Origin of the sequence: Stenotrophomonas sp. PFBMAA-4, from assembly GCF_030053215.1 — a bacterium.
GTDB lineage: Bacteria > Pseudomonadota > Gammaproteobacteria > Xanthomonadales > Xanthomonadaceae > Stenotrophomonas.
In genome coordinates, this window is the sequence record NZ_JASGBW010000032.1 from 1 (window position 1) to 54,702 (window position 54,702).

At 69.0% G+C, this 54,702-nt stretch carries 51 protein-coding genes and 1 tRNA gene; 28 read left to right on the forward strand and 24 right to left on the reverse strand.

Annotated elements, in window-relative coordinates; genetic code table 11:
• The first annotated feature begins 265 nt into the window (after positions 1-265).
• From tilS to QMZ26_RS17215, 3 genes are read left to right on the forward strand one after another with little or no spacing between them, the layout of a single operon-like run.
• Positions 266-1,552 carry a tRNA lysidine(34) synthetase TilS gene (gene tilS, locus QMZ26_RS17205; RefSeq protein WP_283222161.1) on the forward strand — a complete coding sequence of 429 codons (1,287 nt, stop codon included), beginning with the start codon at positions 266-268 and terminating at the stop codon, positions 1,550-1,552.
• Between the two features lie 36 nt (positions 1,553-1,588).
• Positions 1,589-1,849 (forward strand): exodeoxyribonuclease VII small subunit, encoded by a 261-nt coding sequence (locus QMZ26_RS17210; RefSeq protein WP_283222162.1) that lies wholly within the window; start codon positions 1,589-1,591, stop codon positions 1,847-1,849.
• Positions 1,839-2,717 (forward strand): farnesyl diphosphate synthase, encoded by an 879-nt coding sequence (locus QMZ26_RS17215; protein WP_283222163.1) that lies wholly within the window; start codon positions 1,839-1,841, stop codon positions 2,715-2,717. The genes QMZ26_RS17210 and QMZ26_RS17215 overlap by 11 nt, the downstream gene beginning before the upstream one ends.
• Before the next feature lie 117 nt (positions 2,718-2,834).
• On the opposite strand, the gene QMZ26_RS17220 is transcribed toward QMZ26_RS17215, so the two are convergent.
• Together QMZ26_RS17220 and pmbA are read right to left on the reverse strand one after the other, a co-directional pair.
• Positions 2,835-3,197, reverse strand: a complete 363-nt coding sequence (locus QMZ26_RS17220; RefSeq protein ID WP_079222677.1) for a DUF4870 domain-containing protein — start codon at positions 3,195-3,197, stop codon at positions 2,835-2,837.
• Positions 3,198-3,284: 87 nt separating this feature from the next.
• Complete coding sequence (pmbA, locus tag QMZ26_RS17225; RefSeq protein ID WP_283222164.1) at positions 3,285-4,652, reverse strand: metalloprotease PmbA; 1,368 nt, start codon at positions 4,650-4,652, stop codon at positions 3,285-3,287.
• 68 nt (positions 4,653-4,720) lie between these two features.
• Here pmbA and yjgA point away from each other — a divergent pair, with 68 nt between their 5' ends.
• Entirely contained in the window at positions 4,721-5,308 is a 588-nt protein-coding gene (yjgA, locus tag QMZ26_RS17230) for a ribosome biogenesis factor YjgA (protein WP_108758095.1), read from the forward strand.
• Positions 5,309-5,349: 41 nt separating this feature from the next.
• Here the strand turns inward: yjgA and tldD are convergent, their stop codons facing one another.
• From tldD to QMZ26_RS17250, 4 genes are all read right to left on the reverse strand, one after another.
• Positions 5,350-6,795 carry a metalloprotease TldD gene (tldD, locus tag QMZ26_RS17235; RefSeq protein ID WP_079222680.1) on the reverse strand — a complete coding sequence of 482 codons (1,446 nt, stop codon included), beginning with the start codon at positions 6,793-6,795 and terminating at the stop codon, positions 5,350-5,352.
• A 64-nt stretch (positions 6,796-6,859) separates the two neighbouring features.
• The gene (locus QMZ26_RS17240) at positions 6,860-10,726 is read right to left on the reverse strand and encodes a YhdP family protein (RefSeq protein WP_283222165.1); all 3,867 of its coding nucleotides are present in this window, start codon (positions 10,724-10,726) and stop codon (positions 6,860-6,862) included.
• A 30-nt stretch (positions 10,727-10,756) separates the two neighbouring features.
• Positions 10,757-12,244, reverse strand: a complete 1,488-nt coding sequence (rng, locus tag QMZ26_RS17245; protein ID WP_283222166.1) for a ribonuclease G — start codon at positions 12,242-12,244, stop codon at positions 10,757-10,759.
• Complete coding sequence (locus tag QMZ26_RS17250) at positions 12,237-12,845, reverse strand: Maf family nucleotide pyrophosphatase (protein ID WP_283222167.1); 609 nt, start codon at positions 12,843-12,845, stop codon at positions 12,237-12,239. The genes rng and QMZ26_RS17250 overlap by 8 nt, the downstream gene beginning before the upstream one ends.
• A gap of 130 nt (positions 12,846-12,975) precedes the next feature.
• Between QMZ26_RS17250 and QMZ26_RS17255 the strand changes: the two genes are divergently transcribed.
• The 3 genes from QMZ26_RS17255 (at position 12,976) to QMZ26_RS17265 (ending at position 17,917) form a co-directional block, all read left to right on the forward strand.
• A complete protein-coding gene (locus QMZ26_RS17255) occupies positions 12,976-13,713 on the forward strand; it encodes an SIMPL domain-containing protein (RefSeq protein ID WP_079222684.1) in 738 nt (245 codons plus the stop codon).
• A gap of 533 nt (positions 13,714-14,246) precedes the next feature.
• On the forward strand, positions 14,247-14,906 hold the full coding sequence (locus QMZ26_RS17260; protein WP_283222168.1) for an energy transducer TonB: 660 nt from the start codon (positions 14,247-14,249) through the stop codon (positions 14,904-14,906).
• A gap of 221 nt (positions 14,907-15,127) precedes the next feature.
• A complete protein-coding gene (locus tag QMZ26_RS17265; RefSeq protein ID WP_283222169.1) occupies positions 15,128-17,917 on the forward strand; it encodes a TonB-dependent receptor in 2,790 nt (929 codons plus the stop codon).
• Between the two features lie 228 nt (positions 17,918-18,145).
• Here QMZ26_RS17265 and QMZ26_RS17270 read toward each other — a convergent pair.
• From QMZ26_RS17270 to QMZ26_RS17305, 8 genes are all read right to left on the reverse strand, one after another.
• Positions 18,146-18,222, reverse strand: a tRNA-Asn gene (locus QMZ26_RS17270).
• A 22-nt stretch (positions 18,223-18,244) separates the two neighbouring features.
• A complete protein-coding gene (gene rlmH / locus QMZ26_RS17275; protein WP_079222687.1) occupies positions 18,245-18,715 on the reverse strand; it encodes a 23S rRNA (pseudouridine(1915)-N(3))-methyltransferase RlmH in 471 nt (156 codons plus the stop codon).
• A gap of 66 nt (positions 18,716-18,781) precedes the next feature.
• Positions 18,782-19,195 (reverse strand): ribosome silencing factor, encoded by a 414-nt coding sequence (gene rsfS, locus QMZ26_RS17280; RefSeq protein ID WP_079222688.1) that lies wholly within the window; start codon positions 19,193-19,195, stop codon positions 18,782-18,784.
• A 71-nt stretch (positions 19,196-19,266) separates the two neighbouring features.
• Positions 19,267-19,932, reverse strand: coding sequence for a nicotinate-nucleotide adenylyltransferase (gene nadD, locus QMZ26_RS17285; protein ID WP_079222689.1), 666 nt, complete (start codon positions 19,930-19,932; stop codon positions 19,267-19,269).
• A 3-nt stretch (positions 19,933-19,935) separates the two neighbouring features.
• Positions 19,936-20,973 (reverse strand): DNA polymerase III subunit delta, encoded by a 1,038-nt coding sequence (gene holA / locus QMZ26_RS17290; protein WP_079222690.1) that lies wholly within the window; start codon positions 20,971-20,973, stop codon positions 19,936-19,938.
• A gap of 13 nt (positions 20,974-20,986) precedes the next feature.
• A complete protein-coding gene (lptE, locus tag QMZ26_RS17295) occupies positions 20,987-21,571 on the reverse strand; it encodes an LPS assembly lipoprotein LptE (RefSeq protein ID WP_283222170.1) in 585 nt (194 codons plus the stop codon).
• A 138-nt stretch (positions 21,572-21,709) separates the two neighbouring features.
• Positions 21,710-24,352 carry a leucine--tRNA ligase gene (gene leuS / locus QMZ26_RS17300; RefSeq protein ID WP_200734137.1) on the reverse strand — a complete coding sequence of 881 codons (2,643 nt, stop codon included), beginning with the start codon at positions 24,350-24,352 and terminating at the stop codon, positions 21,710-21,712.
• 105 nt (positions 24,353-24,457) lie between these two features.
• Complete coding sequence (locus QMZ26_RS17305; RefSeq protein ID WP_108758089.1) at positions 24,458-25,057, reverse strand: DUF998 domain-containing protein; 600 nt, start codon at positions 25,055-25,057, stop codon at positions 24,458-24,460.
• A 163-nt stretch (positions 25,058-25,220) separates the two neighbouring features.
• Here QMZ26_RS17305 and trxA point away from each other — a divergent pair, with 163 nt between their 5' ends.
• The 5 genes from trxA (at position 25,221) to QMZ26_RS17330 (ending at position 30,749) form a co-directional block, all read left to right on the forward strand.
• Positions 25,221-26,081 carry a thioredoxin gene (gene trxA / locus QMZ26_RS17310; protein WP_283222171.1) on the forward strand — a complete coding sequence of 287 codons (861 nt, stop codon included), beginning with the start codon at positions 25,221-25,223 and terminating at the stop codon, positions 26,079-26,081.
• Between the two features lie 107 nt (positions 26,082-26,188).
• A complete protein-coding gene (locus QMZ26_RS17315; RefSeq protein WP_345782691.1) occupies positions 26,189-27,889 on the forward strand; it encodes a FecR domain-containing protein in 1,701 nt (566 codons plus the stop codon).
• Positions 27,886-29,511 carry a CHASE2 domain-containing protein gene (locus tag QMZ26_RS17320; RefSeq protein WP_283222173.1) on the forward strand — a complete coding sequence of 542 codons (1,626 nt, stop codon included), beginning with the start codon at positions 27,886-27,888 and terminating at the stop codon, positions 29,509-29,511. Before QMZ26_RS17315 ends, QMZ26_RS17320 begins: the two co-directional genes overlap by 4 nt.
• 175 nt (positions 29,512-29,686) lie before the next feature.
• Positions 29,687-30,139: a transposase gene (locus QMZ26_RS17325; RefSeq protein WP_200734133.1), complete on the forward strand. Its 453-nt coding sequence runs from the start codon at positions 29,687-29,689 to the stop codon at positions 30,137-30,139.
• Positions 30,140-30,284: 145 nt separating this feature from the next.
• Entirely contained in the window at positions 30,285-30,749 is a 465-nt protein-coding gene (locus tag QMZ26_RS17330; protein ID WP_200734132.1) for a DUF4442 domain-containing protein, read from the forward strand.
• A 1-nt stretch (position 30,750) separates the two neighbouring features.
• Here the strand turns inward: QMZ26_RS17330 and QMZ26_RS17335 are convergent, their stop codons facing one another.
• The gene (locus QMZ26_RS17335) at positions 30,751-32,028 is read right to left on the reverse strand and encodes a hypothetical protein (RefSeq protein ID WP_283222174.1); all 1,278 of its coding nucleotides are present in this window, start codon (positions 32,026-32,028) and stop codon (positions 30,751-30,753) included.
• Positions 32,029-32,103: 75 nt separating this feature from the next.
• On the opposite strand from QMZ26_RS17335, the gene QMZ26_RS17340 reads away from it, so the two are divergent.
• From QMZ26_RS17340 to QMZ26_RS17380, 9 genes are all read left to right on the forward strand, one after another.
• Entirely contained in the window at positions 32,104-32,787 is a 684-nt protein-coding gene (locus tag QMZ26_RS17340; RefSeq protein WP_079222700.1) for a DUF502 domain-containing protein, read from the forward strand.
• Entirely contained in the window at positions 32,784-33,581 is a 798-nt protein-coding gene (locus QMZ26_RS17345) for a queuosine precursor transporter (RefSeq protein WP_108747133.1), read from the forward strand. The genes QMZ26_RS17340 and QMZ26_RS17345 overlap by 4 nt, the downstream gene beginning before the upstream one ends.
• A gap of 94 nt (positions 33,582-33,675) precedes the next feature.
• Complete coding sequence (locus tag QMZ26_RS17350; RefSeq protein WP_283222175.1) at positions 33,676-35,616, forward strand: DUF885 family protein; 1,941 nt, start codon at positions 33,676-33,678, stop codon at positions 35,614-35,616.
• Complete coding sequence (locus QMZ26_RS17355; protein ID WP_200734128.1) at positions 35,613-36,020, forward strand: VOC family protein; 408 nt, start codon at positions 35,613-35,615, stop codon at positions 36,018-36,020. The genes QMZ26_RS17350 and QMZ26_RS17355 overlap by 4 nt, the downstream gene beginning before the upstream one ends.
• A 475-nt stretch (positions 36,021-36,495) precedes the next feature.
• Positions 36,496-36,945, forward strand: coding sequence for a DUF2147 domain-containing protein (locus tag QMZ26_RS17360; RefSeq protein ID WP_079222704.1), 450 nt, complete (start codon positions 36,496-36,498; stop codon positions 36,943-36,945).
• Between the two features lie 103 nt (positions 36,946-37,048).
• Positions 37,049-39,136 (forward strand): methionine--tRNA ligase, encoded by a 2,088-nt coding sequence (gene metG / locus QMZ26_RS17365; protein WP_283222176.1) that lies wholly within the window; start codon positions 37,049-37,051, stop codon positions 39,134-39,136.
• 75 nt (positions 39,137-39,211) lie between these two features.
• Entirely contained in the window at positions 39,212-39,802 is a 591-nt protein-coding gene (locus QMZ26_RS17370) for an HAD family hydrolase (RefSeq protein ID WP_283222188.1), read from the forward strand.
• Between the two features lie 25 nt (positions 39,803-39,827).
• Positions 39,828-40,241, forward strand: a complete 414-nt coding sequence (rnfB, locus tag QMZ26_RS17375; protein WP_079222707.1) for an Rnf electron transport complex subunit RnfB — start codon at positions 39,828-39,830, stop codon at positions 40,239-40,241.
• 250 nt (positions 40,242-40,491) lie between these two features.
• Positions 40,492-40,848 (forward strand): hypothetical protein, encoded by a 357-nt coding sequence (locus QMZ26_RS17380; RefSeq protein WP_283222177.1) that lies wholly within the window; start codon positions 40,492-40,494, stop codon positions 40,846-40,848.
• 57 nt (positions 40,849-40,905) lie between these two features.
• Here QMZ26_RS17380 and QMZ26_RS17385 read toward each other — a convergent pair whose 3' ends face one another.
• Entirely contained in the window at positions 40,906-41,253 is a 348-nt protein-coding gene (locus tag QMZ26_RS17385) for a RidA family protein (RefSeq protein ID WP_079222708.1), read from the reverse strand.
• Positions 41,254-41,445: 192 nt separating this feature from the next.
• Between QMZ26_RS17385 and mprF the strand changes: the two genes are divergently transcribed.
• Positions 41,446-44,010, forward strand: coding sequence for a bifunctional lysylphosphatidylglycerol flippase/synthetase MprF (gene mprF / locus QMZ26_RS17390; RefSeq protein WP_283222178.1), 2,565 nt, complete (start codon positions 41,446-41,448; stop codon positions 44,008-44,010).
• A 46-nt stretch (positions 44,011-44,056) separates the two neighbouring features.
• On the opposite strand, the gene QMZ26_RS17395 is transcribed toward mprF, so the two are convergent.
• The 4 genes from QMZ26_RS17395 to QMZ26_RS17410 form a co-directional block, all read right to left on the reverse strand.
• Complete coding sequence (locus QMZ26_RS17395) at positions 44,057-45,403, reverse strand: AcvB/VirJ family lysyl-phosphatidylglycerol hydrolase (RefSeq protein ID WP_283222179.1); 1,347 nt, start codon at positions 45,401-45,403, stop codon at positions 44,057-44,059.
• Positions 45,404-45,481: 78 nt separating this feature from the next.
• Positions 45,482-46,099 carry a DUF998 domain-containing protein gene (locus QMZ26_RS17400; protein WP_283222180.1) on the reverse strand — a complete coding sequence of 206 codons (618 nt, stop codon included), beginning with the start codon at positions 46,097-46,099 and terminating at the stop codon, positions 45,482-45,484.
• On the reverse strand, positions 46,096-46,269 hold the full coding sequence (locus QMZ26_RS17405; RefSeq protein ID WP_174208733.1) for an oxidoreductase-like domain-containing protein: 174 nt from the start codon (positions 46,267-46,269) through the stop codon (positions 46,096-46,098). The genes QMZ26_RS17400 and QMZ26_RS17405 overlap by 4 nt, the downstream gene beginning before the upstream one ends.
• A gap of 58 nt (positions 46,270-46,327) precedes the next feature.
• On the reverse strand, positions 46,328-46,930 hold the full coding sequence (locus QMZ26_RS17410) for a hypothetical protein (RefSeq protein ID WP_283222181.1): 603 nt from the start codon (positions 46,928-46,930) through the stop codon (positions 46,328-46,330).
• 230 nt (positions 46,931-47,160) lie between these two features.
• On the opposite strand from QMZ26_RS17410, the gene QMZ26_RS17415 reads away from it, so the two are divergent.
• A complete protein-coding gene (locus QMZ26_RS17415; RefSeq protein WP_283222182.1) occupies positions 47,161-48,312 on the forward strand; it encodes a tetratricopeptide repeat protein in 1,152 nt (383 codons plus the stop codon).
• A 7-nt stretch (positions 48,313-48,319) separates the two neighbouring features.
• On the opposite strand, the gene QMZ26_RS17420 is transcribed toward QMZ26_RS17415, so the two are convergent.
• The gene (locus QMZ26_RS17420; protein WP_108747861.1) at positions 48,320-48,655 is read right to left on the reverse strand and encodes a zinc ribbon domain-containing protein YjdM; all 336 of its coding nucleotides are present in this window, start codon (positions 48,653-48,655) and stop codon (positions 48,320-48,322) included.
• A gap of 501 nt (positions 48,656-49,156) precedes the next feature.
• On the opposite strand from QMZ26_RS17420, the gene QMZ26_RS17425 reads away from it, so the two are divergent.
• From QMZ26_RS17425 to QMZ26_RS17435, 3 genes are all read left to right on the forward strand, one after another.
• Entirely contained in the window at positions 49,157-50,518 is a 1,362-nt protein-coding gene (locus QMZ26_RS17425; RefSeq protein WP_283222183.1) for an Hsp70 family protein, read from the forward strand.
• A gap of 228 nt (positions 50,519-50,746) precedes the next feature.
• Positions 50,747-51,040 carry a YkgJ family cysteine cluster protein gene (locus QMZ26_RS17430; protein WP_108747862.1) on the forward strand — a complete coding sequence of 98 codons (294 nt, stop codon included), beginning with the start codon at positions 50,747-50,749 and terminating at the stop codon, positions 51,038-51,040.
• Positions 51,041-51,051: 11 nt separating this feature from the next.
• The gene (locus tag QMZ26_RS17435) at positions 51,052-51,234 is read left to right on the forward strand and encodes a hypothetical protein (RefSeq protein ID WP_079222716.1); all 183 of its coding nucleotides are present in this window, start codon (positions 51,052-51,054) and stop codon (positions 51,232-51,234) included.
• Between the two features lie 48 nt (positions 51,235-51,282).
• Here the strand turns inward: QMZ26_RS17435 and QMZ26_RS17440 are convergent, their stop codons facing one another.
• From QMZ26_RS17440 to QMZ26_RS17450, 3 genes are read right to left on the reverse strand one after another with little or no spacing between them, the layout of a single operon-like run.
• A complete protein-coding gene (locus QMZ26_RS17440; protein ID WP_283222184.1) occupies positions 51,283-52,161 on the reverse strand; it encodes a DUF4097 family beta strand repeat-containing protein in 879 nt (292 codons plus the stop codon).
• A gap of 11 nt (positions 52,162-52,172) precedes the next feature.
• Positions 52,173-52,715, reverse strand: coding sequence for a hypothetical protein (locus QMZ26_RS17445; RefSeq protein ID WP_283222185.1), 543 nt, complete (start codon positions 52,713-52,715; stop codon positions 52,173-52,175).
• Positions 52,712-53,296 (reverse strand): sigma-70 family RNA polymerase sigma factor, encoded by a 585-nt coding sequence (locus tag QMZ26_RS17450; protein WP_283222186.1) that lies wholly within the window; start codon positions 53,294-53,296, stop codon positions 52,712-52,714. The genes QMZ26_RS17445 and QMZ26_RS17450 overlap by 4 nt, the downstream gene beginning before the upstream one ends.
• 122 nt (positions 53,297-53,418) lie before the next feature.
• On the opposite strand from QMZ26_RS17450, the gene QMZ26_RS17455 reads away from it, so the two are divergent.
• Entirely contained in the window at positions 53,419-53,598 is a 180-nt protein-coding gene (locus QMZ26_RS17455) for a hypothetical protein (protein WP_283222187.1), read from the forward strand.
• Between the two features lie 35 nt (positions 53,599-53,633).
• Positions 53,634-54,227 (forward strand): mechanosensitive ion channel family protein, encoded by a 594-nt coding sequence (locus QMZ26_RS17460; RefSeq protein WP_079222721.1) that lies wholly within the window; start codon positions 53,634-53,636, stop codon positions 54,225-54,227.
• The last annotated feature ends 475 nt before the right edge of the window (positions 54,228-54,702 follow it).

The following is a 54,702-nucleotide window of genomic DNA, read 5'->3' on the forward strand; positions in this document are numbered from 1 at the left end:
CCCAACACCTATGCCAGGCAGCTCAAGGCTGCCGCCTGAAACGGCTTCATGGCGTCCGTTTTCAGGGAGCCAGATCAGTGAGCGCCATGGATGGCGCGACCAAGCCCCCATGGATGGGTTTACGGCGTCCCCCTCAACCGGACCCACCCCGCCAACCCACGGATAGCCCGCTGTTGCTGTTGCTGTTGCTGTTGCTGTTGCTGTTGCTGTTGCTTCGGCGGGTGCAGGGCGCAGCCCTGCCAGCCCCCCCCTTATACTTCCCGCCGTGAGTACCTTCCCCACGCTCGTCACGCTGGAATCCCCCCTGCTGGTCGCCTACAGCGGCGGGCTGGATTCGACCGTGCTGCTGCACTGGCTGCAACGAAGCGCACAGGCCAGCGGCACGCCGCTGCGGGCGGTACACGTGCATCACGGCCTGCAGGCCAGCGCCGATGACTGGGTGCAGCACTGCCAGAAGCAGTGTGATGCCATGGGCATCGCGCTGGCCGTGCACCCCGTGCAGGTCGATACCGGCGCGGGGCTGGGGCTGGAAGCTGCGGCCCGCCAGGCGCGGCGCGCGGCGTTCGCCGCTGAACTGCGTGAGGGCGAAACGCTGGCCCTGGCCCAGCACCAGGATGACCAGGCCGAAACCTTCCTGCTGCGCGCACTGCGCGGCTCCGGCATCGATGGCCTGGCCGCGATGGCCGAAGACAGCGTCCTGCACGGCCACCGCCTGTGGCGGCCGCTGCTGCACACCGCGCGCAGCGCGCTGCGCGACTACGCCCATCACCACGCCCTGCGCTGGATCGAAGACCCCAGCAACGGCGAGGACCATGCCGATCGCAACTTCCTGCGCCTGCACGTCCTTCCGTTGCTGCGCCAGCGCTGGCCGCATGCGGCCACGGCCCTGGCCGGCAGTGCCGCGCACTGCGCGCAGACCCGCACGTTGCTGGACGAGGAAGATGCGGAACTGATCGCCCACCTGGAAGTGGCACCACGCGTGCTGTCACTGGAACTGCTGCGCCAGGTGTCACCGGCGCGCGGTGCCCGCGTGCTGCGTGCCTGGGTGCGCGCGCATGGCGCCGCGCCGCTGCCAGCCACGGTGCTGCGGCAGCTGCAGCAGGAACTGCTGGACGCGCCCAGCGATCGCCAGGCACAGGTGCGCTGGCAGGACCACGCCATCCAGCAATGGCGTGGCCACGCCTACCTGCTGCCGGCGCTGCTGCCCGTGCTGCCGGCGGACTGGCGGGCCGCCTGGGATGGCCGCGCACCGCTCCCGCTGCCCGATGGCGGCCAGCTGCGCCTGCTGGGCTGCGAGGCATTCGAGCGGCCCCTGCAGGTGCGTACGCGGCAGGGCGGCGAGCGCATCCTGCTGCCCGGCCGTACCCATTCACACGCGCTGAAGGATTGCCTGCAGCGCGAACACCTCGCGCCCTGGCGGCGCGCGCAGCTGCCACTGCTGTTCGACGGCGGGCAGCTGCTGGCCGCTGCCGACGTGGTCGTTTCCGCGCCGCTGCAGGCGTGGCTGCTGGCCCACGACGCACAGCTGCAGTGGCGCCCCGGCGGCTGGTGAATTGACCCCCGCGCGGCTGCCGTCCACACTTGTCGCATGGCCAAGAAGTCCCCCGAAAACGCCTCCCCCGTCACCCAGTTCGAGCAGTCGCTTGAATCGCTGGAACACCTGGTGGAGCAGATGGAAACCGGCGAGCTGAGCCTGGAAGCTTCGCTCAGTGCTTACGAACGCGGCGTCGGCCTGTACCGCCAGTGCCAGCAGGCGCTGGAGCAGGCCGAACTGCGCGTGCGCCTGCTCAGCGATCCGGCCCAGCCCGAAACCGCAGAACCCTTCGATCCGCCCAGCCATGACGGCTGAAGCGCAGTTCGCACGCTGGCGCGACCGTATCGAAAGCCAGCTCGACGCCGCCCTGCCCTCGCCTGCCGATGCCCCGCAACGCCTGCACCAGGCGATGCGCTATTCGGTACTGGGCGGTGGCAAGCGCATGCGCCCGCTGCTGGTGTATGCCAGCGGCCAGCTGTTCGGCGCTCCGCTGGACCAGCTCGATGCCGCCGCCATGGCGGTGGAAATGATCCACGCGTACTCGCTGGTGCATGACGACCTGCCGGCGATGGACGACGACGCACTGCGTCGTGGCAAGCCCACCACCCACATCGCCTTCGACGAGGCCACTGCGATCCTCGCCGGCGATGCCCTGCAGGCACGCGCCTTCGGCCTGCTGGCCGATGCACCGCTGGCGGCCAGCCTGCGCGTGGCCTGCCTGCAGACCCTGGCCCACGCGTCCGGTGCGTCCGGCATGTGCGGCGGCCAGGCGCTGGATATCGATGCCACCGGCCAGCAGCAGTCGCTGGCCGCGCTCACCCGCATGCATGCCCTGAAGACCGGTGCGCTGATCCGCGCGGCGGTACGCATGGGTGCGCTGTGCGGCCACGCTCCCGACGCGCAGCTGGCCCAGCTGGATGACTTCGCCGACGCCCTCGGCCTGGCCTTCCAGGTGCGTGACGACATCCTCGATGTCGAAGCCAGTTCCGAACAGCTCGGCAAGACCGCCGGCAAGGACCAGGCGCAGGACAAGAGCACGTTCCCGGCACTGCTGGGCATGGACGGTGCCAAGGCGCACCTGCGCGCGCTGGCTGCACGCATGCAGTCGGTGCTGGCCAGCCATGGCGAAGAGGCAGACGCACTGCGTGCGCTGGCGACCCTGGCGGTGGAACGGGATCATTGATCGCGCTCGCTGAAGCAGCCGCGCTTTGCGCTCGCCGGGCGTGGCCCGGCGCTACCGGCGACGCACACAAAAACGCCCGGCACTGCCGGGCGTTTTCGCGTCCACGTGCGGCGGATCTTACTTGATCAGGCGCAGGGTGAACGGGTAACGGTAGGTTTCGCCGTTGTTGGCCTTCACTGCGGCGATGATGCACAGGACCAGGTTGGCCACGTACACGATCGGCATCAGGATGGCGCCGATGATGACGAAGCTGAGGATCACGCAGACCAGCACGGCGATGGCAACGGTGATCTGGAAGTTCAGCGCTTCCTTGGACTGGTCGGTCACGAAGCCCTTGCCCGCATCATCCTTGTTGATGAGCCAGATGATCAGGGCGCCGATGAAACCGGTGAAGATGCCCAGCAGGTGCGCGGCCAGCGCCATGGTGCGCTGGTCGCTCGGCACGCTGGACGCGGCCGGCACGTTTTCGAAATCGCTCACGACAAAACTCCTTGTTTTTGGGTGGTCTTGACCGACCGGCAGCAGGCCGACCGCGTCAGGCGGCCATAGCTTACGCCATCAATGGCATCAATCATTACCGGCGATGGTCATCCGCCCGACCAGGATCGAGCCGGTACGGATGTGCGAGCGCGGGTCGACATCGCTGCCGACGGCCTCGATGGCGGCGAACATCTCCCGCAGGTTGCCGGCGATGGTGATGCCGTCGACCGGGTACTGGATCTCCCCGTTTTCTACCTTGAAGCCACCGGCGCCCCGCGAGTAATCACCGGTCACCCCGTTCACGCCCTGCCCCATCAGCTCGGTCACCAGCAGCCCGTCGCCCATCTGCCGCGCGATCTCCTGCAGCGAACCGGCGTTGGCGGCCAGCTGCAGGTTGTGCACGCCGCCGGCGTTGGCCGTGGTCTGCAGGCCCAGCTTGCGCGCCGAATAGCTGCCCAGCACGTAGCGCTGCAGCACGCCATCGCGCACCAGGGCCGAGGCCCGGGTCGCCACGCCGTCGCCGTCGAAGGCGGCCGAGCGCAGGCCCCGGCGCAGGTGCGGCAGTTCCTCGATCTGCATCCAGTCCGGGAACAGCTGCTGGCCCACGCTGTCCAGCAGGAAGCTGGCCTGGCGGTACAGGGCGCCACCGGACACCGCCGACAGCAGGTGGCCGACCAAGCTGCGGGCCACCTCCGGGGAGAACAGCACCGGCATGCTGCCGGTCGGCAGCGAACGCGGCTGCAGCCTCGACACGGTGCGCTCGGCGGCGCGGCGGCCCACGCTGTCGGCCGCCTCCAGGTCCTGGCGGGCCAGGCCACCGGTGTACCAGCCGTCGCGCTGCATGCCATCGCCGCTGCCGGCGATCAGGGCGCAGCCGACCGAATGGTGGGTGCCTCGCTCACGGCCGATGAAGCCGTGCGAATTGGCGTAGACCGAGACACTCTGCATGCTCGACACCGAAGCGCCGTCGGAATTGCTGATGCGCGGATCGGCCTCGCGGCCGGCTGCCTCGCAGGCCAGGGCCAGGTCCACCGCCTCGTCGGCCTGCAGCGCCCAGGGGTGCCAGCTGTCCAGATCGGGGAAGTCACGGGCCATCAGCGCGGCGTCGGCCAGGCCGGCGGCCGGGTCGTCCTCGGTATGGCGGGCGATCGCGCAGGCCTGTTCGACGGTGGCCGCCAGGCTCGCCTCGTTCAGGTCGGCGGTGCTGGCACTGCCCTTGCGCTGGCCGAAGTACACGGTCACGGCAATGCCGCGGTCGCGGGTGGACTGCACCGTCTCGACCTCGCCGAGACGGACGTTCACTTCCATCCCGCGGTCTTCGCTGCAGCTGACTTCGGCCTGGCTGGCGCCCAGCGCGCGGGCGCGCTCCAGCAGCTGCTGGGAAAGGTTGGCCAGGCGTTCCAGACGGGCCGGGCTGTCGTCGCCGACGGCCACTTCAGGGGCGATCACGTTCAATGCTTTATCCTGTGCGGGTTGGGCCCGGCATCACGCCGGGCGACTTTTTTTGAGATCAGGTAGGGACGATGCGCGGACGCGACGAAGAAACCGGTGAATTCCACGACAAGAGCCGCAGCCAGAACCGGCGCGACGCGCTCGATGTCCTGGCCCTGGGCGAAAAACTGGTGTCGCTGACCCCGGCCCAGCTGGCGCGCCTGCCGGTGCCGGAGGACCTGCTGCCGCATATCGCCGAGTGCAAGCGGATCACCGCCCACATCGCCCACAAGCGGCAGCTGGCGTTCCTGGCCAAGCACATGCGCCGCGAAGAAGACGCCACGCTGGACGCGATCCGCGACGCGCTGGACGCCAACAGTGAAACCGGCCGCCGCGAAGTAGCGATGATGCACCGCGCCGAAGACTGGCGCGAGCGCCTGCTGAACGACGGCGACAAGGCGCTGGGCGCGCTGCTTGACGATTACCCGCAGGCCGACCGCCAGCAGCTGCGCACCCTGGTGCGCAACGCGCAGGCCGAGAAGGCGAAGAACAAGCCGCCGCGCGCCTACCGCGAGATCTTCCAGGTGCTGCGCACGCTGATGCTGCCGGCCGCGCTGGGCCTGAAGGCCGCGGCCGATGAAGCCGACGACGTCGAGACCGACGAAGCCGACGAGGACTGAGTCCCCGCCGGCCCGGGCGGTGGCGCTGGCCATCGCCCGGCTCAGGCCTGGGTACCGCCGACAGTGATGCCTTCGATCAGCAGCGAGGGCTGGCCGACACCCACCGGGACACTCTGGCCGTCCTTGCCGCAGATACCGACACCCTCGTCCAGGGCCAGATCGTTGCCGACCATGCGCACCTTCTGCATGGTTTCCGGGCCGTTGCCGATCAGCGTCGCGCCCTTCACCGGCGCGGTGATCCGGCCATCCTCGATCAGGTAGGCCTCGGTGGCCGAGAACACGTACTTGCCACTGGTGATGTCGACCTGGCCGCCGCCGAAGTTGACCGCGTACAGGCCCTTCTTCACCGAACGGATCATTTCCTGCGGGTCGTGCTGGCCGGCACGCATGTAGGTGTTGGTCATGCGCGGCATGGTCAGGTGCGCGAACGATTCGCGACGGCCGTTGCCGGTAGGGGCCACGCCCATCAGGCGTGCGTTGAGGCTGTCCTGCATGTAGCCGACCAGGATGCCGTCCTCGATCAGCGTGGTGCACTGGCTCGGGTGGCCCTCGTCATCGATGTTGAGCGAACCGCGACGCCCGTCCAGGGTGCCGTCATCAACGATGGTCACGCCCGGAGCGGCCACGCGCTCGCCGATGCGGCCGGCGTAGACGCTGGTGCCCTTGCGGTTGAAGTCGCCTTCCAGGCCATGGCCCACCGCTTCATGCAGCAGCACGCCGGGCCAGCCCGGGCCGAGCACCACCGGCATCACCCCGGCCGGGGCCGGTACGGCTTCCAGGTTCACCAGCGCCTGGCGCAGGGCCTCGCGGGCGAAGGCCTCGGGGCGGCCGTCGGCAAAGAGTTCGGCATACCCATAGCGACCACCGCCGCCGGCGTAGCCCGATTCACGGCGGCCGTTCTGCTCGACGATCACCTGCACGTTCAGGCGCACCAGCGGGCGCACGTCGGCACCCAGCACGCCGTCGGTGCGGGCCACCAGCACGGTATCCACGCCACCGGACAGGCTCACCATCACCTGCTTCACCCGCGGGTCGGCGGCGCGCAGGTAGCCGTCCAGGCGCTTGAGCACCTCGACCTTGGCCTCGTTGCCCAGGCTGTCGATCGGGTCCAGCGTCGGGTACAGCGCGCGCGCGTTGCCACGCAGCAGCGAACGCCCGGCCTGGGCGCCGCCTTCGCGGGAGATCGCGCGGGCCGACTGCGCAGCGGTCAGCAGCGCATCGGCATGGATGTCATCGGAATAGGCGAAGCCGGTCTTCTCGCCGGCGATGGCGCGCACGCCCACGCCCTGCTCGATCGAATGGGCGCCGTCCTTGACGATGCCGTCTTCCACGCTCCAGCTTTCGCGCCGGGCATGCTGGAAATACAGGTCGCCGAAGTCGACGCCGGGGCCGAGCAGCTGGCCGAAGGTGCGCTCCAGGCCAGCGGTGTCCAGGCCGCCGGGGCGCAACAGGCGGTCCTGGGCAAGCGTCAGTGCGTTATCAGTCATGGTCTCGATCTGGGGGTCTGGAGGCGGCCAGGCAAGGCCGCCGGATGAACAGAGGCCGCGACGCTCAGCGCGGGCGCGGCAGGTCGGTGACGGTCGGCGGCACCGCCGGGGCCGGTGCAGGGGCGCGCGGCGGGGCCGGGGGGCGGTCGCGGCTGCGTTCGATCACCTCCACCTTGGGCTCCTTCCACGGGCCGGTGACCCGGTAGGTGCGGGCGCCGATCTCGCCCAGAGGCTTGGACAATACCGCATTGGTGGCCGCACCCAGCGCGGCGCCCACCGGGCCGCCGGCCACCGCGCCGACCACGGTCAGCAGGTTGCCGGCGCGCGGGTTGACGTCGATGGTCTGGTCGAACTGCTGCTGGCGCAGGTCGGTCTGGCCGCGGATGGTGATGTTGGCCGCCGGGCCTTCGATCAGCACCTTGTCCGTGCGCGCCATGCCATCGGCGAACTGCATGCCGCCTTCAATGTGGTTGAACGCAAAGCCCTTGGAGAAGAAATCGCGGAAATCGAACATCAGGCGACGCGGCAGCTGGGCCACGCTGAGCAGGCCCAGCACGCGGCCGGCACCGGGATCCAGTTCCAGCAGCTGGCCGTTGCGTGCGTCGATGTCGAGCGTGCCCTGCAGGTTGCCCAGCTGGAAATCGGACGGCCCGCCGGCCCACGCGGCCTGCAGCTGCGCCTGGCCGGAGCCGCCGCGCAGCTGGCCGGCGTAATCCAGGTTCTGCATCAGCCCGCCGAGGTCCTGGCTACGCACCTTTGCGGTCAGTTCGGTGCGTGCGCCCTCGCCCTTGCCCAGCCAGCGGCCGGTGATGTCGATCTCCTGGTCCGGCGCGCGGAAGCGCAGGGTGTCCACGTTCAGGCCGTTGCCCAGCGGGCGCGTGCGCAGCACGGCCTGGCCCAGCACCACCTTGCCGAATGTCAGGTCGGCGATGTCCAGTGCGAACGGCGGCAGCTTGGCCGGGTCCATGTCATCGGCACCGGTCTGCGGCCGCGCCGGTGCCGCGCCGGTGTCCGCCCCGGGCGCTGCCGGCGAGGACTGCCAGTGCACACGGTCGAGCTGGCCGCTGATGGTGCCGCCATCGGCATTGGGGACGCTCAGGCGACCGGCCAGCGACGGGCCGTCCAGGCGCACGTCCAGCGCCTGCGCGCCCGGCCGCAGCTGCAGGCGGGTCTGTTCGAAGATGCCGCCGATCAGCATCAGCCTGCCGACCTGCACGTCCACCGCGCGCAGCGGCATCGGGTCGCCATCGCCACCGGCGCCACGCGCCAGGCCGATCCATTCCAGCGCGTCCAGGGTCGGGCTGCGGCCGTTGATGGCCAGCCCGCTGGGCGGCGGATCGCGGTCGACGCGGTCGCTGCCCATCGTCACCTGCACGCCGGTCTGGTTGTTGTGGGTGCGCGCCGCCAGCGCCAGGCGCTGGCCGAAGGCCACGTCGATGCGGCCATCGCCCATCGGCAGCTGCGCCGACACCGTGGTCGCCAGCGCATCGGCGGCCGGCTTGTCCAGCGGCGCCGGCAGGTCCAGGCGGGTGCCCACCAGGTCCGAATGCAGGCGCAGTTCGCTCGGCGGGGCCGGCGCACCGGGCGCCACCTTGGGCAGGTTGACCGCAATGGTCCAGGCCGAGGTGCCCTCGAGATAGGGTTTCAACCAGGCCATTTCCGGCGCACGGTCAATCAGCACCTTGGCATCCAGGCGTGCGGCCAGTTCCGATTCAAAGGCCCGCGCGGGATCGCGCACGTAGCCGCCGGCGCGCAGGCTCAGGCGGCCGTCCTGGCCCAGGTGCCGCACCGCCAGGTCCTCGGCGGCGAAACCACCGCTGCCGTAGCGCGCCTGGCCCTGCATGGCGTCGAATTCCAGATCGAAGCGCTTGTCCACCAGCTTCACGCCGGCCAGGTCCACCGTGCCCTGCAGGTGCCCGCCGCTTTCGTCGTGGTGCAGCGGCTGCAGCAGGTCGAAGTGCACGTTGGCCGGTCCGCTGGCCACGAGATTGTCCAGGGTGTCGCCGTAATCCTTGTGCAGGCCACTCTGCCGCAGCATCGCCAGCAGCCGCCCCGCCTCGCTCTGGCTGTCGGCACGCACATACAGCGGCGCATGGCCGAAATCCTCGATGCCGGCCTCGAACTTCTGCACCGCCACGCCGGCCAGGTCACCACGGCCCTGCATGTGGAAACCGGGGCCGATGAAGGCGATGTCGGCGTCGACCTGGCCCATCAGCGGCCAGTCGTGCTGGAAGCGGATGTCGCCGTTGCTGATGTGGCCGGTGGCCTCGAAGCGGCCATCGTTGTTGTCGAACGGCCAGTCGTCCAGGTCACCGCTGACCAGGCCGATGCCGCCGCGCACCTGGCCGCCGACCAGGGCGGCATCCAGCCAGTCGGTGGCGCCCTTGCTCATCTTGGAATGGATCCAGAACCGCTTGGCGGCGGTCATCGGCACATCGTCCAGCTTGGCGGCCAGCTGCAGCCACGGCCGCGTGCCATCGCCCTGGAACCAGACCCCGCCCCGCACGTCGGCCGCATAATTGGTGCCCTCCACCCGCATGGCAGGCGTGCCGATGCGCCAGCCACCGGCTTCATCGCGCCAGCCGACGATCTGCCCGGCCAGGTGCAGGTCGTGGCGCTCGCCGAAGCCGGTCGGCCAGTCGAACTGCAGTTCCTGCTGCGGCTTCAGCTGCAGGCTGAAACCATCGGCATCGCCTTCGAAGCGTCCGCCCAGGCCTCGAACCCCGGGGGCATCGCCGACGCTGGCAAAACCCAGCGCCTGCAGCTCACCCTGCGCCCACAGCGGGCCGTCGCGCTCGCCCTGCAACTGCAGCGCCTGCACGTCCAGTTGCGGCCTGGACAGGTACAGCCAGCGCCGCAGGCCCGGTTCCAGGCGGTCACTCAGGGCCAGCGCGCGCAGCGCGGTACCGGCCTGCACCGCCCCGCTGCTGATCCGCAGCTGCTTGCCCACCTGCACCTGCAGGCCATCGAGTTGTTGCTGGTCCGGCCCGGCCTGCAGGCGCAGGCGCGGCACCTGCAGCGCCCAGCCGTCGCCCTGGCGCTGCCAGCGCAGGCGGGCCTGCACGCGCTGCAGCTGCAGGCCCGGCGTGGTCATCCCCGGCAGCGGCGCGCCATCGATGCGCACCTCGCGCAGGTCCGAATCGGTGGTCAAGGCCACCGGCGCGAAATCGCGCAGGGCCAGCCACAGGTTGAGTTCGCCCTTGCCCTCGCGCAGGCGCACGCCGCCGGCCGCCAGCAGCGGCGACCACGCATGGAAATCGACCGGGTCGGCACCCAGCCATGCCTGGCCGTTGCCGTGGCGGCGGTCCAGGTCCAGCACCGCCGTCAGCGGCAGCGCATCGGTCTGCGCCCAGGCGCGCACGCCCACCCGCAGGCGGTCGCCATCCACGCGCAGGCGCAGGTCGATGCGCGGCAGCGTGGCATCCACGCCCAGGCCGGGCGCATGCACGCCCAGGCGGCCACCGATCACCTGCAGTTCGCCCAGCCGGCGCAGCGCATCCAGCGGATCACCGCTGCTGGATTGCGGCAGCCCTCGCACCGACCAGCGGCCATCGCTGGCCTGCTGCAGGTCCAGGGCCAGGCCGCGCAGGCGCAGTTCGGTCAGCGAACGGCCCGGCAGCAGGCCGCTGTACATCGACACCAGTACTTCGGCCTCGCCGATGGCCAGCCCCTGCCCGGCGCCGATGCGCAGGCCCTTGAGCTGCAGCAGCGGGCCACGGCGGGTCCAGGCGGTGTCCAGTTGTTCGAAGCGCACCGGTTGCCCGGCGCGCTCGCTCAGCCAGGCCGCAATGGCCTGGGGATGGCGCTCGGCCAACGGCAGCAGCTGGCTGAGCGTACCCACCAGCAGCGCCAGCACGACCAGACCGACCGCGCATGCAGCAACGAGATGACGGCGGATCCTTCGCAGTCGCAGGCGCGGCGGCGCGCTCATCGGCCTCGACCGATGCCCGGCCCGCATGCTTCAGAGCAGGACGACATCGAACTGCTCCTGCAGGTACTGCTCATCGGCCTGGAAGCGGATGCTCTTGCCGAGGAACTCCTCCAGCTCGGCCACCGCCGCCGACTCCTCGTCGGTGATGCGCGCCACGACCTTGGTCGAGGCGATCACCAGCAGGCGCGCCGCTTCGAACTGGCGCACCGCGCGGGTGATCTCGCGGAAGATCTCGTAGGTCACCGTCTCGGTGGTCTTGATCGAGCCTCGCCCGCTGCACTGCGGGCAGGTCTCCGACAATTGCCGTTCCAGGCTTTCCACGGTGCGCTTGCGGGTCATCTCGACCAGGCCCAGCGGCGAGAAGTCGTACACCGTGGTCTTGGCGTGGTCGCGGGCCAAAGCCTTTTCCAGCGTGCGCAGCACCTGGCGGCGGTGCTCGGCGTCATCCATGTCGATGAAGTCGATGATGATGATGCCGCCCAGGTTGCGCAGCCGCAGCTGCCTGGCCACCGCCTGCGCGGCCTCCAGGTTGGTGCGGAACACGGTCTCTTCCAGGTTGCGCTGGCCAAGGAACGAGCCGGTGTTCACGTCGATGGTGGTCATCGCCTCGGTCTGGTCGATGACCAGGTAGCCGCCGGACTTCAGCGGCACCTGCTTGTCCAGCGCGCGGCCGATCTCGTCCTCCACCCCGAACATGTCGAAGATCGGCCGGTCGCCCGAGTACAGCTCCAGCTTCTCGGCCAGCACCGGCATGTATTTGGCCACGAAGGCCTGCAGCTGGGCGAAGGTTTCCTTCGAGTCGACCTTCACCTTGTCCACGTCCTTGCGGATGAGGTCGCGCACCGAACGCAGCGGCAGGCTCAGGTCTTCATAGATGTTGCTGCACGAAGGGGCTTCGCGGCCCCGCCGTTCGACCACGTTCCAGACGCGCGCCAGGTAGGCCACGTCCTCGGCGATGGCCTCGGCCGGCTGCCCTTCGGCATTGGTGCGCACGATGTAGCCATAGCCACCATGCTGGGCCGACAGCTCGGTCACCAGCGCCTTCAGCCGCGCGCGCTCGCCTTCATCCTCGATGCGCGCCGACACGCCCACCACCTTGGACTGCGGCAGCAGCACCATGTAGCGGGACGGAATGCTGATCTGGGTGGTCAGGCGGGCGCCCTTGGTGCCGATCGGGTCCTTCACCACCTGCACCACGATGTCCTGGCCGTCGCGCAGCAGCTCGACGATGGGCACGCTGGACGGCGGCGGCAGGGTGGTGTGCTCGGTGTCGGCGCTGGCCACCGGGGCCGGCCGCACCACGTCGTTGGCGTGCAGGAACGCGGCGCGCTCCAGGCCCACCTCGACGAAGGCCGCCTGCATGCCGGGCATGACCCGCTGCACCTTGCCCTTGTAGATGTTGCCGACCACGCCGCGGCGCCAGCCGCGTTCGATGTGCAGCTCCTGCAGCATGCCGTTCTCGATCACCGCGACCCGGGTCTCGCGCGGGGTCACATTGACCAGGATTTCCTCAGACATCGGCAGCCTCCCTGGCGGCATCGGCAATGGGGGCCGGCACGCCGCAGCGCGCCAGCAGACGATCGGTATGAAGCAGCGGCAACCCCATCACGCCGGAGTAGCTGCCGGAAAGGTGTTCGATCCAGCGCTCGGCGCCTCCCTGGATGGCGTAGGCACCGGCCTTGTCCAGCGGCTCGCCGGTGGCCACGTAGGCGGCGATGTCGGCCGCGCTGATCGTGGCGAAGGTGACCTCGGAAACGACCAGTTCACTGTCCAGCCCGCCAGCGCCCACCACCACCACGGCCGTCATCACCTGGTGGGTGCGCCCGGCCAGCCGTGCCAGCATCGCCCGCGCGTCGGCCGCATCGGCCGGCTTGCCGAACACCTCGCCGTCGAGCACGACCTCGGTATCCGAGCCCAGCACCCGCGCCTGCGGGTCGCTGGCCAGCACCGCGGCCAGACCGGCGCGCGCCTTGTCGGCCGCCACGCGGCATACATAGTGTTCGGCGCTTTCGGCAGCCGCGCGCACCTCGGACACCTCCAGGTCGAGGGCCTGGAAGGGGCGTCCGAGTCGGGCCAGCAGCTGGTTGCGTCGGGGGGAGCGGGAAGCAAGATAGAGCATCGGCACAGCATAACCTGAGGGCGCTGCCTGAATCGTCGGCAACCCCGCCCGGCACGCCTCAAACCCCGAACGGACTCACAGCGCGTTCATCGCTACGACACCACCCTCACCGCCACAACAAGGAGATCCCATGCGCCGCACCGTCACCCCGCTGCTGCTCGCCCTGTCCCTCGCTCTTGGAGCCTCGATGACCGCCCACGCCGCCCCGTCGTCGCCGTCGATCGCCGCCGCGGCCGAAGGCACCCTGCTGAACATCTCGGCCAATGCCGAGGCCACCCGCGTGCCGGACGTGGCCACCCTGTCGGCCGGCGTGGTCACCCAGGCCGCCGACGGCAACAGCGCCATGCGCCAGAACGCCCAGCAGATGGACAAGGTGCTGGCCGCGATCAAGGCCGCCGGCATCGCCGAGCGCGACGTGCAGACCAGCGGCGTCAGCCTGAACCCCCAGTACCGCTATGCCGACAACGAAGCGCCGAAGATCACCGGCTACCAGGCCAGCAACACGGTCAGCCTGAAGGTGCGCGACATCGCCAAGCTGGGCAAGGTGCTCGATGCCCTGGCCGCCCAGGGCGCCAACCAGATCAATGGCCCGCAGTTCGAGATCGACCAGCCCGAGCCGGTCTATGACGAAGCCCGCCTGGCCGCGCTGAAGAAGGCCCAGGCCCGCGCCCAGACCTATGCGACGTCGCTGGGCCTGCAGGTGCGCCGCATCGTCAGCATTTCCGAGAACAGCAACGGCGGCTTCCGCCCGATGCCGATGATGCGGGCCATGGCCGCCGGTGCGGCGATGGACAAGGCCACCCCGGTCGCGCCCGGTGAATCGACCGTGTCGGTGAACCTGGACGTGGTGTTCGAACTGGGCCGCTGATCGCCCGCGCCCGGGTAGCGCGGGGCCGTGCCCCGCGAGCGCAGCGGCGCGTCTTCTCCCGCCGGGCATGGCCCGGCCCTACCGGCAGATGGGTCGCACGGTGCTGGCACATGGGTAGCGCGGGGCCGTGCCCCGCGAGCGCAGCGGCGCGTCTTCTCCCGCCGGGCATGGCCCGGCGCTACCGGCAGATGCCTCGCGCGGAGGCCGCCACATGGGTAGCGCGGGGCCGTGCCCCGCGAGCGCAGCGGCGCGCCTTCTCCCGCCGGGCATGGCCCGACGCTACCGGCAGATGCCTCGCGCGGAGGCCGCCACATGGGTAGCGCGGGGCCGCGCCCCGCGAGCGCAGCGGCGCGTCTTCTCCCGCCGGGCATGGCCCGACGCTACCCCTTCATGAAGGCCAGCCCAACGGCAGTGACCCTGCCTCTAGGCAGTGGCCGGGCGCCGGCGCTAATGATTGACTGCCAGCCGCGTGCGGCAACCCCGATGGCGGCCCTGGTGCGTTGAGGACTTCGTCACTGGCATGGAGGTGGACCATGGTTCGTACGTATCCCGTTGTACCGCTGCAGTTCGATCCCGCCCGCGTCGCCGCCTGGAGCGCGGCCATTGCCCTGCACCTGCTGGCCTTCCTGTTGCTGCTCATCCCGGCAACCTACCAGGCCATCACCGCCCTTCCCCGCGACAGTACCGAAGTCAGGCTGATCCCCAAGGAGCAACCGAAACCGCCGGAGCCGACCCCGGTGCCGCCGGAGCTGGTCCAGGTGAAGGTCGACCCCAAGCCGAAGACCACGCCGACGGTCGTCCCGCCCCTGCCCACCCCGACCGCAACGCTGGAAGAAGCCCAGGGCATCATCCTGCCCGCCGCCGAACCGGCACCGGTACAGGCGGTGCCTAGCGTGGCGCCCTCCACGCCGATGGCCGGGGTGCAGCTGCAGTACCGCAGCGCCCCGCCGCCGGCCTACCCGGTGCAGGCCGTGCGCAACCACGAACAGGGCACCGTCCTGCTGCGGGTCGAGGTGGACCCCAGCGGCCAGCCGGTGGATGTCAGCATCGAGCGCAGCAGTGGCTCGCGCAGCCTGGACCAGGCGGCCCGGCAGCAGGTCCTGCGCCACTGGCGCTTCGTGCCGGCCGAGCGTGATGGCCAGGCGGTAGCGGCCATCGGCATGGTGCCGGTGCAGTTCTCCCTGCCGCAGTAAGGCTTGTGCCGGCCCGGCGCACTGCCGGGCCGGCCATACGCACCACCTGCACCCCGTCAATAGCCGTTCACGCCAAAACATTTCGCTTTGGTCGAAAGATCGTTACGAATTCAGTAAAACTTCACACCGTCGTCACCTGCCAGAAACCTAGATTGATGTGTCCCCGGGGCACACCGGGTGACAGCCCTCAATGCTCGAGTTTTCCAGTCAGGAGAGAAGCTGTGAAACACCCGATCCAACGGCCCGCCAGCCGCCGCCAAAACCACCTGGCAACTTCCATCACCCATATCCTCGCTGGCGGCACCCTGCTGCTGGCCGGCGCCGCGGTCTCCTCCTCTGCCTTCGCACAGGAACAGGCCACCAACCTTGACCGCATCACGGTCACCGGTTCGAACATCCCGCGCACCAACACCGAAACGCCGTCCCCGGTGCAGGTGGTGACCCGCCAGGAAATCGACCGCACCGGCAAGACCACGGTCGCCGAATACCTGCAGACGCTGACCGCCGACGGCGCCGGCTCCATTCCCAAGACCTTCGGCAACGGCTTCGCCGGTGGCGGCGCGGGCATTTCGCTGCGCGGCCTGGGCGCCGGCTCGACGCTGGTGCTGTTGAACGGCCGCCGCATGGCGACCTATGGCCTGGCCGACGACGGCCAGAAGGTGTTCACCGACCTCAGCACCATCCCGCTTGACGCCGTCGAGCGCGTGGAAGTGCTGAAGGACGGCGCCTCGGCCATCTACGGTTCCGACGCGATCGCCGGCGTGGTCAACATCATCCTGCGCAGCGACTTCCAGGGCGCGATCCTGCGTGGTTCCTACGGCGTGTCCGGCGATGGCGACGGCGATGCCAAGAAGGCCACCCTGACCGCCGGTACCGGCGACCTCGCCAGCGATGGCTGGAACGCCTTCTTCAGCCTGGACGTCGGCAAGACCGACCGCATCCAGATCAGCGACCGCAAGAACCGCAAGTGGATCGGCACCGGCGACATCCGCCGCTGGGGCTACGATGCCGCCGATGCGCAGTTCCTGGGCGGCGCCTACCTGTCCGGCGGCACGGCCGGCGGCACCGGCCCGAACGGCTCGGTGTTCGACAACACCGGCCACCTGGTCGCCCTGCCCGGTTGTGCGGGCCTGAGCACCATCCCGGGCCAGACCGATGCCACCGCCCAGGCACAGGGTTGCCTGTGGGATCCGGCACAGCTGTACCGCGACCTGAGCCCGGAAGAGAAGTACGTCAACGTGTTCGGTCGTGCCAGCTTCGCCTTCGGTGAAGGTGGTGAGATCTACACCGAGATCGGCTACTCGAAGAAGGAAACCATCTTCAGCAACACGCCGTCCGGCGTGTCCGGCGGCTGGGGTTACCCGGGCGGCCCGGTCAACGCCAACAGCGGCCCGGGCGCAACCATGCTGTATGCCGGCCACCCGGACAACCCGCTGCCCTACGCTGCGCGCCTGCGCTACAGCGCCTGGGACGTGGGCCCGCGCGTGACCGACAACACCAATGAGTTCAACCGCTTCCTGGTGGGTGCCAAGGGCAACTGGGGTGAGTGGAGCTACGACACCGCCTACCTGCATTCGGGCACCGACCTGGTCAACAAGCGCACCGGCTTCCTGAACTACGACGCCGTGCGCTGCGTGCTGGGCAACCCGGCCTGCCCGTACGGCACCTGGCGCATCGGCGACAACGCGTCGCAGACGCCGCAGTCGGTCTACGATGCGATCAGCCCGACCATCAGCGCCCGCGCCAAGTCCAGCCTGGACATGTTCGACTTCACCATCTCGCGCAGCCTGATGGACCTGAAGGGCGGCCCGCTGGGCCTGGCCTTCGGTACCGAGTGGCGCAAGACCAGCAACAGCCTGACCCCGCAGACGTTCACCGACGTTGGCCAGATCATCGGCCTGGGCTACTCGGCCTATGACGGCACCCAGAACGTGTACGCCGGCTACGCCGAACTGTCCGCGCCGGTGCTGGAATCGCTGGAACTGTCCGGCGCCGTGCGTTACGACAAGTACGAAAGCGGTGAAGGCAAGGCCACGCCGAAGCTGGGCGTGAAGTGGACCCCGGCCGACTGGATCGCCCTGCGCGCCAGCTACGCCGAAGGCTTCCGCGCGCCGAACCCGGCCGAGAACGGTGACGGTGGCCTGGCCGCCTTCTCCAACGCACGCGATCCGGTGCGTTGCGCCATCGATCCGGCCAACGAGTGCACCGCGCGCTCGGTGGCGATCATCACCCGCCCGAACAAGGACCTGAAGCCGGAAGAGTCCAAGAGCTACTCGGTGGGTATCGTGCTGCAGCCGACCTCCAGCACCTCGATGACCGTTGACGCCTGGGAAATCAAGCGCACCAACGAAATCGCGCAGGGCAGCACCGCCGACGCCATCGCCGCCGGCAACGTGCTGCGTGACTCCAACAACATCGGTGGCGTGCTCAACAGCGGCACGATCCTGGCGGTCAACACGGCCTACGTGAACGCCAACTCCTCGCGTGTCCGCGGTATCGACACCGACGTGCGCCAGACCTTCGACCTCGGTCCGGGCCAGCTGGAGATGGACCTGCAGTGGAGCCACATCCTGAAGTTCGAACGTACCGAGGGTGACACCACCGTCGATTACGTCGGCACCCACGGCAACTGCGACGTGACCAACTGCATCGGTACGCCGCAGGACAAGATCAACTTCGGCACCACCTGGAAGCAGGGCCCGTGGAGCGTCAGCGGCGTGGTGAACTACATCGACAGCATGGAGAACAAGGACCGCCGCGGTGGCGACTACCTGGCCTTCTATGAAGATGGTTCGCCGGTCGAGAAGATCTCCTCCTTCACCACCTTCGATCTGTCCGGCCGCTGGAACATCACCGAAGCCTTCGAACTGAACGCATCGGTGCAGAACGTGTTCGATCGCATCGCTCCGCTCGACCCCAGCACCTACGGTGCGGTCAACTACAACCCGCTGCACTTCAGCGGCGCCATTGGCCGTTACTTCACCGTCGGCGCCAAGTACACCTTCAAGTAATCGAAGGCGCGTCACCTGCAAAGGCCCGGGCAACTGCCCGGGCCTTTGTTTTTTGCGGGATCTGTAGACCGGAGCCATGCTCGGCTGCTTCGCCTTGTAGAGCCGAGCCATGCTCGGCTGCGGTCATGAAGCAGAGCAGCCGAACGTGGGTTCGGCTCTACAGGGATCTCAGCGCCGGACAGTCGACACAAAAAAAAACCCGCATCTCGCGATGCGGGTTTTCAAAGGTGGCGCCCGAAGTTGGACTCGAACCAACGACCCCCTGATTAACAGTCAAGTGCTCTAACCGGCTGAGCTATTCGGGCAGACGACTAGTATAACCACTCTTCACGCGCGATGGTAGGGGTGATTGGCAATCATTGCCGCCGCGCGATACAGCTGCTCGGCCACCACCAGGCGCACCAGCATGTGCGGCAGCGTGAGCGGTCCGATCGACCACTTTTCATCGGCCAGCGCGGACACTTCCGGCGAGTGGCCTTCGGGGCCACCGATCAGGAAGGCGAGGTCCCTGCCCTGCCCGCGCCAATGCTCGAGGCGCTGCGCCAGCTGTTCGGAACTGAGCTGGCGGCCCGGCACATCCAGTGCCACCACGTAGGCGTTCTTCGGCAGCGCGGCAATCACCCGCTTGCCTTCATCCTCGGTGGCGCGGCGCGCATCGCGCCCCTTGCCACGCAGGCCCGGCTCGATTTCCACCAGCTCGAACGGCAACCAGTGCGACAGCCGTTTCTGGTACTCGGCAAAGCCCTGCGCGACCCAGCTGGGTGCGCGTTCACCGGTGGCGATCAGGCGCGCTTTCATCGATGGCATCTCCAAAACGTCGACGGCGCCATCGGCGCCGTCGAAGGGGTACAGCAACGCCGTGGCTCAGGCCACTTCGTCGTCGTCGCTCGGCGGCGGCTGGTCGCCAACCGTCCACAGGCGCTCGAGCGCGTAGAACTCGCGCACGCGCGGCAGCATGACGTGGACGATGACGTCGCCCAGGTCGACCAGCACCCACTCGGCTTCGCGCTCGCCTTCCACGCCCAGCGGCATCACGTCGATGTTCTTGGCGAAGCGCACGACTTCATCGGCGATCGACTTGACGTGGCGGGTCGAGGTGCCCGAAACGACGATCATGTAGTCGGCCACGCTGGACCGGCCGCGCACGTCGATCTCGACCAGGTCCTTGGCCTTCAGGTCTTCGGTGGCTTGGCGGACGCTGGCCAGCAGTTCCGGCACGGAGGGCGGCGGGCTGGGCAGATCGACCTTGATGGTCTGGGGCTGGGTCTGGTTGCTCAAAGTGGATCGACTCGATAAACGTGGGGGCGATTATACGGGCATGGCGCGCCTGCGCCATTCACGGCATGCATTCAGGGCGTATCGGGCCGGTACAGGCGCTGGTCGGCCACGTAGTCGGCCACCGCCGGCGGCAGCATGGCCCGCCAGGGCCCGGCGGCGGCGATCTGGGTACGGACGGCGCTGGCCGATTCACCGCGCAGGGGCTGGTGCAGGCGCAGCACGCGCCCGGCCGGGCTGGCGAACAGCGACTGCTCGTTGTCGGCCCACCGGCCCTCCAGGGCCTGGCCGAGCTCGCCGGCGACGGCATCGCGCAGGGGGCTGCCCGGGCGCTCGGCCACGATGAAATGGGCCAGGCCGAACAGCGCCTGCCATTCATGCCAGGCCGGCAGGGCCAGCAGGCTGTCGGCACCCACCAGCCAGGCCAGCGGCCGGCTCGGGCCGAGTTCGGCGCGCAGCTCGCGCAGGGTGTCCACGGTATAGGACGGGCGGCCGGGATCACGTGCGGCCCGGTCCAGCTCGCGGCGGTCCAGCAGCAGGCCGGGCTCGTCACCGATGGCCAGCGACAGCATGCGGCAGCGTTGTTCGGCGGTGGCGCCCGGGGCCGCGCGGTGCGGCGGGTCGGCGGCCGGCAACATGCGCACGGCCACCTGCAGTTCGTCGCGTGCGGCGCGCGCGATGGCCAGATGGCCCAGGTGCACCGGATCGAAGGTGCCGCCGTAGTAGATCCGCAGGCTCATCACTCAGGCGCGCGCGAGCAGGCGCACGGCGCGGGCTTCGGCCACCGCCACCAGCAGCCGCTCCAGCGCCAGCCAGGCGTCACCGTCGGCGCGGCCCTTGGCGATGCGGTCGACCAGGCCCGCCTCGGCCACGAAGCGCTCCCAGCGCTTGCCCTCAGGGTGCCGCTGCAGCGCGCGCTTGTACGGCGCCTGCCGCGATTCCCAGATGCCGCGCGATTTCATTTCGGCAGCCAGGTTGCCGCCACGGGCCTGCACCCGCGCCAGGCCGGCACCGGCCAGCAGCTCGCGGATCACGATCGGCATCAGCGCGGCCACGGCCTCGCCTTCGCCACGCAGGCCGGCCAGCATGCGCAGCACCGCCTGCGGCTGGCCCGAGAACGTTGCTTCGACCAGACGGAACACGTCGTAGCGGGCGGCGTCGGCCACCAGCGATTCCATCCGTTCCACGTCCAGCGGCTGGCCGTCGGCCAGCAGGGCCAGCTTGTCGATTTCCTGCGCGGCGGCCAGCAGGTTGCCTTCCACGCGTTCGGCCAGGCGCTGCACCGCTGCGCCATCGGCGCGCAGGCCCTTGCTGCGCAGGCGGCGTTCGATCCAGTCCGGCAGCTCATGCGGCTTGATCGCCCAGGCCACCGACAGCACGCCGACGCGGTTGACCGCCTCGGCCCACTTGCCCTGGTGGGCCTTGCTCCATTCGTTGGCGGTGATCAGCAGCACCACGTCCGGCGCCGGGTCGGCGCAGAACCGGCTGATGACTTCGGCGCCGTCCTTGCCCGGCTTGCCGCTGGGCAGGCGCACTTCCACCAGGCGCCGCGCACTGAACAGGCTCGGCGCGTTGAAGCTGGCATCAAGCTGGTTCCAGTCGAAATCGCGGCCGTCGGCGTCGAACACCTCGCGCTCGTCCACGCCGCTGGCACGGGCGCGGGCGCGCACCGCATCGGCGGCTTCCAGCACGCGCAGGGTTTCCGGGCCGGCGATCAGGTACACCGGCGCCAGGGCGGTGTCACCGCCCTGGCTGGCCAGCTGTTCCGGTCGCAGTTCCATCGTATGCGGCAGCTCAGGGCTTGACCTGCGCCGGCACGGTGGCCGGTTCGCCATCGGTCGACAGGGACGGCTTCGGTGCGGACAGGCTGCCGCCGCGTTCCAGCTCGGCACGCACCACGCTGTCGATGCGGCGGATGATCGAGGCGGACATTTCCCGGCGCAGCTCGTCGGCCAGGATCTCGCGTTCGGTGGTGGTACCGGTGGCGTCGGTCGGCGGCGACACGTAGTCGCGCGACAGTTCGATCACCTGCTGCGGCACCAGCTCGCTGCCGTCCTCGCGGCGGAAGATGAAGATGACCGCATAGCGCAGGCTGTATTCCTGTGCGCGGCCCTGTGCGTCGATGGCGATGGGCAGGTCACCCCAGCGCTCGGACAGCACCTGCAGCTGTGCCGCCGGATCCGTGCTGTCCTCGTCGGCCAGCTTCGCACCGGACGCCAGCAGGCTGCGGTTCAACAGCTTGACCAGCTCGCTGTAGGGCGCGGTGGAGACCACCTTCACCGGCGCGGTGTCGGTCGGCAGCATCAACTTGTTGCGCAGGTGGAAGCCACAGCCGGCAAGGCCGAGGACAAGGACGAGGGCAAGCAGAATTCGGGTCATGGGAACAGTCTGGCGGAGCCGGGCGATCACGGCAACAGACAGCGTGCCCGAGGACGCGTGAACGCAGGGCCATCGGCACGTGGCCGTGGCATGGCGACAACGCACCGGCCGCCAGGGAGGCGGCCGGTGCCGGGTGCATCAGGCAGCGACGATGTTCACGATCTTGCCGGGGACGATGATGATCTTGCGCACCGTCAGGCCTTCCATGAACTTGGCGGTGTTCGGCTCGGCCAGGGCCAGTGCCTCCACCTGCTCGCGCGCGGCGTCGGCGGCCACGTCGATGGTGCCACGCAGCTTGCCGTTGACCTGCACCGCCAGGGTCAGCGCATCACGCACCAGCGCGGCACTGTCGGCCTGCGGGAACGGCTGGTCTTCCAGCAGCGTCTGGCCGTGGCCCAGCACCTGCCACAGGGCGTGGCTGGCGTGCGGGGTGATCGGGTTGAGCAGCAGCACCACGGCCTGCAGCGCTTCCTGGCGCACCGCGCGCCCCTGTTCGCTGGTGTCCTCGAACTTGGCCAGTGCGTTCATCAGCTCCATCACCGCAGCGATGGCGGTGTTGAAGCTGTGGCGGCGGCCGTAGTCGTCGCCGACCTTGCCGATGGTCTCGTGGGTCTTGCGGCGCAGTGCCTTCTGGTTGGCATCCAGCGCGGCCACGTCCAGTGCCGGGGCGGCACCGTCGGCAGCGTGCTTGTGCACCTGGGCCCACAAGCGGCGCAGGAAGCGGGCCATGCCGTCCACGCCCGCTTCGTTCCACTCCAGCGACTGTTCCGGCGGCGCGGCGAACATCGAGAACAGGCGCACGGTGTCGGCGCCGTACTTGCCGACCATCGCCTGCGGGTCCACGCCGTTGTTCTTCGACTTGGACATCTTCTCGGTGCCACCGACCACCACCGGCTGGCCGTCGGCGATCAGCGTGGCGCCGGTGATGCGGCCGCGCTCGTCGCGCTGCACGTCCACGTCGGCCGGGTTGATCCAGTCCTTGGAGCCATCCGGGTTCGGGCGGTAGTAGGTCTCGGCGATCACCATGCCCTGGCACAGCAGGTTGCGCGCCGGTTCGTTGCTGTCCACCATCCGCGCGTCACGCAGCAGCTTGTGGTAGAAGCGGAAATACATCAGGTGCAGGATCGCGTGCTCGATGCCACCGATGTACTGGTCCACCGGCAGCCAGTAGTTTCCGCGCTTGTCGACGGCATCACGGGCACCCGGCGAGGTGTAACGGGCGTAGTACCAGCTCGACTCCATGAAGGTGTCGAAGGTGTCGGTCTCGCGCTCGGCCGCGCCGCCGCAGTCCGGGCAGGTGGTCTTGCGCCATTCCGGGTCGGTCTTGATCGGCGAACCGGTGCCCGCAAAGGCCACGTCCTCCGGCAGCACCACCGGCAGCTGTTCTTCCGGCACCGGCACCGCGCCGCACTTGGCGCAGTAGATCACCGGAATCGGGCAACCCCAGTAACGCTGGCGGCTCACGCCCCAGTCGCGCAGGCGGTAGTTGACGCGGCGCTGGCCCTGGGCCTTGCGCTCGAAACGCTCGGCCAGCGCTTCGAAGGCACCCTGGAAGTCCAGGCCGTCGAATTCGGCCGAGTTGACCAGTTCGGTCTGGCGGCTCTTGTCGCTGTACCAGTCCTGCCAGCGGGTGGCGTCCCAGGTGCGCTCATCGTCGTTGCGCGCATCCTTCAGGGCGATGACCTGCACGATCGGCAGGCCGTACTTGTTGGCCACCTCGTTGTCGCGCTGGTCGTGGCCGGGCACGGCCATCACCGCGCCGGTGCCGTAGCCCATCAGCACGAAGTTGGCCACCCACACCGGCACCTGTTCGCCGGTGACCGGGTGCACGGCGCGCAGGCCGGTATCCATGCCGCGCTTTTCCTGGGTTTCCAGTTCGGCTTCGGACACGCCACCCTGCTTCAGGTCGGCCAGCATCGCCGCCAGTTCGGGGTTGTTCTTCGCCGCGTGCAGCGCCAGCGGGTGTTCGGCGGCGATCGACACGAAGGTCACGCCCATCACCGTGTCCGGGCGGGTGGTGAACACGCGCAGCGGGTCCAGCGCGCTGCCGTCGACATCGCGCACGTCGAACTGGATTTCCAGGCCTTCGGAACGGCCGATCCAGTTGCGCTGCATGGTCTTGACCGATTCCGGCCAGCCGTCCAGTTCGTCCAGGCCGTCCAGCAGTTCCTGGGCGTAATCGGTGATACGCAGGAACCACTGCGGGATCTCGCGCTTCTCGACCAGGGCGCCGGAGCGCCAGCCGCGGCCGTCGATGACCTGCTCGTTGGCCAGCACGGTCTGATCGACCGGGTCCCAGTTCACCACCGCGTTGCGGCGGTAGGCCAGGCCCTTGCGCATCAGGCGGGTGAACATGCGCTGCTCGTGGACATAGTAGTCCGGGCGGCAGGTGGCGAACTCGCGCGACCAGTCGATGGCATAGCCCAGCGACTGCAGCTGGCTGCGCATGTGGTCGATGTTCTTGTAGGTCCACGCCGCCGGCGCGGTCTTGTTCTTGATCGCGGCGTTTTCCGCCGGCAGGCCGAACGCGTCCCAGCCCATCGGCTGCAGCACGTTGTGGCCGGTCATGCGCTTGTAGCGGCTGATCACGTCGCCGATCGTGTAATTGCGCACATGACCCATGTGCAGCGCGCCGGACGGGTACGGAAGCATCGACAGGCAGTAGTACTTCGGCTTGTCCGAGGTCTCGTCGACCTCGAAGGCGCGGGTGGCATCCCAGAAGCTCTGGGCGGCGGATTCAACCTGCTGCGGGTCGTAAACGTTGGGTTCGGCGCTGGTCATGTAACACGCGGTTGCGGCGGCAAAGCGGTACAGCGTACCGCAGTGCGGCAAACGTCTCCAATCCCGGGCCGGAAAGCCCCGCGCGGCGGTCGCCCGGCCGCCGTCTCAGCGCGCCCGCGACAGCGGCAGGGCCAGGGCCAGCCAGACCGCCCAGCAGGCGAAGGCCAGCCGCTGCGCCAGCGGCGCCGGCAGCACGCCCTGCAGGGCAAATGCGGCCAGGCCGGCCAGCGCGCCGCAGCCCAGGGCCAGCAAGGCCATCGCGCGCCCGTGCCCGCCGCGCAGGCGCGGGATGCCCAGCATCAGCGTGCCGACCACAAAGCCGAGCACCCAGACCATCCAGGCACTGGCGTGCAGCTGGCTGGCGCCGCCATGCAGGTCTTCCGGGTCCAGCGGCAGCAGGCCCATGGCCGCGAAGGCCAGGCCCGCCAGCAGCAGCATCTGGCTGCCCACCCGCGGCGCCCAGCCCGCCCCCACCGGCAACTGCCGGCGCAGGCGCTCGGCCACCACCACCGCCAGCGCACCCGGCAGCACCAGGCCCAGCAGGTTGAAGGCCAGCGCATGCGGCACGCCCTGGGCACCAAGCAGCGCCACCGGGTGCACAGCCTGGGCGTAGCCCGCCAGCCCCGCGCCGAAACCAAGCACGGCCAGCACGAACAACACGGCGGCCAGCAGCCCCAACCAACGATCAAGCCAGAGCACGGACATCGCGCGGACCCACCTGTAATGAAAGACCGCTGCATTGTCGCGGCAGGCACGACAACCGCCAAGCCATGGCGCGTTTGCCCGTGCCGGGTGTGACGACAGGGTTGAGACCGACATGGATCGACACCATAGAATCGGTCTCCAGTTGCCAGGCGATATCTCCCCCATGACCGAGACGACGACACACGTATTCGACGCCACCACCGCGACCTTCGAGGCCGAGGTGCTGCAGAAATCCCTGCAGACGCCGGTGCTGGTGGACTTCTGGGCCACCTGGTGCGGCCCGTGCAAGACGTTGGGCCCGATGCTGGAAAAGCTGGCGGCCGAGTACAACGGCGCGTTCGAGCTGGCCAAGGTCGATGTCGACGCCGAGCAGCAGATCGCTGCCGCTTTCCAGATCCGTTCGGTCCCGACCGTGTTCCTGGTCAAGGGCGGCCAGCTGGTGGACGGCTTCCCCGGCGCCATCCCCGAAGGCCAGCTGCGCGAGTTCCTGGCCCAGCACGGCATCGTGCCGGCCGATATCGGCGATACCGTGGCCGAAGACGAGGCGCCGCTGGACCCGCAGGCGCAGGTGGACGTGCTGCGTGCGCAGATCGCCGCCGAACCTGACAAGGACGAGCTGAAGCTGGACCTGGCCCTCGCCCTGCTGCAGGTGGGTGGCGTGGACGAGGCCGGCACGCTGATCGATGCCCTGCCCGCCAACCTGGCCACCGATGACCGCGCGGTGCGCGGCCGTGCGCGCCTGGCCTTCGCCACCGCGCTGAAGGATGCGCCCTCGGCCGAGGCCCTGGATGCCCGCATCGCCGCCGATGGCAAGGACCTGCAGGCCCGCCATCTGCGCGGCGTGCAGCTGCTGCTCGGCGGCCACGACGAAGCCGCGCTCGAGCAGTTCCTGGAGATGCTGCGGATCGACCGCACCTTCGCCGAAGGCCTGCCGCGCAAGGTGCTGATCGATGCCTTCAACGTCATCACCGACGAGGATGTGGTCGGCCGCTACCGCCGGAAGATGGCCTCGCTGCTGTTCTGAACGAAGGCACGCTCCGTTCAGAATTCCTGCACTGAACGCGGGCAATAATGTGATCGGTAGCGGCCTTTTGGCCGCTACGATCCATTCGGGGGGATGAGGTCGGGGCCATGGGGTCTTGCAGCTGCGCCCCCGCACAGCCGGGACAGCACTCCGTGACCGTTGGCCGTTCGTCGTCTTCCCTCGCCCGCCGTTTCGCCGCACTGCTGTGCGCCCTGCTCCTGCTGCCCGGCCTCGCCGTCGCACAGGACTGGAACTACCGGGTCCGCCCCGGCGATACCCTCTGGGATCTGGGCGGCCTGTACCTGAAGGCGGACGTGCCCTGGCAACAGCTGCAACAGCACAACCGCATCGACAACCCTTACCGCCTGCCGCCCGGCGGGCTGCTGCGCTTCCCGGTCAGCTGGCTGCGGGTCGAACCGGCCCCCGCGCGCGTGCTGGCCGTGCGCGGCATCGTGCAGCTGGCCGCTGCCAATGGCAGTGCCACCCGTGCCCTGCTCGCCGGCGAGCGGCTGCACATCGGCGACACCGTGCAGACGGCGGCCGATGCCAGCGTCACCCTTGAATTCGCCGATGCCTCGCGCCTGCAGCTGCGCGAGCACTCGCGGCTGCGCCTGGACCAGCTGAGCCGCTACGGCCGCACCGGCATGGTCGATACCCGCGTGCGCCTGCAGCAGGGCCGGGCCAGCAACCGCGTCACTCCCGCCCGCGGCCCGGCGTCGCGCTACATCGTCGATGCCCCCGCAGCCACCAGCAGCGTGCGCGGCACGGTGTTCCGGGTCAGTGCCGGCGACGGCACGCAGGTCGGTGCCACCGAAGTACTGGAAGGCCGCGTGCAGGTGGGTAATCCGCACGGCCAGCGGCTGGTGCGCCCGGGCCAGGCCAGCCGCAGCGCCAGCGCCGATACGCCACCTGAAGCCGTTTCCGCGCTGCTGCCCGCGCCGCGGCTGCGCAGCGATGCCACCACGCTGGCGCCGCTGCCGGCACGCCTGGCATGGGAGCCGGTGGCCGCTGCCGACCACTACCGGGTCGAAGTGGTGCTGGCCGCCACGCCGGAGATCCTGCTGTTCGCGGCCACCACCACCGGCACCTCGCTGGTCATCGACAACCTTCCGCCCGGCGCCCTGCGGCTGCTGCTGCGCGCCGTCGATGCGCAGGGCGTGGAAGGCCTGGATGCCAGCGCCGATTTCCTGCTGAGCGACCAGCCGCCGCCGCCGCTGACCGTGTCGCCCCTGCACGGCCAGGCCGTCAACAGTGACCGGCCGCGCTTCCGCTGGACCCAGGCCCCGGGCGCGAGCAGCAGCGTGCTGCAGATCGCCGGCGAGCCACGCTTCCTGCAACCACTGCAGCAGCAGGCCAGCACTGGCACCGACCTGCGCCTGGCCACGCCGCTGCCGCCAGGACAGTACTTCTGGCGCGTTGCCTCGCGCGATGGCCAGGGCCACCAGGGGCCGTTCGGGCAGGCGCTGCCCCTGCAGCTCACCGACGATCCGGTCGACCCGGCCCTGCAGCCGCCCGAAGCTGCCCACGGCGAGCTGACCCTGCGCTGGCAGGCCGGCAGCGAAGGCCAGCGCTACCGCGTGCAGGTGGACCGCCGCGGTGACTTCAAGGCGCCGCTGGTGGATGAAACGCTGGCGCAGCCGCAGGTCAGCTTCAAGCGACCTTGGCGCGGCACCCTGCACGTGCGCGTGCAGTACATCGACGACGACGGCCACGCCGGTCCGTTCTCACCCGCCCAGCAGGTCAAGCTGCCGTGCCGGCTGTGCTACGGCGCCGGCGGCAGTGCCCTGCTGTTGTGGCTGCTGCTGTGAGACGCTCGCCCCTGCCCTGGTCGCGGCGCATCCTGCTGGCCCTGCTGGCCGGCATCGCCACGGCGGTGGTCAGCCACGGGCAGTTCCTGTGGCGGCAGGATGAAGCCACCTACGACCTGCTGGTGGGCGACTGGGACTACCGCCCCGACCCCAGCGTGCTGATCGTGGCCATCGACGAAGAGAGCCTGCAGCGCATCGGCCAGTGGCCGTGGCCGCGCTCGGTGCATGCACGGCTGCTGGACCGCTTGACCGATGCCGGTGTCGAACGGGTAGCGCTGGACCTGATGCTGTCCGAGCCGGACCGCCGCGACGCGCGACAGGATGCCGAACTGGCCGCAGCCATCCGACGCAATGGACGCGTGGTGCTGCCGGTGCTGGCGGCGCCGGCGGCAGGCGACCGCCTGGCCGAAGAACTGCTGCCCATCCCGCTGATCGCCGCCAGCGCCGCGGCCATCGGCCACAGTGACGTGGAAGTCGATGGCGATGGCGTGGCGCGCGGTGTCTACCTGCGCGCCGGCATCGGCCAGCCTCACTGGCCAGCGCTGGGGCTGGCGCTGTCCGGCCTCCCGGCCCAGCGCATGCATGGCCTCGCCGACCCCGCGCCTGCACTCGACTCGCCCTATCAATGGCGTCGCGACGACTACGTGCGCGTGCGCTATGCCGGCCCGCCCGAGCGGCTGCCGCATGTCTCCTACGCCGATGTGCTTGATGGCCAGGTCGAGGCGTCGCTGCTGCATGGCCGCCGCATCGTGGTCGGCATGACCGCCAGTGGCATCGCACCGCGCCTGCTGACCCCGACCACCCGCGAGTACTGGATGAGCGGCAGCGAGTACCAGGCCAACATTGCCTCGATGCTGCTGCAGGACAAGCAGATCAACGTGCTGCCGCGCATCGCGCAGGACGTGCTGTCCGGGCTGATGGCGGCGCTGTGCGTAATGCTGCTCGGCCTGCGCCTGCCGTGGCTGGCCGCGCTGTGCTCACTGCCGCTGGCTCCGCTGCTGGGCTGGCTGCTGCTGCGCGTGGGCAACCTGTGGTGGGCACCGGCCAGCGCGCTGCTCGGCGTGCTGCTGATCCTGCTGGTGTGGGCGGTCTGGCGCATCTCGGCCTGGCACCGCCACGCCAACCGCGATGCGCTGACCGGACTGGGCAATCGCCTGCGTTTCGAGCAGGCCCTGCAGGAGGAATGCGATGCCGCGCGGCGCAGTGGCAAGCCGCTGAGCCTGGCCCTGATCGACGTGGACCATTTCAAGCATCACAACGACCGCCACGGCCACCAGGCCGGTGACGGCGTGCTGCGCGATGTCGCGCGGCTGATCGCTGCACATGCACGACGCCCGCGCGACATGGCCGCACGTTACGGTGGCGACGAGTTCGCGCTGGTGCTGCCGGACACCCCGGCCGATGGCGCGCGCCTGGTGGTCGAAGACCTGATCGCCGGCGTGCGCGCACTGCCGCCCCCGGGCGACGGCCGCGGTGCCGGCATCACCCTCACCATCGGCGTGTACACGCGCGTACCCGATGGCAATCTGCATCCCCACCATTTCGTCGAAGGCGCCGACGCCGCGCTGTACCGCGCCAAGGACAACGGCCGTGACGGATATGCCATGAGTGGTGACCCGTAAAGTCGAGCTTGCTCGACTGGCGTTGCCGTTGTGCCCGTAGAGTCGAGCTTGCTCGACTGGCCGTTGCCGTTGTGCCCGTAGAGTCGAGCTTGCTCGACTGCCCTCCTCGATTCCACCGACAGCAGATTCCGCTTTTCCCTAGGGCCACTTCCAAAGTGATCCGCCACTCTGGGCCATGCCCAGTCCCGCCCTCCTGCGTTGCCGTACTTCAGTGGTTGGCCACTTCCATGTCATCACCAGCGTGGCTGCAGGCCGCCGCCCGTTGTTTGCCGCACCGGAATGTGCCGGCGTGCTGATGGATCAGTTCAAGGCCAGTGACGCGCGCGGAGCAAGCCGATCCTTTGCCTGGATCATCATGCCCAACCACTTCCATTGGGTCATGCAACTGCGCGAAGGTGCGCTGGGGCCGTGTGTGCAGTCCTTGAAGTCGCGGTCGGCCATTGCCATCAACGCGGCACTCGGTAGACGTGCGCCGGTCTGGCAACGCGGCTACTACGAACACTGGATCCGGGACGAGCACGATATCCGCCAGCAGGTCCTCTATGTGATGGGCAATCCGGTACGCGCCGGCCTGGCGTCTCGGTTGGGCGACTATCCGTATGGATGGTGTCGATGGCCGCTTATGTAGGAAAGCCAGTCGAGCAAGCTCGACTCTACGAACAGCCACGGCGCAGGCAGTCGAGCAAGCTCGACTCTACGAATGGCGGGCCGGGGTTCAACATACGCATGCGAATGGTTAGACTCGAGTCCTCGCCCCCGCGCCCCGCCCGCCCATGAAAGCCAGCACCTTCCGCCTCGGCATCAACCTGTGGCCGCCGTTCCTGTTCACCGGCATCCATGTCACCCGCATCACACCGGACTACCGGCAGATCGAGGTGGAGCTGCGGATGCGCCCCTGGAACCGCAACTATGTCGGCACGCACTTCGGTGGCAGCCTGTTCGCGATGACCGATCCGTTCTGGATGCTCGGCCTGATGCACACCCTGGGCCGCGACTACTACGTGTGGGATCGCGCCGGGGCCATCGAATTCCTCAAGCCCGGGCGCGGCACCGTCCGCACCGCCTTCCATATCGACGAGGCGGTGCTGGATGAGCTGCGCGCCGAGGCGGCCAACGGCGAAAAGGTGCTTCGCTGGTTCAGCAACGACGTGGTCGATGCCTCCGGCGACGTCGTCGCCCGCGTGCGCAAGCAGGTCTACGTGCGCCTGAAGCCGCAGGCGCGCGCCAACGCCGCCTGATCTACAGCGGCACCGACAACAGCGGCGCTGCCCCGGCCGGCATGTCGCGCGCCCGTCGCGGCACCTGCAGGTGCTTTCCATCGGCCGACAGCACCGGCGTCCGCGAGGGTGAGCGCCAGTGCGCCGGCAAGCGGTGCAACGCCTGCTCCGGTGCATCCGCCTGCTGCCGCAGCCAGCGCTGGGTGCCCAGCAGGCGCAGCCACGCCGCCGCATCCTGGCTGCGTGCGGCGTAGTCCTGGTAGGCCGGTGCGGCGATGTCACCGAGGACACAGCCGATCATGTTGGACAGGCAGCCGACGTCCCATCGGCCCACGCTGCCCACGACAACCGGCATGTCGGCCGCCAGCCGGCCGGTGGTGGCCGGGTCGCAGGCCCACCCCAGGTTCAACGCGATGCGGCCCAGGGTGTGTTCGCGATCCAGCATCAGCACGGTGCCTGCCTGCTGCAGCGATGCATCGATGGCGGCCTTGCTGATCGCAAACTCGCCCTGCATCGCCCTGCACAGGCTCTGCCCATCGGCATCCATCGGTTGCAGCGCGCGCTCGCAGGCGGCCGGCAGCACCTGGTCCGGTGGCAGCTCGGCCAGCATGGCGGCCAGCAGCTGCACATGGGTCCGCACCACGGCAGCGCCGATCATGCTGTCGATCAGCGTGTTGCCACCGCGCATCAGGCGCCGCCCCATCTGCACCGATCGGCAGCTGCCAGCCAGTGCGCCGGCGATGTCGCCCTGCACGTAGGCCAGCGCATGCGCGCCGGTGCCATCCATCAACAGCGCGTAGTTCGGCAGGGGCATCAGCCACGCCGTACCCGAAGGAACGAACGGGGTATCGACGTTGTCGACATCGGCAAGGCTGTCCAGCCGCGCGTGCAGTTGCAGGTGGCCGGCATGGGCAGCACTGAAACCCTGCTCGTCAGCGCGCACCTTCGCCAGGCAGTCGCCTGCGGCAGGACCACACTTCCCCCGCGGATCCAGCGCCACGGCCGGGTGCGTGGCCGCCAGCGCCGAATCGGCCATCCCCGGCGCAGGGCCCGCCTGCCAGCGCCGCACGTCCACGGCCAACGCCGCCTCACGCTGGGCAGGGTCCAGGCCATCAAAGGGCAGCGTCCACAGCAGCGCGAAGCCGTTCTTCCCCGGCGCCGGCTGCACGTCCTCCAGCCAGCGCACCTGTTCACGCTGGGCGGCCGGCAGCGGCCAGAGCCGCGACAGGCTCCACAGCAGCAGCACCAGCACGACCAGCCCCAGCAGGGCCCAGCCCACTCCGCGCAGAATCCTCAACACAGCATCCGTTCCCTGTCTGGCTCCCGCCCCGACCTTCCAGCGTAATCCAGCGCAATCGGCCGCTACAATGCGCACATGTCGCTCGAAGCCCCCGCCCTGGTCCCCCGCCCTTCCCTGCAGCGCCTGTTCCTGACCGGCCTGCTGACCCTGCTGCCGATCTGGCTGACCTGGGTCGTGGTGAAGTTTGTCTTCGTGTTGCTGTCGGGCATTTCCAGCCCGCTGGTGGTGCCGCTGTCCGAGCAGATCGCGACCAGCTTCCCGCACTACCTGGGCTGGGTCCACGCCGAGTGGATCCAGGACACCATCGCCCTGCTGGCCACCCTGCTGGTGATCCTGGCGGTGGGCGTGGCCAGCCGTCGCGTGGTCGGCCAGCGCCTGCTGCGCTGGGTCGGCGCCATCATCAAGCGCATCCCGCTGGCCAGCATCATCTACGACAGCGCCAAGAAGCTGCTGGACATGCTGCAGACCGAACCGGGCAGCACCCAGCGCGTGGTCCTCATCGACTTCCCGCACCGTGACATGAAGTCGGTCGGCCTGGTCACCCGGGTCATCAAGGAACAGGGCACTGACCGCGAACTGGCGGCGGTGTACGTGCCGACCACGCCCAACCCGACCTCGGGTTACCTGGAAATCGTGCCGGTGGAACTGCTCACCCCCACCGACTGGACCGTCGACCAGGCGATGAGCTTCATCATTTCCGGCGGTGCGGTGGCTCCGGCCAGCGTGCCCTTCACCCGCGCCGGCGAACGCCCGGAGTGAGCGGCACGCCCAGCGACGCGCCCTACGCGCGCCCCCTGCAGGACCGCGCGGTCCTGCTGTTCATCATCCTGGCCACGTTCTTCTGCGGCAACGCGGTGCTGGCCGAGCTGATCGGGGTGAAGATCTTCGCGCTGGAAGACACGCTGGGCATCGATGCACTGAACTGGAACCTGTTCGGCCAGACCGGATCGTTGAGCTTCACCGCCGGCACGCTGTTGTGGCCGGTGGTGTTCATCATGACCGACACCATCAACGAGTTCTTCGGCAAGCGCGGCGTGCGCTTCATCTCGTGGCTGGCGGTGGTGCTCATCGCCTATGGGTTCCTGTTCGCGTTCGCCGCCATCTCGCTGGCACCGGCCAGCTGGTGGGTTACTTCGATGGATGCGCACGGCGTGCCGGATTACCAGGCCGCGTTCGCGGCGGTGTTCGGCCAGGGCATGTGGACCATCGCCGGTTCGCTGGTGGCCTTCCTGGTGGGCCAGTTGATCGACGTGGCCGTGTTCCATCGCATCCGCCAGGCCACCGGCGAGCGCCATGTGTGGCTGCGCGCCACCGGTTCGACCGCCGTCTCGCAGCTGGTGGACAGCTTCGTGGTGATCTGGATCGCCTTCGTGCTGGGCCCGCAGAAATGGCCCACCTCGCTGTTCCTGGCCGTCAGCAGCGTCAACTACGTGTACAAGATGGGCTTTGCCATCGCCCTGATCCCGTTGCTGTACCTGATGCGGCGCGCGATCACCCGCTATCTGGGCGAGCCACGTGCCGCTCAGCTGCGCGCTGCCGCTGCGGCTGACTGAAGCCCCAGCGACGACAAGCTGACTGCGCGTTCACGCTGGCCGTACGCGCCCGGATCGTGCAAGCTCCACGGTCTGTGTTCCACGGAAGCTCCTGATGCCGTATCCCACCCGCGCCCTGGCCGCCGCCATCGCCGCGTTGTTCCTGTTCAGTGCCGTGCCGTCGGCAGAGGCAGCGAAGAAGAAGGCCAGCCGCCCCGCCGCCGCGCAGACGCGGCAGGCCGCCAAGCCGAAGGCCAAGCCCGCGCGCGCCACCCCGGCACGCGGCAGCTCCACGCGCCGCGCCGCCGCGCGTCCGGTGGCACCGGCCCGCGCCGTGCCCAGGCAGGTACAGCTGGAGCGCCTGTACGACGAATACTGGGACGCCTCGATGCGGTTGAACCCGCTGCAGGCCACCTTCCAGGGCGATGCCCGCTACAACGACCAGCTGCCCAACATCCTGTCGGCCGCATGGCGCCAGCAGTCGCACGATTTCACCACCGAATGGCTGGGCAAGGTCGAGAAGGTCGGCAGTGACGGCCTGCAGGGCCAGGACCTGCTCAGCTACGAAATCTTCGTGCGCGATGCGCGCGCCTCGCTGGCGGCCGAGCGCTACCCGAGCTGGATGATGCCGATCAGCCAGTACTACAACATCGCCAGCATCATGGCGATCCTCGGTGCCGGCGCAGGTGCGCAGCCGTTCAACACGGTCAAGGATTACGACACCTGGTCGCGCCGCTCGCTGGGCATCCCCGACCTGTTCAACCAGGCCATCGACAACATGCGCCAGGGCATGAAGGCCGGCGTGGTGCAGCCGCGCGACCTGATGGAGAAGGTGCTGCCGCAGCTGGACGCGGTGATCACCCCGACCGCCGAGGAAAGCATCTTCTGGTCGCCGATCAGGACCATGCCGAGCGACATTCCGGCCGAGGAAAAAGCGCGCATCAGCGCCGAGTACAAGCGCATGATCGAGCTGCGCATCATGCCGTCCTACCGCGCCCTGCGCGGCTTCATCGCCACCGAATACCTGCCGGCCACCCGCAGCAGCAGCGGCCTGGGCGCCCTGCCCGACGGCCAGGGCTGGTACGCCAACCTGATCGTGCAGACCACCGCCAGCGACCAGACCGCTGCCCAGCTGCATGCGCTGGGCGAACAGCGCGTACAGGAACTGAGCGCGCAGATCGCTGCGGTGATGAAGGACAACAAGCTGCGCGGCTCGCAGGCCAAGCTGCTGAAGAACATGCGCACCGACCGCCAGTTCCAGTACGGCGATGCCAACGCGCTGATCAATCGCTACCGCCAGCTGCAGCAGCAGGTGGATGCGCGCCTGCCGCAGGTGCTGGACACCCTGCCGAAGGACCGCCTGGAAGTACGCGCGGTCGAGCCGGACCGTGCACTGACCGCCGCTGCCGCCGCCTACCAGCCCGGCCAGCCGGGACAACCGGGCGTGCTCTACGTCAACACCCGCGACCTGCCCAGCCGCAAGCGCTGGAGCGTGCCGGTGCAGTACCTGCATGAAGCCATCCCCGGCCACCACGTGCAGCTGGGCCTGCAGCAGGAACTGGCCAAGCTGCCGCGCTTCCGCCGCCTGGGCGGCGACCTTGCCTTCGTCGAAGGCTGGGGCCTGTATGCCGAAACCCTCGGCGAGGAACTGGGCGTCTACACCGATCCCTACGACCGTATCGGCTACCTGTACTCGCGCCTGCTGCGCGCGGCCCGCGTGGTGGCCGACACCGGCGTGCACTCGCAGGGCTGGAGCAAGCAGCAGGCAGTGAACTACCTGCAGAAAGCCGTGGACATGAGCGAGGACGACGCCAGCGCCGAAGTTGAACGGATCATGGCCCAGCCGGGCCAGGCGCTGTCCAACGTGGCGGGCCTGAGCCGCATCCTGGCCCTGCGTGACAAGGCCCGAGCGCGCCAGGGCGCAGCCTTCGACCTGCGTCGCTTCCACGCCGAAGTGCTGAAGGACGGCTCGATGCCGCTGGACGTGCTGGAGCGCAAGGTGGACCGCTGGCTTGACCAGCCCGCCGCGACGGCACCGGCCACGGCAACGCCATGACCCGCGCAGCGACCGGCGGCCTGCTGGGCATCCACCATGCCGCCGTCATCTGCAGCGATTACGCACGTTCGAAGGATTTCTACGTGCGCATCCTCGGCCTGCGCGTGCTGGCCGAGAACCACCGTGCCGCGCGCGACTCGTGGAAGCTGGACCTGGCCCTGCCCGACGGCGGCCAGCTGGAGCTGTTCTCCTTCCCGGCACCACCGCCCCGGCCCAGCCGGCCCGAGGCCCAGGGCCTGCGCCACCTGGCCTTCCGGGTGGCGGCACTGGAACCGTTCATCCAGCGCCTGGCCGAGCATGGCGTAGCCTGCGAACCGATCCGCGTGGACGAGTACACCGGCGCCCGCTTCACCTTCTTCGCCGACCCTGACGACCTGCCGCTGGAGTTGTACGAAGTCGGTTGATCCGCCCCCGTGCCGACCAACGGTCGGCACCCACCACCAGCCGCGATCCGGCCCCGTGCCGACCAACGGTCGGCACCCACCACCAACCGCGATCCGACCCCGTGCCGACCAACGGTCGGCACCCACCACCAACCGCGATCCGACCCCGTGCCGACCAATGGTCGGCACCCACCACCATCCGCGTGAATCGGCACCCACCATCAGCCGCGTGAACCTGTCGAAGGCTGGGCACTGTGGGTTTGCGGGGTGTGAGCCGCATGGATGCGGCGACCAAGCCTACATGGACGTATTTACGGCGTCCCCGCAAACCCACAGTGCCCCGCCATCCCACGGAATGCCGCTTCTGCCTTTGACGTTGATTTCAGCAGGTGCAGGGCTGCAAGCCCTGCAAAGCCCCCCTTCCCCATACCCCGCCGAATGGGTATACAGTTGCCCTGTACCGGCAACGTGCCGGAATGAGCCCTGGGAGGGGACCATGCGCAAGACCTTCAAGACCCTGTTGCTGGCACTGCCGCTGTGCCTGGCCGCCCTGTCGGCCCAGGCCGCCGACAGCGCCGCCGGCCGCTGGAAGACCATCGACGACAAGACCGGCAAGGTGAAGTCGATCGTGGAGATCAGCCAGGCCGCCAATGGCGGGCTGAGCGGCAAGGTGGTCGAGATCCTGCAGTCCGACAAGGGTCCCAACCCCGTCTGCGACGGCTGCGAAGGCGCCAACAAGAACAAGCCGGTCAAGGGCATGACCATCCTGTGGAACCTGTCGCAGGACAAGGGCAGCCACAGCAAGTGGTCCGGCGGCACCATCCTCGACCCGGCCAACGGCAAGACCTACAAGTCAAAGCTGGAGCTGCAGCCGGGTGGCGGCAAGCTGGACGTGTCCGGCTGCATCGCCTTCATCTGCCGCACCCAGACCTGGGTCCGCGAGTAAGGCCCACGGCCCGCGCATTACCCCCCGTGACCCGGCCTTGGCCGGGTCACCTCGTTGCAGGCATGCGATACTCTGCGGTTCCCCTCGGCTGCACCCCGCGACCATGACCCGTACCGCGCTCGTCACCACCGCCCTGCCCTACGCCAACGGCCCCCTGCACCTGGGCCATCTGGTCGGCTACATCCAGGCTGACATCTGGGTGCGCGCGCGGCGAATGAGCGGCGGCAAGGCCTGGTTCGTGTGCGCCGACGATACCCACGGCACGCCCATCATGCTGGCCGCGGAAAAGGCCGGGGTCACCCCGGAAGCCTTCATCGCCAACATCCAAGCCGGCCATGAGCGCGATTTCGCCGCCTTCAGCGTGGCGTTCGACCACTACGACTCGACCAACTCGGCGGCCAACAAGGCGCTGACCGAGCAGTTCTACCTGAAGCTGGAAGCGGCCGGCCACATCAGCCGCCGTTCGGTCGCCCAGTTCTACGACCCGGCCAAGGGCATGTTCCTGCCCGACCGCTACATCAAGGGCATCTGCCCGAACTGCGGCAGCGCCGACCAGTACGGCGACAACTGCGAAGTCTGCGGCGCCACCTACAACCCGACCGACCTGAAGGATCCGAAGTCGGTGATCTCCGGCGCCACGCCGGAAATCCGCGATTCGGAACACTTCTTCTTCGAGGTCGGCCGTTTCGAAGGCTTCCTGCGCAGCTGGCTGGCCGGCGATGTCGCCCTGCCCGGCGTGAAGGCCAAGCTGATGGAATGGCTGGATGCCGAAGGTGGCCTGCGCGCGTGGGACATCTCGCGCGATGCGCCGTACTTCGGCTTCGAGATCCCCGGCCAGCCGGGCAAGTACTTCTACGTCTGGCTGGATGCGCCGATCGGCTACCTGTCCAGCTTCCAGACCCTGTGCGGCAAGCTCGGCGAAGACTTCGAATCGCACCTGCGCGAAGGCACCAGCACCGAACTGCACCACTTCATCGGCAAGGACATCGTCAACTTCCACGGCCTGTTCTGGCCGGCGGTGCTGAACGGTACCGGCCACCGCGCGCCCACCCGCCTGCACGTCAACGGCTACCTGATGGTCGACGGCGCGAAGATGAGCAAGTCGCGCGGCACCTTCGTGATGGCGCGCACCTTCCTCGACGCCGGCCTGGAACCGGAAGCCCTGCGTTACTACTACGCGGCCAAGACCAGCGGCGGCGTGGACGACCTCGACCTGAACCTGGGTGACTTCGTCGCACGCGTGAATGCCGACCTGGTCGGCAAGTTCGTCAACCTGGCCAGCCGCTGCGCCGGCTTCATCAGCAAGCGCTTCGACGGCCTGCTGGCCGCGCAGCTGCCCGATGCTGCGCAATACCAGCGCTTCGTCGATGGCCTGGCGCCGATCCGTGAAGCCTACGAGCGCAACGACCCGGCCGCCGCCATCCGCCTGACCATGACCCTGGCCGACGAAGCCAACCGCTACATCGACGAGGTCAAGCCGTGGGTCATCGCCAAGCAGGAAGGCGCCGACGCGCAGCTGCAGGCGGTGTGCAGCCAGGGCCTGAACCTGTTCCGCGTGCTGGTCACCGCCCTGAAGCCGGTGCTGCCGGCCACCGCCGCGCAGGCCGAGGCCTTCCTGGCCGCGCCGGTGAACGACTGGACCGCACTGGCACAGCCGCTGCTGGGCCACCGCATCGCCGAGTACACCCCGCTGTTCACCCGTATCGACCCGAAGAAAATTGACGCCATGATCGACGCCTCCAAGGACACCCTGCAGCCGGCCGCCGCTGCCGCCCCCGCCGCCAGGACCGAAGCCGTGAAGCCGGCTGCCCCGGCCCCGGCCCCGGCCAAGGACGAAACGAAGAGCGCCGACGCACCGGCCTACATCGGCATCGATGATTTCGCCAAGCTCGACCTGCGCATCGGCAAGGTGCTGGTGTGCGAGTTCGTGGAAGGTTCGGACAAGCTGCTGCGCTTCGAACTGGATGCCGGCGAGCTGGGCAAGCGCCAGATCTTCTCCGGCATCCGCGGCAGCTACGGCGAGCCCGAAGCGCTGGTCGGCCGCAGCGTGGTGTTCATCGCCAACCTGGCCCCGCGCAAGATGCGCTTCGGCCTGAGCGAAGGCATGATCCTGTCGGCCGGTTTCGACGGCGGCGCGCTGGCGCTGCTGGACGCCGACAGCGGCGCGCAGCCGGGCATGCCGGTCCGCTGATGCCCTGCGGGCGCGGCCCTCGCCGCGCCCTCCACGCAGACCGCCCCGGAAGGCACCGCCATGGGAGTGAGCAGGATGGAACTGGCGCTGTTCGATTTCGACCACACCGTCACCACCTGCGATACCTATGGCCGCTTCCTGCGCCGCGTGGCCACGCCGGAACAACTGGCGCGCGCGTGGTGGAAGGTCGGTCCGTGGCTGCTGGCCTACCGCCTGCGCATCATTTCCGCCGAGCGCATCCGCGCCCGCGTCACCCGCCTCACCTTCAGCGAACGCCACGCCGATGACATCGCAACGCTCGCGGCCGGTTTCGCCCGCGAGGTGCTGCCCGAGGTGGTACGCCCGGAGATGCTGGAACAGATCCGCTGGCACAAGGAACAGCAGCACACCGTGGTGATCGTGTCCGGCTCGCTGGACCTGTACCTGAGGCCGTGGTGCGAGCAGCTGGGCCTGCAGCTGATCTGCAACCGGCTGGAAAGCCAGGATGGCCGCCTGACCGGCCGCTATGCCGGTGGTGACTGCGGCCCGCGCAAGGTCGAGCACATCCGTCGCCAGTTCGACCTGTCGCGCTACCTGCGCATCCACGCCTACGGCGACAGCTACGAAGACCGCCCGATGCTGGCCCTCGCCCACGAGCGCTGGTACCGCGGCAGACCCCTGAAGTGATTCCAACGCGCAGCCTTCGCCACGCATGAGCCTGATCCCGCCCCTGACCGAACGCCTGGACCGCTTGCTGCCGCAGACCCAATGCGGGCAATGCGGCTATGACGGCTGCCGCCCGTATGCACAGGCGATGGCGCGCGGCGACGTGGGCGTGGACCGCTGCCCGCCCGGCGGTGATGCCGGCGCACGCGCACTGGCCCAGGTGCTGGGCGTGCCCGCCGTGCCGTTCGACCGCACGCGCGGCACGCACAAGGCGCCGCAGGTCGCGCTGATCGTCGAAGCCGACTGCATCGGCTGCACCAAGTGCATCCAGGCCTGCCCGGTGGATGCCATCGTCGGCGGCGCCAAGTACATGCACACGGTGATTGCCGACCTGTGCACCGGCTGCGAGCTGTGCATCCCGCCGTGCCCGGTGGACTGCATCGATCTGGTGCCGGTGTAGCGGGCGTCTCAACCCTCGTCGCAATCGCCCCCTGCTGCGCGGTCCACGCCGTCAAGGAAAAAGACGCGCCTCGCAGATTGATCCCCGGACTGCGACAGATGCGACACCGCGCTGCCGCATGCGCAGCGGCATGCAAGACTCCCGCACACGTCCTGAAACGGACCACCCGAGCAGGTGGCCGGTTTTCAAGCCACGTTCCGCCCGCCACCTTGCCGTGGCGGCAACCGATTGCCCTGAACGGAGCTGTGCCATGACCCCTTCGGACCTATCCGGCGCCTGCGCCAGCGACGCCACCGATGCAGCGGACGAGATCCAATGCGATCCCGCCAGGTTGATGGCGCTGCTGCAGAAGATCAGTGCAGGTGCCCCCGCCGGTGGATTCCTGTGGCCGGAAGGCTGCTTCCTGTCCGGCGGCCACGTGGGCCTGACCGAAGCCGACCGTATTCTGGCCGGCCTGCGCGTGGTGCAGGAAGTCGTGCTTGCCGCCGAACGCAGCCGCAGTCATGACGACGCCGACGAATACGTGGGCGACCGCTTCATGGCAAGCCTGATGCAGGCGTGCATCGCGCTCTCGGCACACGCCGCCAGCAGGATCCATTCGCAGTAGCTGCAGCGGGGCCAGAGCCCTCTCCGCGGGAGAGGGATCAGACCCCGGCTCACGGAATTACGGCACGGCCGCCGTGATCACGATCTCCACCTTCCACTCCGCATGCGCCAGCTTCGCTTCAAACGTCGCACGCGCCGGGGTCGCACCTTCAACCACCCACTCGTCCCACGCCTTGTTCATGCCGTCGAAATCGGCAATGTCGGCCAGGAACACTTCCGCGCGCAGCACGTGCTGGCGATCACTGGCCACCAGCGCCAGCAGCTTGTCGATCTCCGCCAGTACCTGCCGGGTCTGCCCGGTGATGTCCTGGCTGGTGTCTTCCGGAATCTGGCCGGAAAGGTAGGCGACCTTGTTGTGCACGGTCATCTCGGACATGCGCGGTCCGATGTCGTAACGCTCCATCATGGGCGTGGCTCCTGCGGGTGGACAGGCCTTCATTCTCACCCAGCCGGGGCCGGAAGTGTGTACCCGGCGCGGCCGCTCGCTGCCGCCAATCGCCGCACAGTGCCGGTGCTGGTCAAACGCCATCGACAGGCGCACGATGCGCCACGTTCACGTTGACACCACCCTCGCCCCCGCTGACGCACCCTTGCGCCGATGACCCACGCCCCCGATTCCACCACCGCTTCCCATACCCCGGCATGGAAGCGGGTCCTGACCATCGTCATCCCGCTGCTGATCCTGGCGCTGGCCCTGCACGGGCTCGCCAACGAATTCGACGAGCATGGCTACCGCGCCATCCGCGACGCCTTCCACAAGCTGACCGGCGCGCAGATCGCGCTGACCGTGCTGCTGGGCCTGGCCAGCTACGCCTGCCTGATCGGCTTTGATGCCATCGGCCTGCGCCGCAGCGGCATCCGCGTACACCCCGCGCGCGTGGGCATCACCGCGTTCCTGGCCCACACCCTGGGCCAGACCGTGGGCTTTGCCGCATTGACCGGTGGCGCGGTGCGCCTGCGCGGCTACCGCAGCGCCGGCCTGGACCTGGCGCAGATCGGCCAGGTGGTACTGATGAGCACGCTGGGCTTCGTGTTCGGTGCCTGGCTGCTGATCGGCGTGGCGCTGTGCATGGAACCGGCCGCGGCCGCGCTGGCCCTGCCGCTGGACCCGGCGGCGGTGCGCGTGGTCGGCATCCTCGCCCTGCTCGCCTACGCCGCCACCGTGCTGCTGGTCGGCCGCAACGGCCGCCAGTTCCGCATCTTCGGCCATGGCCTGTGGCTGCCCGACCGCCGCACCATGCTCGGCGTCACCGTGCTCAGCGTCATCGAACTGGTGCTGGCCAGCGCCGCGTTCTACGTGCTGCTGCCCGACTCCACGCCCACCGGCCTGCCCGGCTTCGTCGGCCTGTATCTGGTGGCCGTGCTGGCCGGCCTGGTGTCCACGGTGCCGGCGGGCCTGGGCGTGTTCGAATGGAGCCTGCTGAAGCTGCTGCCGCAGGTCGCACCGGCCGCAGTGCTGGCCGCCGCGCTGATCTACCGCGTCACCTACTACGTGCTGCCGCTGCTGCTGGCCACCCTGCTCGCCCTTGCCCCAGCCCTGCGCCAGCCGCTGCAGGCCAGCGCCGGCGCCACCCGCGCCGGCTGGCACGCGCTGCGGCCATGGCTGCCGCAGATCATCGCCCTGGCCGTCTTCAGCATCGGTGCCGCGCTGGTCATCGATGGCACGCTGCCGACACCGCGCCGCCATCTCCTCAACGCCTCGCTGCCCATCCTGGAAACCTCGCACCTGATCGGCAGCCTCGGCGGCGTGGCCCTGCTGCTGATCGGCCAGGGCCTGGCCCGGCGCAGCCATGCCGCGTGGATGCTGGCAATGGCGGTATGCGTGGTCACGCCGCTGCCGCTGTGGCTGCGCGGTGGCCAGCCGCTCATTGCCGTATCGGCGCTGCTGGTGGCGATGGCGCTGTGGGCCGCGCGCCGCGAGTTCTACCGCCAGGGCGCGCTGCTGGATGAAGCCTGGTCGTGGCCGTGGCTGCGCAACCTCGGCCTAGTCCTGGTAGCGGTGACCTGGCTGCTGTTCTTCACCTACAGCCACGTCGAATACCAGAACGAACTGTGGTGGCAGTTCGCGGTGTCGGGCAACGCGCCGCGTGCGCTGCGCGCGTTGCTGGTGGTGGCCATCGCGCTGGTGATGTTCGGCCTGGCGCGCCTGCTGCACAGCACGCGCACCCCGTTGCCGGCTGCCGACGATGCCACCCTGCAGGCGCTGGCACCGGTGCTGGCCGGCGCCACCGACACCCAGGCCTGCCTGGTGCTGACCGCCGACAAGGCGGTGCTGCGCGACGAGGCGAAACAGGGCTTCGTGATGATGCAGCGCTATGGTGGCTCGCTGATCGCGATGGGCGATCCGGTCGGCCCGCCGGAGGTGGCCCGTGCGCTGATCTGGCGCTTCCGCGAGGAAGCCGACCGGCTTGGCCTGCGCCCGGTGTTCTATCAGGTGGGCGAAGCGTACTGGCAGACCTATTTGGACCTGGGCCTGGGCCTGGTCAAGCTGGGCGAAGAGGCGATGGTGCCGCTGCATGACTTCGGCCTGGAAGGACGCGAACGCGCCGACCTGCGCCAGGCCTGGAACCGCGGCAAGCGCAGCGGCCTGTCATTCCGGGTGGCGCCGGTGGAAGAGATTCCCGAACTGCTGCCGCGCCTGCACGCCATTTCCAACGCCTGGCTGGACGACAAGGCCGGCGACGAAAAGGGGTTCTCGCTGGGCAGTTTCGATCCCGGCTATCTGGTGCGCTTCCCGGTGGCGCTGGTCGAGGCCGAAGGTGAGATCGTGGCCTTCGCCAACCTGTGGCAGGCGCCGGCCGGGGCCGAGCTGTCGGTGGACCTGATGCGCCATGTCAATGAAGCGCCGAAGGGCACGATGGATTTCCTGTTCATCGAACTGTTCCTGTGGGGACGTGCGCAGGGCTATGCGCGCTTCTCGCTGGGCATGGCGCCGCTGTCCGGGCTGGCCCAGCACCGCCTGGCCGGCCGCTGGAACCGCTTGGCCGGCCTGCTGGCGCGGCATGGTGAACGCTTCTATGGCTTCAGTGGCCTGCGCCGTTTCAAGTCGAAGTTCGACCCGCAGTGGCGCCCGCGTTACCTCGCCGCACCGGGTGGCATGCACCTGCCGGCGGCACTGCTGGATGCCACGCGGTTGATCTCGTTGGACCCGCGGCGCGGCTGATGGAAAGTTTCGCCGGGCATGGCCCGGCGCTACCGGTGGGTGCGGCCTACGCGCCGCCCTTGAGGATCACCTCAGCCAAACGATCGTAATCACCGTTGAAGTGATGGTCGCCCGGCAGCTTCAGCTTCTGCACGCCATCGTTGGCCGGCAGGTCCGGGCACAACGCGTCCTCGTCATCCTTGCCGTACACGCACAGGGTCTTGGCCGCAGGCAGCTTCGCCACTTCCGGTGCGATCGGCAGGCCGCCGCCGCCACCGCCCAGCCAGTTGCTGACGTGGAATTCAAAATCAGCCTTGCGCCCCACCGACAGCAGCGCGATGCGCTCGATGCCGTCGCGGGTGCCCGCGTCGAGCTGGTTGATGGTGGCCGGCAGGACATCGGCGCCCTGCGAGAAACCAACCAGCATCACTTTGTCGCGGCGCCATTGCTGCCTGTAGTGGGCGATGATGCTCTGCAGGTCGGCGGCGAAGCCCTTGGGCGTGCGCTCGCTCCAGAAGTAGCGCAGTGAATCGATGCCGACCACGGCCACGCCATGCTCGCTCAGCGACGAGGCAACGTTCTTGTCCAGGCCCGCCCAGCCGCCGTCGCCCGACACGAAGATGGCCAGGGTATCGCCGTTGCCGCTGGCCGGCACTTCCACCACCGGCAGTCCCTTCAATGCATCCGGTGGCGGTGCCAGGCTCACTCCGGCCTGCGCGCCGACCACCCGTGCCGCAGCCACCAGGCCGGGCGAGGCATCACCGCGGGCAGTGCGCTTGAATTCACGCGCCATCGCCACCTGCTGCACGAACGCACCGGCCTGGCCGGCCTTGCAGGCATTGCCGCCGGCCGCGCTCAGCCACGGGAAATTCAGATCGGTCGGCTGCAGCCGGTTGTGCTTCACGCCATCGCCGCAGACCATGCGCTCATGGCTGTGGTCGGGGCAGAAGCCCGTGGTCAGCAGCCCGGCAAACACCTGCGTGTCGGCCTGCGCAGCCAGCGTATAGGCCATTTCCGCGCCTTCGCCATCACCGCCGACCAGCGGCAGGTGGTAGCCCGGCAGGTGCAGCGAGGCCTGCAGCCAGCGCGAGAAATTCTCGACGTCACCCGCACCGAACGAACAGGTCGGATTGCCTTCGCGCTTGAGCACGCCACGCAGGTGGCTGATGTCCACCGCCGCCACCAGGGCACCGTCGGCACGCAGGGCTTCAATCGGCAATCGGCTGGTATCGCCACCGGCAGTCGGTTCATGGAACCAGATCACCACCCGCTGCGGTGTTCCCGCAGGCATGTGCACCGGTATCTGGTCGAAGCGCCCATGGCTGAACTGCTGCACGTTCGCCGCCGCCATGGCCGGCAACGCAGCCAGCGCCAGCACCACACCCATTGCCCTGCCCAGCCCTGCACGCTTCATATCGCATCCCCGGTGGAATGCGCACACGATACGCCGCCACCGCGTGCACGGCACGTACCCGTGCAGGCCGTTGGGGATTCAGTCGGATGCGCTGCGCTGGCCGCGGCGGTACAGGGCAAACGCCAGCCACAACAGCCAGCCGGCAATCACCACGATCACTGTCTTCTGGCCCAGCCCACGCGGTGGCCCGGCCCGCCACAACACGTGCAGCCACAGCAGGACAAACGCCAGCCACGCCCAGCCCCACAGCAGCGCCGCACTGCGCTGCCAGCCCGGTTCGCGGCGCAGGTACCACGCCTGCAGCAGCATGCCGACGCTGGCGCACAGGAACGCGGTGTTGGCCGCCAGGCCATGCACCAGCGGCGCCAGCAGTGGCATCGCTGAGGGCAACCAGCTGTCGCCGATGGAAACGGTGGCCAGGCCGAGCGCAGCCACGGTGAACAGCAGCGGTGCAGCGGCACTGCGCCGCGGTCCCGTGCTGTGCCGGTACAGCGCGATGCCCAGCACGGCGATGGCCAGCGCCAGCAGGCAGTAGGCACTGCGCAGCGCCAGCCCCCAGGGGCCATGCAGGTACAGGCTGAGGGTGGCCTGCACCCAGTCCAGGTCAGCGCGCGCGAACTGGGTCCACACGGCAGTGGCGATGAACAGCAGCAGCGCAACGATGGCCAGCAACGCCGCCGGCCGCGCGCGCATCACGGTGTCTCCTGCGGGTGCCGCGCCTGCCACTCGGACAGCGCCTTGCGGTAGCGCTGCAGCTCGTCCGAATACAGGTCGAGCACGCACAGCGGGCAGCCGCTGCCGCAGCACTCGTTGGGGCCGGGCTCTTCCGGCGGCAGCGGGCGCGGATCGGGATCAGGTGCGGGCACGGGGTCGGTCACGGGCAGGCAGGACGTTGCGGACAGGCGCCCAGTGTAACGGCCCCGCTCAGGCGTCCAGTTGTCGCCGCAGGTTGGCGCGCGCGGCCGCGTCCAGGCGCTGGTGGAAGAAATCGCTGAGGAAGATGCGCGGCGCGCGCAGCAGGCCCTGCAGGAAACGGCGGCGGCCAGCGCGATAGAGGAAGCCCGGCACCACGCCCTGGTACTCCTCGGCCACGCCGCGGTCGTAGGCGGAAAACACCGCCTCGGGCGCGGCCAGGATGGCCATGTCGCAATCCAGGAACAGCGCCGCCTCGGCATCCACGTCTTCCGGCCCCAGTTCGCCGTGGCGCGCGGTCAGCAGGATCAACTGCTCCACCCGTGCCGCATCCACACCGGCCAGCTCCGGCGCCTGGGCCATGGCCCGGCGGGCCAGTTCGGCCGAACGCGCTTCGTTGTCCTTGCGCCCCGCCTGGTAGATGGCGTCGTGGTAGAGCACCGCCAGGTACACCTCGGCCGGTTGCTGCCAGCCGGGCCCGGCGGCAACGTCCTGGCAGTGCTGCAGCACCGCGCGCACGTGGCCGAAGTGATGGTAGGCGCGCGGTGGCGTGGCGTAGGCATCCTGCAGTGCCTGCCACTGCGCCGGTGCCAGCGGGATCGGGGCGAAGTCCATGCAGGGATCATCCCGCCGGCAGCCGCTGCGGGCAAGCTGGACAATTTTTCACCAGGCGCTCACATCGCCTGCGCGGCAATGCTGGCAACGGGTTGTCCACAGCTTTGTCGCGGGCTGATCCACACCGGGTGTGGATGAACCTGCGCCGCCGACCAATGGTCGATACCGGCCTGCCCACGCAGGTCTACACTGCCGGAAGGCGGGGCTGCCCGCCGCTGCAGGGAACTGCCATGCGCCGTCTTGCCGCTTGTTGCCTTGCCCTCCTGCTGGCTGCCACCGGTGCGTCCAGCGCCCTGGCCCAGGACCCGCCACCACCGGCGCCATATGTGGCACCGGCCGCGCCGGTTGCCGTGGCCAGCGTGCCACCCCCAGAACAGGTGCTGGCCATTCCCCCGCCCCTGCGGCAGATGCTGCAGGCACGGGTGATCGCCCACCACAGCTCACGCGAGCAGCGCCTGCAGGCACTGGCCGAGATGATCTTCGGAGCGCAGGCGCTGGACCTGCAGTACGACCCCAATGCGACCTACACGCTTTCGGAAATCTGGCAGAAGCGGCAGGCCAACTGCCTGGCCTTCACCCTGCTGTTTGCCACGCTTGCGCGCGAGGCGGGCATCCAGGCAAGCGTGCAGGAAGTGGATCGCGTCGTGTCCTGGTACCAGGACCAGGACCAAGGCGTGGTCTACAGCGTGGGCCACGTCAATGTAGGCGTGGTGGTGAACGGGCGCAGCGGCACCGTCGACCTGGACCGCAACATCCTCTATGACCGCCGCGGCCCGCATGCGATCACGCTGGACCGGGCGCTGGCGCACTTCTACAACAACCGCGGCGCCGAGCGGATGACCGCCGGTGACATGGCCGGCGCGCGCGACTTCTTCAACGCGGCACTGGCCCGCGCGCCGGATTTTGCACCCGCCTGGAACAACCTCGGCGTGCTGGACAGCCGCCAGGGCGACCTCGCCGGCGCGCGCACCTCGCTGGAAAAGGCGCTGCGGCTGGATGCCCGCGAGGATTCGGCACTGGTCAACGCCAGCGTGCTCTATCGCAGCCTGGGCCTGGTCACGCAGGCGCAGGCGCTGGAGCAGCGGCTGAAGGCTGTGCAGCGCAATGATCCGTTCGCCCAGTACATGGCCGGTGCCGCCGCGGAGCGCAGTGGCGACCTGGCCCTGGCGATCCGCTATTACCGGCGCGCGGTGCAGCTGTACGACAACGCGCACCAGTTCCATTTCGGGCTGGCGCGCGCGTATTTCCTCAGTGGGCAGTTGGCGCGTGCCGACCGCGAGCTGACGCGGGCACGTGCGCTGGGCGGCAACAGCAACCAGCAGCGCTACCAGGCCAAGCTGGACGGCCTGTCGCGCCTGCGCACGCAGCAGGCGCGGCGCTGAGGGCGGCTCAGGCCTTCTTGAGGAAGCAGGTCTTCAGCACCAGGCCCTTGATCTTGTCCGAGTTGCCTTCGATGTGTTCGGCATCGTCCTCGACCAGGCGGATGTTGCGGATGACCGTGCCCTGCTTGAGCGGGATGGACGAGCCCTTGACCTTCAGGTCCTTGATGACGGTGACGGTGTCGCCGGCCTGCAGGGTGTTGCCGTTGCTGTCACGCACGACCAGGGCCGCGCCGGCGCCCTCCTCGGCGGTCCACTCGAAACCGCAGTCGGCGCAGATCCACAGCGCGCCATCGGCATAGGTGTTTTCCAGGGTGCACTGCGGGCAGGCGGGAGCGGACGACATCAGCAAGTACCTCAAAATGAATCAACGGCCGCCATTGTAACCGGCGGGTCCGTGCTTCCATTTTTCCGCGTGCAGCGCCCCCGTGTCATGGCGTTGAGGCGAGGGGCCATGCGGGGCAGGACACGCCGTAAACCCATCCATGGGGGCTCGATGGCGCCATCCATGGCGCCAACGGTCCTGCCCCGCATGGCCCCTCGCCTCCGGACAGTTTCCCGCGCCCGCGGCCGGAAGAATCAAAAGCCTGCGCTGCTGCTTTGCTTTCTGCTGCCGCAGTGCAGGGGAACTGTCATGGCGGCGTGGGGAGGGGCGGATGGGACCGTAGGCTCCACGTACGGCGCCTACGAGCTACATGGACGTATTTACCGCGTGTCCCGTCCGCCCCTCCCCGCGCCGCCCGAGCGATCCAGGGAGGCGTTGAACCCATCCGAAGCAGAGGGGGAACTTGCAGGAAGACCCGATCTGCAGCAGAGTGCGCGGCCCCCGCCCGCCCCGGACCTCCCCATGCGCCTTGGCATCGACTTCGGTACCAGCAACTCCGCCGCCGCCATCGTCCGTGATGGACAGCTGCTGCCGATCCGCTTCGGTGACGCAGAGCAGTTCCGTACCAGCGTGTATTTCCCCGGCGTGGTGCCCGACCCGGACGACTTCCAGCTCGACGCCGGCCAGGAACACGAACTGCAGCAGATGATCGACAGCGCCGCCCGTGCCGCGCGCGCCGCCGGCCAGGAACGCACCCCGCAGGCACTGCGCCGCGAAGCCCTGCGCGCCCTGCGCCGCGAATGGATGGAAGCCCGCGCCGGCAAGGAACGCAGCGCCAGCGACCTGCTGCAGAACGCCATCTACGGCGATGACGCCCTGGAAGCCTATTTCGACGAGCACGAAGGCAACCTGGTGCAGAGCCCGAAGTCGATGCTCGGCTACAACCTGCACCCGCGCGCGCGGCAGACCATCACCGGCATCGCCGCGCACATCCTCGAACACATCCGCCTGACCGCCAGTGCCCAGCTCGGCCAGCCGCTGCGCGCGGCCCTGCTCGGGCGCCCGGTGCAGTTCCGCAGCTCGATCGGCGCCGCCGGCAACGACCAGGCGCTGGACATCCTGCGCGAGGCCGCCACCCAGGCCGGCTTCGACCAGATCGACTTCCTCGAAGAACCAGCGGCGGCGGCCATGCATTACCACGCCGAAAGCCGCGAGCGGCACCAGGCCGTCATCGTCGACATCGGCGGCGGCACCACCGACATCGCCCACGCTGAAGTGGGTGGCGATGCCGCCCCGCGCATCCATCGCGCCTGGGGTATCGCCCGCGGCGGTACCGATATCGACCTGTCACTGAGCCTGTCCAGCTACATGCCGCTGTTCGGCCGCGGCGTCACCCGCGTGCCCGCCCACCACTACGTGGAAGCGGCCACGGTGCAGGACATGACCCGCCAGCGCGACTTCCGCCAGCACAAGTACGACCACGTGGATGATCCGTGGGGTTCGCGCCTGCAGGCGCTGCAGGACACCGGCAACACCGCACGCCTGTACCGCGACGTCGAACGCGCCAAGATCGCCCTGAGCAGCAGCCCCAGCCACCGCAGCACCCTGGATTACATCGCCCGCGACCTGCATGCCGACAGCAGCACCGAAGGCCTGGCCACCGCCGCCTCGGGCTACCTGGCCCAGATCCGCGAGCTGCTGGCCCAGGTCCGCAGCGATATCGGCGGCGACCCGGATGCGGTGTTCCTGACCGGCGGCATGTCCCGCGCCGGCTACCTGCGGCAGGCGGCGGCCGAGGCCTTCCCGGGCGCCCGCATGGTCCATGGCGAGCCCTCGCTGGGCGTGGTCCAGGGCCTGGCGCTCGCGGCAGCCAGCCGGGATTAACAAAACGTTACGCGGAGTTTGCTACCCTCGGTAGGCTTGATAGGGCTCTACCTTCCGCCGGCTGCGCCGGTGTGTGTATCCGGGTAGGGCCCGGCCCGCTTGGCGGGCCTTGCGGCCATGCCTTCTGGCTCGTCCATGGTCCGCGTACTACCCGAGCCGCCATCGAGACCCGCTTTGGGCACCCGCCTGGCCCCTGTGGCCGCACAACCTGAAGAAGCACCTGCACCCATCGACTGCCGCCGTTGTGATGCGGTCTGTTGCCGGTTGCCCGTGCTGCTGCAGGCCGGCGACGACGTGCCCCGCCAGTATACCTCGCGCGACAGGCACGGCCGTGCCGTGATGGCGCGCAATGACGAGGGCTGGTGCGCGGCGATCGATCCCTATCACCTGCGCTGCACGATCTATTCGCAGCGCCCGGCGATCTGCCGCCAGTTTTCGATGGGTGGCGACGACTGCCGCCGCGAGCGGCAGGATTACCTGCGCCAGGCTGATGCCTGGTCGCTTTCCTCCCCTTCCACCTGACAGGAGCAACCATGCCCCGCAAGGCAAAGACCCCCGCGAAGGCTACCAACAGCATCCGCAGCGAACGCAAGGGCGCGGCCGCCAGCACCACGGTCAGCAGCGATTCGATTGCGTCCGATCTGGCCGCGTTCCGCAAGAGCGGTGGCAAGATCGAAGTGCTTGGCACCACCTGGGCGCTGAAGAAAGCCAGCTGACCCACCCTGACCGCGGCGGCGCTGCCGCCGCGGCCTGCCGGGCCGCGCTCAGCGGTCCAGGCTGACCCGCACGCTGCCCGAATGCGACTGGATGCGGATGTCACCATCGCCACCACCCAGCTTCGTATCGAGACTGCTGCCCGGCCCATAGCGCGGCCGCTCCACGGTGCCGGCATCACTGTTGATCGAGCCGGCGAAGCTGTTCACCGACAGCTGGGCCGAGACCTTGACCGGCAACCGCAGGTTGACCGAAGCACTGACCGACTCGACGTTGATGCGACCGCCCGGGGCCAGCCCCGAGGCAGACAAATCGATGCCGCCGGACACCGTCTCCACCGCCAGGCGCTGGATGCGGCCGGCATCCACGCCGACCCGCCCGGACACCGTCTGCGCGCCGATATCCCCTGACACGCCCCCACCCGCCTCGATGCGGCCACTGACGGTGTTCACGTCCAGGCGTGGCGTCTGCAGCTTGGCGATGACGTTGCCGCTGACCGTGTTGAGCTTGCTGTCGCCACTACGCCCGGCGGCGTTGAGGTTGCCACTGACCGTGTCGGCCTGCAGCCGGCGCACGTCGATGCCGCTGATGTCCTGGTCGGCACTGACCGTGCTCAGCAGCAGTTCCGAGGCACGCGGGACATTCAACACCAGGGTGGCCGTGCCGTTGGTGTGGCGCCGCGGGTATTCCACTTCCCAGCGCACCCGGTTGGCGCTCTTTTCCTGCCGCAGCTGCAGCCCATCGCCGAGGCTGCCGGTCAGCTGCACTTCGTTGCGGTCCCAGCCGCGCACGGTGACCTTGCCGGCCACGTTGCTCAGCTCGATGCGGCCACCGCTGGCCAGGGTGTGGCGCTCATCCACGCGTGTATCGGCCAGGGCCAGGGCAGGCAGCAGCAGCAAGGCAGCGCAGAGCGGGAAAAGGGTTCGCATGGGGTCTCTCCTCAGGTTGTCAGTCCGGCCGCGGCGGCCTGCGCCGCCTGCCGGGTCAATTCGAGCCGCAGCGTATAGGTACGCTTGAGCTGTCCAAGCAGGTGCGGTGCGCGCGGATCCTGCGCCAGCGCAGCACGGATCTGTGCCGCACTTTCATCCAGTTCGTGCAGGGCCGGCTGCCATTCCGCGGCGCGGGCACCGGGCAGCGATGCCACGGCCTGCTGGTACTGCTCGGTCATCGCCGCAGCCTGCAGCTGCAGCACCGATGGCGCAGGTGCCTGCACCGGTGCCTGCCGCCACGGGGCCACCGCATACACTGCCAGGCCGGCGGCCAGCGCAGCACCTGCCGGCAGCCACCAGCGCGGGCGGGCACGGCGCGGCAGGGCCACGACGTTGCCGGGATGCTCCACCGCTGCCGGTGCCGCTTCGCGCGGTGGCAACTGCGCCGCCAGGCGTGCCCAGCCATCGGCCGGCGGCATGCGCTGCCCGGGCAATGCCCGCAACCGCGCCTGCAGCGCAGGGTCGTGGTCGTGGTCGGTTTCGTGGGTACTCATGTCATGTCTCCCAGACGCGCGCGCAGCAGGCTCCGCGCGCGGTGCAACTGTGCCTTGGAACTGCCGACGGCCATCTGCAGCTGTTCGGCGATTTCCTGGTGTTTCCAGCCTTCGATGTCGTGCAGCACCAGCACCGCACGCGCCCGTGGTGGCAGCGTCGCCAGCGCGCGTTCCAGATCGCGCTCGGTGCCGGCGCAGCGATCGTGCACGGCCAGCTCCTGCAGGCCGCCATCGACCTCGTCCAGGCTGTCGTGGTCCGGCCCGGCGGCGCGGCCGCGCAGCTCCATCAGCGCTGCGTTGACGCCCAGCCGGTGCAGCCAGGTCGACAGGCTGCTTTCGAAGCGGAACCCCGGCAGCGCCTTCCAGGCCTGCAGGAAAGCTTCCTGCAGCGCATCCTCGGCGCGCGCCTGCTGGCCGCCGCACAGGCGCCACAACACCGCGAACACGCGCGGCGAATGGCGCCGGTAGAGCTGTTCGTAGGCCCCCATGTCGCCCGCCGCCGCGGCCCGCACCAGGGCGGGTTCGTCGACGGCGTCGGCGTCGGTGGTGGCAGGCAGCGCGGGCATGATGGTGTCGAGCATATCGCTTGGATGCGGCGACCCTGGAAAAGGTTTAAGGCCGATTGAAGGCGGCGCCATTGCAACCTTTTCGATGCTGGCTGCATCCATGCAGGGTCCTTGGTGAAAATCCCCGGAGTCCCGCCATGTCCAGCTCCTCCTGCGCCGCCCTGCTGGTGATCGTCGCCTGCGTCGTGCTGCAGGCCCTGGACCTGTCGCTGCAGCTTCGCGCGGACAACAGCCAGGCCTGCCTGCATCAGCATCGGCAGGCGGTGGTCTGCGTGGCCTGGCCAGGATCGGTCGAAACCCCGGCACGCGCCGGGTAACATCAAGGGCCGTTATCGCCACGTGTTGTCGCCCCATGATGTTGTCGCTGAAGGATCACCTGCCCGCCTGGAGCCATCCGTGGCTGAACTACATCGGCATCGCCCTGCAGATCGTGCTGGTGCTGGTGGTTGCCTGGCTGCTGCGGGTACTGGCCCGCCGCCTGATCCGCCGTTTCGCCGAGCACTACACGTTGCCGCCGGAGATGGCGATGGGCGCGCGTCGGATCACCAGTTTCGTGGTCTATTTCAGTGCGCTGCTGTACATCCTCAGCCTCTTGGGCGCGAAGCCATCGGTGCTGTGGACGGCCTTCACCGGTTTTGCCGCCGTGGGCGCGGTGGCGTTCTTCGCGGCGTGGAGCGTGCTGTCGAACATTTTCTGCACGCTGCTGATCTTCACCACCCGTCCGTTCCGCCTGCATGACTACATCGAGGTGCTGGAGAACGGCGAGAAGCCGGGGCTGAAGGGCCGGGTGATCGACGTGAACCTGATCTACACGACGCTGCAGGAAACGGGCAACGGCCACGAGGGCACGGTGCTGCAGCTGCCGAACAACCTGTTCTTCCAGCGCACGGTGCGGCGCTGGCGGGATCCCTCGCAGGCCCCGGGTGGCATCCAGGGCGACGGCTGAGAGGTTGAGGGTTTTTGCAGGGCTGCGCCCTGCACCTGCAGAGGCCAGAGCAAGAGCAGAAGCTGGCTTTCCGTGGGTTGGCGGGGCGGGTCCGGTTGAGGGGGACGCTGCAAGTACGTCCATGTAAGCTCGGTCGCCGCATCCATGCGGCTCACGCCCCCTCAACCGGACCCACCCCGCCTTCGACAGTTCTCCGCGATCTGTCAGAACGGCGTTCTGCTTTGGTGGGTGCCGACCGTTGGTCGGCACGGGGTCGGATATCGATGTCTGACAGATGTGTCGACCAAGGTCGACACCTACCAACAGCCGCACGTCCCAGTAGATCCACGCCATGTGTGGATGAATTCACTCGATATCCGACAGATGTGCCGACCAACGGTCGGCACCCACCAAAAGCAGCTGGCACCAACAGCCACCGGCCAACTGTCAGAGGTGGGGCGGTGTGGGTGGGCAGGACCGTTGGCGCCATGGATGG

What these genes read in the sequence shown, in the direction of transcription:
- QMZ26_RS17425 (WP_283222183.1), top strand. Translation starts at nt 49,157, where the DNA reads ATGCGCCTTGGCATCGACTTCGGTACCAGCAACTCCGCCGCCGCCATC.
- trxA (WP_283222171.1), top strand. Translation starts at nt 25,221, where the DNA reads ATGACCGAGACGACGACACACGTATTCGACGCCACCACCGCGACCTTC.
- QMZ26_RS17340 (WP_079222700.1), top strand. Translation starts at nt 32,104, where the DNA reads ATGTCGCTCGAAGCCCCCGCCCTGGTCCCCCGCCCTTCCCTGCAGCGC.
- QMZ26_RS17250 (WP_283222167.1), bottom strand. Translation starts at nt 12,845, where the DNA reads ATGCTCTATCTTGCTTCCCGCTCCCCCCGACGCAACCAGCTGCTGGCC.
- QMZ26_RS17360 (WP_079222704.1), top strand. Translation starts at nt 36,496, where the DNA reads ATGCGCAAGACCTTCAAGACCCTGTTGCTGGCACTGCCGCTGTGCCTG.
- yjgA (WP_108758095.1), top strand. Translation starts at nt 4,721, where the DNA reads ATGCGCGGACGCGACGAAGAAACCGGTGAATTCCACGACAAGAGCCGC.
- QMZ26_RS17210 (WP_283222162.1), top strand. Translation starts at nt 1,589, where the DNA reads ATGGCCAAGAAGTCCCCCGAAAACGCCTCCCCCGTCACCCAGTTCGAG.
- QMZ26_RS17305 (WP_108758089.1), bottom strand. Translation starts at nt 25,057, where the DNA reads ATGTCCGTGCTCTGGCTTGATCGTTGGTTGGGGCTGCTGGCCGCCGTG.
- QMZ26_RS17350 (WP_283222175.1), top strand. Translation starts at nt 33,676, where the DNA reads ATGCCGTATCCCACCCGCGCCCTGGCCGCCGCCATCGCCGCGTTGTTC.
- QMZ26_RS17380 (WP_283222177.1), top strand. Translation starts at nt 40,492, where the DNA reads ATGACCCCTTCGGACCTATCCGGCGCCTGCGCCAGCGACGCCACCGAT.
- tldD (WP_079222680.1), bottom strand. Translation starts at nt 6,795, where the DNA reads ATGACTGATAACGCACTGACGCTTGCCCAGGACCGCCTGTTGCGCCCC.
- QMZ26_RS17410 (WP_283222181.1), bottom strand. Translation starts at nt 46,930, where the DNA reads ATGGACTTCGCCCCGATCCCGCTGGCACCGGCGCAGTGGCAGGCACTG.
- leuS (WP_200734137.1), bottom strand. Translation starts at nt 24,352, where the DNA reads ATGACCAGCGCCGAACCCAACGTTTACGACCCGCAGCAGGTTGAATCC.
- QMZ26_RS17355 (WP_200734128.1), top strand. Translation starts at nt 35,613, where the DNA reads ATGACCCGCGCAGCGACCGGCGGCCTGCTGGGCATCCACCATGCCGCC.
- QMZ26_RS17385 (WP_079222708.1), bottom strand. Translation starts at nt 41,253, where the DNA reads ATGATGGAGCGTTACGACATCGGACCGCGCATGTCCGAGATGACCGTG.
- rnfB (WP_079222707.1), top strand. Translation starts at nt 39,828, where the DNA reads ATGAGCCTGATCCCGCCCCTGACCGAACGCCTGGACCGCTTGCTGCCG.
- QMZ26_RS17440 (WP_283222184.1), bottom strand. Translation starts at nt 52,161, where the DNA reads ATGCGAACCCTTTTCCCGCTCTGCGCTGCCTTGCTGCTGCTGCCTGCC.
- QMZ26_RS17450 (WP_283222186.1), bottom strand. Translation starts at nt 53,296, where the DNA reads ATGCTCGACACCATCATGCCCGCGCTGCCTGCCACCACCGACGCCGAC.
- QMZ26_RS17315 (WP_345782691.1), top strand. Translation starts at nt 26,189, where the DNA reads ATGGGGTCTTGCAGCTGCGCCCCCGCACAGCCGGGACAGCACTCCGTG.
- QMZ26_RS17415 (WP_283222182.1), top strand. Translation starts at nt 47,161, where the DNA reads ATGCGCCGTCTTGCCGCTTGTTGCCTTGCCCTCCTGCTGGCTGCCACC.
- QMZ26_RS17215 (WP_283222163.1), top strand. Translation starts at nt 1,839, where the DNA reads ATGACGGCTGAAGCGCAGTTCGCACGCTGGCGCGACCGTATCGAAAGC.
- QMZ26_RS17255 (WP_079222684.1), top strand. Translation starts at nt 12,976, where the DNA reads ATGCGCCGCACCGTCACCCCGCTGCTGCTCGCCCTGTCCCTCGCTCTT.
- nadD (WP_079222689.1), bottom strand. Translation starts at nt 19,932, where the DNA reads ATGAGCCTGCGGATCTACTACGGCGGCACCTTCGATCCGGTGCACCTG.
- holA (WP_079222690.1), bottom strand. Translation starts at nt 20,973, where the DNA reads ATGGAACTGCGACCGGAACAGCTGGCCAGCCAGGGCGGTGACACCGCC.
- rng (WP_283222166.1), bottom strand. Translation starts at nt 12,244, where the DNA reads ATGTCTGAGGAAATCCTGGTCAATGTGACCCCGCGCGAGACCCGGGTC.
- QMZ26_RS17370 (WP_283222188.1), top strand. Translation starts at nt 39,212, where the DNA reads ATGGAACTGGCGCTGTTCGATTTCGACCACACCGTCACCACCTGCGAT.
- lptE (WP_283222170.1), bottom strand. Translation starts at nt 21,571, where the DNA reads ATGACCCGAATTCTGCTTGCCCTCGTCCTTGTCCTCGGCCTTGCCGGC.
- QMZ26_RS17330 (WP_200734132.1), top strand. Translation starts at nt 30,285, where the DNA reads ATGAAAGCCAGCACCTTCCGCCTCGGCATCAACCTGTGGCCGCCGTTC.
- QMZ26_RS17325 (WP_200734133.1), top strand. Translation starts at nt 29,687, where the DNA reads ATGCCCAGTCCCGCCCTCCTGCGTTGCCGTACTTCAGTGGTTGGCCAC.
- QMZ26_RS17240 (WP_283222165.1), bottom strand. Translation starts at nt 10,726, where the DNA reads ATGAGCGCGCCGCCGCGCCTGCGACTGCGAAGGATCCGCCGTCATCTC.
- QMZ26_RS17445 (WP_283222185.1), bottom strand. Translation starts at nt 52,715, where the DNA reads ATGAGTACCCACGAAACCGACCACGACCACGACCCTGCGCTGCAGGCG.
- QMZ26_RS17435 (WP_079222716.1), top strand. Translation starts at nt 51,052, where the DNA reads ATGCCCCGCAAGGCAAAGACCCCCGCGAAGGCTACCAACAGCATCCGC.
- metG (WP_283222176.1), top strand. Translation starts at nt 37,049, where the DNA reads ATGACCCGTACCGCGCTCGTCACCACCGCCCTGCCCTACGCCAACGGC.
- QMZ26_RS17260 (WP_283222168.1), top strand. Translation starts at nt 14,247, where the DNA reads ATGGTTCGTACGTATCCCGTTGTACCGCTGCAGTTCGATCCCGCCCGC.
- mprF (WP_283222178.1), top strand. Translation starts at nt 41,446, where the DNA reads ATGACCCACGCCCCCGATTCCACCACCGCTTCCCATACCCCGGCATGG.
- QMZ26_RS17460 (WP_079222721.1), top strand. Translation starts at nt 53,634, where the DNA reads ATGATGTTGTCGCTGAAGGATCACCTGCCCGCCTGGAGCCATCCGTGG.
- QMZ26_RS17455 (WP_283222187.1), top strand. Translation starts at nt 53,419, where the DNA reads ATGTCCAGCTCCTCCTGCGCCGCCCTGCTGGTGATCGTCGCCTGCGTC.
- QMZ26_RS17420 (WP_108747861.1), bottom strand. Translation starts at nt 48,655, where the DNA reads ATGTCGTCCGCTCCCGCCTGCCCGCAGTGCACCCTGGAAAACACCTAT.
- rlmH (WP_079222687.1), bottom strand. Translation starts at nt 18,715, where the DNA reads ATGAAAGCGCGCCTGATCGCCACCGGTGAACGCGCACCCAGCTGGGTC.
- QMZ26_RS17395 (WP_283222179.1), bottom strand. Translation starts at nt 45,403, where the DNA reads ATGAAGCGTGCAGGGCTGGGCAGGGCAATGGGTGTGGTGCTGGCGCTG.